36 protein-coding genes (1 of these 36 cut by a window edge) are annotated in these 57671 nt (G+C 67.4%); 21 read left to right on the top strand and 15 right to left on the bottom strand.

From position 1 onward, the window contains the following. Positions 1-794 carry the 3' portion of an oxidoreductase gene (locus tag QCE64_RS19185; RefSeq protein WP_309932038.1) on the top strand. Its footprint begins 55 nt before the window's first position, so only the last 794 of its 849 coding nucleotides appear in the window; its start codon lies beyond the left edge, outside the window; it ends in the stop codon at positions 792-794. Between the two features lie 24 nt (positions 795-818). Here QCE64_RS19185 and QCE64_RS19180 read toward each other — a convergent pair whose 3' ends face one another. The 3 genes from QCE64_RS19180 to QCE64_RS19170 all read right to left on the bottom strand — a co-directional run bounded on the left by QCE64_RS19180 (position 819) and on the right by QCE64_RS19170 (position 2025). Continuing rightward, positions 819-950, bottom strand: coding sequence for a DUF3563 family protein (locus QCE64_RS19180; RefSeq protein ID WP_309920669.1), 132 nt, complete (start codon positions 948-950; stop codon positions 819-821). Between the two features lie 68 nt (positions 951-1018). After that, positions 1019-1195 (bottom strand): hypothetical protein, encoded by a 177-nt coding sequence (locus QCE64_RS19175; RefSeq protein WP_309920671.1) that lies wholly within the window; start codon positions 1193-1195, stop codon positions 1019-1021. Then, positions 1192-2025, bottom strand: coding sequence for a class I SAM-dependent methyltransferase (locus QCE64_RS19170; RefSeq protein WP_310005559.1), 834 nt, complete (start codon positions 2023-2025; stop codon positions 1192-1194). The genes QCE64_RS19175 and QCE64_RS19170 overlap by 4 nt, the downstream gene beginning before the upstream one ends. 309 nt (positions 2026-2334) lie before the next feature. Between QCE64_RS19170 and QCE64_RS19165 the strand changes: the two genes are divergently transcribed. Further along, on the top strand, positions 2335-3378 hold the full coding sequence (locus QCE64_RS19165) for an AraC family transcriptional regulator (protein WP_309920676.1): 1044 nt from the start codon (positions 2335-2337) through the stop codon (positions 3376-3378). 15 nt (positions 3379-3393) lie between these two features. Here the strand turns inward: QCE64_RS19165 and QCE64_RS19160 are convergent, their stop codons facing one another. Then, positions 3394-4350: a helix-turn-helix domain-containing protein gene (locus tag QCE64_RS19160; RefSeq protein WP_310005557.1), complete on the bottom strand. Its 957-nt coding sequence runs from the start codon at positions 4348-4350 to the stop codon at positions 3394-3396. 94 nt (positions 4351-4444) lie between these two features. On the opposite strand from QCE64_RS19160, the gene QCE64_RS19155 reads away from it, so the two are divergent. Both QCE64_RS19155 and QCE64_RS19150 read left to right on the top strand, forming a co-directional pair. Then, the gene (locus QCE64_RS19155) at positions 4445-5689 is read left to right on the top strand and encodes a DUF1479 domain-containing protein (protein WP_310005555.1); all 1245 of its coding nucleotides are present in this window, start codon (positions 4445-4447) and stop codon (positions 5687-5689) included. 67 nt (positions 5690-5756) lie between these two features. Continuing rightward, the gene (locus tag QCE64_RS19150) at positions 5757-7004 is read left to right on the top strand and encodes an ABC transporter substrate-binding protein (RefSeq protein WP_404987398.1); all 1248 of its coding nucleotides are present in this window, start codon (positions 5757-5759) and stop codon (positions 7002-7004) included. Between the two features lie 10 nt (positions 7005-7014). Here the strand turns inward: QCE64_RS19150 and QCE64_RS19145 are convergent, their stop codons facing one another. The 4 genes from QCE64_RS19145 to QCE64_RS19130 all read right to left on the bottom strand — a co-directional run bounded on the left by QCE64_RS19145 (position 7015) and on the right by QCE64_RS19130 (position 10762). After that, positions 7015-7371, bottom strand: coding sequence for a hypothetical protein (locus QCE64_RS19145; RefSeq protein WP_309920685.1), 357 nt, complete (start codon positions 7369-7371; stop codon positions 7015-7017). Between the two features lie 45 nt (positions 7372-7416). Continuing rightward, positions 7417-8085 (bottom strand): hypothetical protein, encoded by a 669-nt coding sequence (locus tag QCE64_RS19140; RefSeq protein WP_310005553.1) that lies wholly within the window; start codon positions 8083-8085, stop codon positions 7417-7419. A gap of 253 nt (positions 8086-8338) precedes the next feature. Then, entirely contained in the window at positions 8339-9313 is a 975-nt protein-coding gene (locus QCE64_RS19135) for a ferritin-like domain-containing protein (RefSeq protein WP_309932046.1), read from the bottom strand. A gap of 276 nt (positions 9314-9589) precedes the next feature. Continuing rightward, positions 9590-10762, bottom strand: coding sequence for an epoxide hydrolase (locus QCE64_RS19130; RefSeq protein WP_309932047.1), 1173 nt, complete (start codon positions 10760-10762; stop codon positions 9590-9592). A 276-nt stretch (positions 10763-11038) separates the two neighbouring features. Here QCE64_RS19130 and QCE64_RS19125 point away from each other — a divergent pair, with 276 nt between their 5' ends. Beyond that, the gene (locus QCE64_RS19125) at positions 11039-11284 is read left to right on the top strand and encodes a hypothetical protein (RefSeq protein WP_310005551.1); all 246 of its coding nucleotides are present in this window, start codon (positions 11039-11041) and stop codon (positions 11282-11284) included. A 10-nt stretch (positions 11285-11294) separates the two neighbouring features. Here QCE64_RS19125 and QCE64_RS19120 read toward each other — a convergent pair whose 3' ends face one another. Next, positions 11295-12515, bottom strand: coding sequence for an MFS transporter (locus tag QCE64_RS19120; RefSeq protein ID WP_310005549.1), 1221 nt, complete (start codon positions 12513-12515; stop codon positions 11295-11297). A gap of 101 nt (positions 12516-12616) precedes the next feature. Between QCE64_RS19120 and QCE64_RS19115 the strand changes: the two genes are divergently transcribed. Then, positions 12617-13555 carry a LysR substrate-binding domain-containing protein gene (locus QCE64_RS19115; RefSeq protein WP_310005547.1) on the top strand — a complete coding sequence of 313 codons (939 nt, stop codon included), beginning with the start codon at positions 12617-12619 and terminating at the stop codon, positions 13553-13555. On the opposite strand, the gene QCE64_RS19110 is transcribed toward QCE64_RS19115, so the two are convergent. Then, positions 13552-14475 (bottom strand): LysR family transcriptional regulator, encoded by a 924-nt coding sequence (locus QCE64_RS19110; RefSeq protein WP_309920704.1) that lies wholly within the window; start codon positions 14473-14475, stop codon positions 13552-13554. The two genes, QCE64_RS19115 and QCE64_RS19110, sit on opposite strands and share 4 nt — an antisense overlap. Positions 14476-14601: 126 nt before the next feature. Here QCE64_RS19110 and QCE64_RS19105 point away from each other — a divergent pair, with 126 nt between their 5' ends. Both QCE64_RS19105 and QCE64_RS19100 read left to right on the top strand, forming a co-directional pair. Continuing rightward, on the top strand, positions 14602-15801 hold the full coding sequence (locus tag QCE64_RS19105) for a M20 aminoacylase family protein (protein ID WP_310005545.1): 1200 nt from the start codon (positions 14602-14604) through the stop codon (positions 15799-15801). Further along, the gene (locus QCE64_RS19100; protein WP_404987397.1) at positions 15798-17105 is read left to right on the top strand and encodes an MFS transporter; all 1308 of its coding nucleotides are present in this window, start codon (positions 15798-15800) and stop codon (positions 17103-17105) included. Before QCE64_RS19105 ends, QCE64_RS19100 begins: the two co-directional genes overlap by 4 nt. Positions 17106-17258: 153 nt before the next feature. On the opposite strand, the gene QCE64_RS19095 is transcribed toward QCE64_RS19100, so the two are convergent. Further along, entirely contained in the window at positions 17259-18107 is an 849-nt protein-coding gene (locus QCE64_RS19095) for an ABC transporter substrate-binding protein (protein WP_310005543.1), read from the bottom strand. Between the two features lie 113 nt (positions 18108-18220). Between QCE64_RS19095 and QCE64_RS19090 the strand changes: the two genes are divergently transcribed. Further along, a complete protein-coding gene (locus QCE64_RS19090) occupies positions 18221-18727 on the top strand; it encodes a MarR family winged helix-turn-helix transcriptional regulator (RefSeq protein WP_310005541.1) in 507 nt (168 codons plus the stop codon). Here the strand turns inward: QCE64_RS19090 and QCE64_RS19085 are convergent. The 4 genes from QCE64_RS19085 to QCE64_RS19070 all read right to left on the bottom strand — a co-directional run bounded on the left by QCE64_RS19085 (position 18724) and on the right by QCE64_RS19070 (position 24009). Then, entirely contained in the window at positions 18724-20097 is a 1374-nt protein-coding gene (locus QCE64_RS19085) for an efflux transporter outer membrane subunit (RefSeq protein WP_310005539.1), read from the bottom strand. The two genes, QCE64_RS19090 and QCE64_RS19085, sit on opposite strands and share 4 nt — an antisense overlap. Positions 20098-20104: 7 nt before the next feature. After that, complete coding sequence (locus tag QCE64_RS19080; RefSeq protein WP_310005537.1) at positions 20105-22099, bottom strand: MacB family efflux pump subunit; 1995 nt, start codon at positions 22097-22099, stop codon at positions 20105-20107. Next, entirely contained in the window at positions 22093-23280 is a 1188-nt protein-coding gene (locus tag QCE64_RS19075; protein ID WP_309920715.1) for an efflux RND transporter periplasmic adaptor subunit, read from the bottom strand. Before QCE64_RS19075 ends, QCE64_RS19080 begins: the two co-directional genes overlap by 7 nt. Positions 23281-23376: 96 nt before the next feature. Continuing rightward, complete coding sequence (locus QCE64_RS19070; protein ID WP_310005535.1) at positions 23377-24009, bottom strand: nitroreductase; 633 nt, start codon at positions 24007-24009, stop codon at positions 23377-23379. 384 nt (positions 24010-24393) lie between these two features. Here QCE64_RS19070 and QCE64_RS19065 point away from each other — a divergent pair, with 384 nt between their 5' ends. The 12 genes from QCE64_RS19065 to QCE64_RS19010 all read left to right on the top strand — a co-directional run. After that, the gene (locus tag QCE64_RS19065; protein ID WP_309812671.1) at positions 24394-24639 is read left to right on the top strand and encodes an MbtH family NRPS accessory protein; all 246 of its coding nucleotides are present in this window, start codon (positions 24394-24396) and stop codon (positions 24637-24639) included. Between the two features lie 3 nt (positions 24640-24642). After that, entirely contained in the window at positions 24643-25440 is a 798-nt protein-coding gene (locus tag QCE64_RS19060) for an alpha/beta fold hydrolase (RefSeq protein ID WP_309920721.1), read from the top strand. Then, positions 25428-26402 (top strand): TauD/TfdA family dioxygenase, encoded by a 975-nt coding sequence (locus QCE64_RS19055; protein WP_310005533.1) that lies wholly within the window; start codon positions 25428-25430, stop codon positions 26400-26402. Before QCE64_RS19060 ends, QCE64_RS19055 begins: the two co-directional genes overlap by 13 nt. A gap of 73 nt (positions 26403-26475) precedes the next feature. Then, complete coding sequence (locus QCE64_RS19050; RefSeq protein ID WP_310005531.1) at positions 26476-37425, top strand: non-ribosomal peptide synthetase; 10950 nt, start codon at positions 26476-26478, stop codon at positions 37423-37425. After that, the gene (locus tag QCE64_RS19045) at positions 37422-42857 is read left to right on the top strand and encodes a non-ribosomal peptide synthetase (protein WP_310005530.1); all 5436 of its coding nucleotides are present in this window, start codon (positions 37422-37424) and stop codon (positions 42855-42857) included. Before QCE64_RS19050 ends, QCE64_RS19045 begins: the two co-directional genes overlap by 4 nt. Before the next feature lie 65 nt (positions 42858-42922). Next, positions 42923-43714, top strand: a complete 792-nt coding sequence (locus tag QCE64_RS19040) for an ATP-binding cassette domain-containing protein (protein WP_309920732.1) — start codon at positions 42923-42925, stop codon at positions 43712-43714. After that, positions 43711-44652: an ABC transporter substrate-binding protein gene (locus QCE64_RS19035; RefSeq protein ID WP_310005528.1), complete on the top strand. Its 942-nt coding sequence runs from the start codon at positions 43711-43713 to the stop codon at positions 44650-44652. Before QCE64_RS19040 ends, QCE64_RS19035 begins: the two co-directional genes overlap by 4 nt. A gap of 1 nt (position 44653) precedes the next feature. After that, positions 44654-46669: a Fe(3+)-hydroxamate ABC transporter permease FhuB gene (fhuB, locus tag QCE64_RS19030; protein ID WP_310005526.1), complete on the top strand. Its 2016-nt coding sequence runs from the start codon at positions 44654-44656 to the stop codon at positions 46667-46669. A 413-nt stretch (positions 46670-47082) separates the two neighbouring features. Next, the gene (locus QCE64_RS19025) at positions 47083-49218 is read left to right on the top strand and encodes a TonB-dependent siderophore receptor (RefSeq protein WP_310005524.1); all 2136 of its coding nucleotides are present in this window, start codon (positions 47083-47085) and stop codon (positions 49216-49218) included. A gap of 147 nt (positions 49219-49365) precedes the next feature. Then, a complete protein-coding gene (locus QCE64_RS19020; protein ID WP_310005522.1) occupies positions 49366-50781 on the top strand; it encodes a peptide synthetase in 1416 nt (471 codons plus the stop codon). Between the two features lie 170 nt (positions 50782-50951). Continuing rightward, on the top strand, positions 50952-51938 hold the full coding sequence (locus tag QCE64_RS19015; protein ID WP_404987396.1) for a YqcI/YcgG family protein: 987 nt from the start codon (positions 50952-50954) through the stop codon (positions 51936-51938). A gap of 6 nt (positions 51939-51944) precedes the next feature. Then, positions 51945-57671: non-ribosomal peptide synthetase (locus tag QCE64_RS19010; RefSeq protein WP_310005520.1), on the top strand; the 5727-nt coding region annotated here is incomplete at its 3' end.

Here is a 57671-nt window from a genome sequence, read left to right as displayed (position 1 = left end):
GCCGCGCACTCGCCGGCCTGATCGTCGCGCGAGGCTGGCGCGTCGTGGCGACGGCGCGCGATGCGTCGAGCCTCGCCGAACTCGCGCGCGGCGCGGAAGACCGCGTGCTGGCCCTGGCGCTCGACGTCACCCGCTCAGCGGACATCGAAGCGGCCGTGGCGGCGGCCCGCGCGAAGTTCGGCCGCATCGACGTGCTCGTGAACAACGCCGGCTACGGCTATCAGGCCACGGCCGAGGAAGGCGTCGAAGCCGAGATCCGCGAGCAGTTCGATACCAATGTCTTCGGCCTGTTCGCGATGACGCGCGCCGTCCTGCCGGTCATGCGCGCGCAGCGCAGCGGCAACGTCATCAACATCAGTTCGGTAGCGGGGTTCATCGGCTTTCCGGGCTCCGGCTACTATGCGGCGTCCAAGCATGCGGTCGAGGGCTGGTCGGATTCGCTGCGCGCCGAAGTGGCGCCGCTCGGCATCGGCGTGACCTGCGTGGAGCCGGGCCCGTTCCGCACCGACTGGGCGGGCCGTTCGCTGCGTCAGACCGTGACGCGGATCGACGACTACGCGGACACCGCCGGCAAGCGCCAGGCAGGCACTCGCGCGACGAGCGGCACCCAGGCCGGCGATCCGGTGCGCGCCGGCGAGGCGATGATCTCGATCGCCAACAACGCCGAGGCGCCGCGTCACCTCGTGCTGGGCGCATGGGGCCATGACGCGGTGGTCGGGCGGCTGCATCAGGTCGTGCAGGACATCGAAGGCCTGCGCGAGCTGAGCCTATCGGCGGACTTCGATCCCGAGTAAGACGTCAACCTCTGCGCGCGTCGTTCAGTCATCGAACGAGCGCATGCGGCGTTCGAGTTCGGCGATATCGACGGCGTCGCGCAGATACGAATCGCGGCGCCCGTGCTCGGCGAGATCGAGCGCTTTTTCAAACAGCAGGTAGAGATAGAAGATCACGCGTTCCTCCGAACGATGATGTCGCTGCGCGCCTTGCCGGAGTGCCTAGTCAGGCAAGGCGCGCATCGTCAGACCGCTACGCCATACACCGACAGCACGAAGCGAAACGCGAAGAAGCACATCGACGAGCACAGCGGCAGCGCGACCAGCACAGAGCCATAGCGAAGCCTCGCGAGGAACACGAGCGAAGCCAGTTGCGTGCAGACGGCCGGCGCCGCGAACAGATGACGTTTGAGCAGGATCATGTTCGTTCCACCACCACTTCGAGATATTCACTGGGCAATACGAGCGTCCGGTCGCCGGAGCAGTTGCGGCTGTCGATCAGCGCCGTCAGGTCGCGCAGAAACGCGGCTTGCCGTTCCCCTTCCAGCGCGGCGAACGCCTTGTTCATCGGACCGTAGTACGTGCGGAACACATCGATGAAATGCGCCACCGAGCGATAGCGGAACACGAACTGCCGGCTCATCGCCGAGATGCGGGCCTCATGGCCGCCGAACAGTTCCGCAAGGCGTGCCTCGGTGCCCCATAGCGCGGGCGACTTCACGCCCGCAGGCGGCGCGATGTACTTCCCGATCGTCCTGAACACCTGTCCGATGAAACTGTCGGGCGTCCAGTTCGCCAGCCCGATCTTTCCACCCGGCCTGCACACGCGCATCAGTTCGCTCGCAGCGCGTTCCTGGTCGGGCGTGAACATCACGCCGAAGGTGGACATCACGACATCGAACGAGGCGTCATCGAACGGCAGCGCTTCGGCATCGGCCTGCTCGAAATGCACGTCGAGTCCTTCGGCCTGCGCCCGCGCGCGGCCTGCATCGAGCAGGGACGCGACGTAGTCGGTGGACGTGACCTCGCACCAGCGTCGCGCGGCGGCGAGGGTCGCGTTGCCGTTGCCCGCCGCGACGTCCAGCACGCGGCTGCCCGCGCGCAAGTCCAGCGCCTCGCACAATGCTTCGCCGACGATCTGCAACGTCGTGCCGACGACGGCGTAGTTGCCCGTCGACCAGGCGGCTTGTTGACGGCTTTTGACCGCGGAGAGATCGGTGACGGACGAGATAGCGGAAGCGACTGCGGACATGTCGTGACTCCTGATGAATGAGTTGAGCGAAGGCCGCCCGACGACTCGAACCCGCGGGCGATGCGCATGCCCACGGTGCTTTGTCTTCGGCACTTCCTTCATCGTCGACGGACCGCGCCGCCTGCTTTCGCCGCAAGCGGCGACCGTTTGCGGGCATCCCCCGCAGTTGCGGGTTGGCGTTTCGGTCCGGTGCGTTTAACCTCTTGTCGAAGAGGCATCGCGTGAAGAGAAGTATTGGCGCGCGGGCGAATTTTATGAATGACCGTGCGTCCAGATGTCTTGCGCAGGACGCCGGATCCTGGACTGCTCATGGATGCGCTTTCCGATGTTCTCCGGCTGCTGCGTCTCAGCGGCGCGGTATACCTGAATGCCGAATTCACTGCGCCGTGGTGCGTGATCGGTCACGTGTCGCCGGCGCTGTGCGCGACCTTCCTGCCGCGTGCCGAGCGCGTCGTGTCGTATCACCTGATCGTGGAGGGAAGTTGCTGGGCCTCCCTGACCGATGACCCTGCCACGGCCATGCGTGTCGATGCGGGCGAACTGCTCGTGGTTCCGCAAGGCGAAGCGCATCTGATGGGCAGTTCGCTCGAACTCGCGCCGGTGTCGGCGGATGTGATGGTGGCGAGATATCTGGAAACCTCGCCCGGCGAAGTGATGCGTCTGAGCTATGGCCCGGACCAGCCGGATCGAGCGAACGTGACGCAGGCAGCAGAGGCCACGCGCATCATCTGCGGCTTTCTCGCATGCGACGACATGCTCGCCAATCCGGTGCTGTCGTCGTTGCCGCGTCTGTTCAAGGTCGACATGCGCAACGATCCGCACTCGGCGTGGCTCGAATCGTCGTTGAAGTTTGCCGCGGCGGAGGCGGCCGAATGGCGGCCCGGCAGTGCAACGGTGCTGGCGCGGCTGTCGGAACTGCTGTTCGTCGAGGCCGTGCGGCGCTGCATCACCGCGATGCCCGCCGACCGGCGCGGCTGGCTCGCGGGCGTCGGCGACCGCTTCGTCGGCAAGGCGCTGGCCGCGCTGCACGCACAGCCCGGCCATGACTGGACCGTCGATGAACTCGCGCGCCGCGTCGGCCTGTCCCGCTCCGCGTTTGCGCAACGCTTCACGCAACTGCTCGGGCAGGCGCCCATGCAGTATCTCGGCAGTTGGCGCTTGCAAGTCGCAGCACAAGACCTGCTGTCCGGACCGCACTCGATCGCGGCGGTGGCCGAGCGTGTCGGCTACGACTCGGAGGCGGCGTTCAACCGGGCGTTCAAGCGCCAGTTCGGCATGCCGCCCGCGAGTTGGCGGCGCAGCCAGGGCAAGGGCGTGATCGACGGAACGGCATCCGACGGCATCGCTGCATAAAGCTCATGCGTGGCTTCATGCGCGCTCGCGCCGTTGCTTCGACGTGCGTTGCAGCGACGGCGACCGTTCCATCAGACGAGCCTCTTCATCCTGCGTTGCAGCACGTTCAGTCGCAAAACGCCGCCGATACGCAGCCGGCGTCGTCAGCTTCGCGGCCTTGAACTGCCGGTTGAAGTTGGCCACGTTCGCGAATCCCGAACGGGTGGCGATCACGGAGATGGGCAGGGATGTGTCGCCGAGCATCCGGCATGCATGACCGATGCGCACCCGCGCGATATACCGCCCGACGCTCTCGCCGATGTGTTGCACGAAGTAGCGCGTGAGCGTGCGTTCGGACAGGCTCGCCGCCGCGCACAGGTCGGCGAGCCGCAAGGGCTCGGCGAAGCGTGCGTCGATGAGGGACAGCACCCGGTTGATGCGCTCGGGCTCATGGCCGGACGGGCCGGTATCGGTCTGATTGAAGGCGCTTGGCGAGGCGAGCGGCCGGCCGGGAGCATCGGCGAGGGTGCAGAGAATGTCGAGTGCGGCGCTCAGGCGTTCGCGCGCCACGTGCGACAACAACGGTTCCAGGCGGCCGCGCATCCATTCGCCCGCAGGCGGCTCGAAGGCCAGTCCGCAGGCGGCGCGGCGCAACAGCCTGCGCAGCGGCTCGTATTCGCGGCAGCAATCCGCCATGCGCCGCGCCCAGTCGCCGTCGAACCAGATGACGATGGCCACCTGCGGCGCGGAAGGCTCGACGGACTTGTTCGACGACCACGTATGCGGCAAGTCCGGCGGCACGAGCACGAGATCCTGCGCGGCGTAGTCATCGACGGCATCGCCGATATAACGCTTGCCGTGACTGTTCATGGTGAGCGTGAGCTCGTACTCGGGATGATGGTGCCATTCGAACGGTATGCGCGGCAGCCGCCGATGGTATACCCGCACCGAACAATCCTCGCCGAACTCCACGTGTTCGTAGGCTGGTTTCATGACCGGATACGCGAAGAGATTGCCTGAATAGTATCACCGAGGTTTTGGCGTGCGTCATATGCTTGCGCTCAGGCTATTTACACGGGAGACGATCATGGCGCTGCATATCGACGACTTGCCGGGCGCGATCCGTCAGGCAAAAAAGGAGTTACGCGCGGCCTTGCCGAACTATCGCGAGGTGTTCGCGGAAGTCGAGGAAGCCATCAGCGAGGAAGCACGGAGGATCGCTGCACAGCGCGGTCGCGGCGAGAACGTCATCCCCGAAATCCAGTACGCCGACATCGCCGGCAAGCGCGTTTCCGATGCGCACATCGCGCTCGTGAAAGCGCGCGGCGCGTGCGTGATCCGCGGCGTCTTTCCGCGGGCGCTGGTGCAGGGCTGGGACGACGACATCGCGGCGTACGTGGAGCGCAATCATCTCGACCAGCGTCTCGAACACCGCGCCGAAGACAAGTACTTCGGTCAACTGGCGTCCAGCAAGCCGCAGATCTATGGCGTGTACTGGTCAAAGCCGCAAGTGCTGGCGCGCCAGTCGGAAGCGCTGACCGAAGCGCGCACCTTTCTCAACGGGTTATGGCGTCACGAGAGCGAAGGGCGAGTGCATTTCGATCCTTCGCGCGTGCCTGTCTACGCCGACCGCTTGCGGCGCAGGCCGCCGGGTTCGGCATCGCTTGGGCTCTCGGCGCATTGCGACGGCGGCTCCGTCGAACGCTGGATCGAAGGCAATTTCCGCAAGGTCTATCGGCACGTGTTCGCGGGCAACTGGCGCGCCTACGATGCCTTCGACGCCGCGCATCGCACCGACGTGGAGGAGATTGCTTCGCCGGCCGTGTGCTCGATGTTCCGCACCTTCCAGGGCTGGACCGCGCTGACGCCGCAAGGTCCGGGCGACGGCACGCTGCAACTCGTGCCCATCGCCAACGCCATGGTGTACATCCTGTTGCGCGCGCTTCAGGACGATGTCGCCGATGACGACCTGTGCGGCGCGATGCCCGGTCGCGCGCTCTCCATCCGGCCAGAGTTTCATGCGCCGCTGTTCGAGGCGCTGTCGTCGATCCCGAAGATGGAGGCCGGCGACACCGTGTTCTGGCACAGCGACGTGATTCACGCGGTCGAGGACGAGCACAAGGGCGCGGGCTACAGCAACGTGATGTACATCGCGTCGGCGCCCGCGTGCGCGAAGAACGACGCGTATCTCAGGCGTCAGCGGCCGAGCTTCCTGAAGGGCGAGAGCCCGCCCGACTTTCCCGCCGATCACTTCGAAACCGACTTCATCGGCCGTGCCACGGCAGACGATCTGACGCCGCTCGGCCGGTCGCAACTCGGATTCGACCTGTAGTCCGGCGGCTTGAGCGTTGCATGGCGTTGCATTGCGTTGCATCCATAAAAATACTTCGGAGACTGGAATGAAACGACACTTGACGTCGATGGCGGCGGCAGCCGCACTGCTCATCGCGGGCATGCAGGCGGGACACGCGGCGGAAGCGCTTTCGGTGCTGCACTGGTGGACGTCGGGCGGCGAATCGAAGGCGATCCGCGTGCTCAAGGACGACATGAGCAAGCAGGGCTACGAGTGGAAGGACTTCGCGGTGGCAGGCGGGTCCGGCACGGCCGCGATGACGGCGCTCAAGACGCAGGTGATCTCGGGCAACGCGCCATCGGCGGCGCAGATCAAGGGGCCGCTGATTCAGGACTGGGCCGACCAGGGCGTGCTCGTCACGATCGATCAGGCCGCCTCCGACTGGAAGAGTCATCTGCCCGCGCCCATCGATCAGGGGATGAAAGCGGACGGTCACTACGTGGCCGTGCCGTTCTCGGTGCATCGGATCAACTGGCTGTGGATCAACAAGGCCGACCTTGACAAGGTAGGCGGCCAGCCGCCAAACACGTGGCCGGAGTTCTTCGCGCTGGCCGACAAGTTTCGCGCAGCGGGCATCACGCCGGTCGCGCACGGCGGCCAGCCGTGGCAGGACATGACGATCTGGGAGACGGTCGTGCTGTCGCAGGGCGCGGACTTTTATCGCAAGGCGCTCATCGATCTGGATCAGAAGACGCTCACTTCGCCGCAGATGGTGCAGGTCTTCGAGACCGTGCAGAAGATCCGCGGCTACTTCGACAAGGCCTATCACGGCCGCGACTGGAACCTCGCGACAGCGATGGTGATCTCCGGCTCGGGCGGCATGCAGTTCATGGGCGACTGGGCGAAGGGCGAGTTCCTGAACGCGAACAAGAAGGCGGATGCCGATTTCGTGTGCGCGCCCGCGCCGGGCACGGCGCAGGCCTTCACGTACACGGCGGATGCCTTCGTGTTCTTCCAGCAGAACGGCAAGAAGGACGCTACGCCAGGGCAGCTGGCGATGGCCCGGACGATCATGTCGCCCGGGTTCCAGGAACAGTTCAGCCTGAACAAGGGATCGATTCCGGTCAGGCTGGATGTGCCGATGGACAAGTTCGACAGTTGCGCGAAGAAGTCCCGCGCCGACGAGCAGGCGACGCTCAAGTCGGGCAGCTTTTTCCCGTCGCTTGCGTTCGGCGAACTGCAATCGCCGGTGACGGCGGGCGCGATCACCGACGTCGTGACCACCTTCATGAACTCGAACGAGGATGCGAAGGAGGGCGTGCGGAAGCTGGCCGCTGCGGCGAAGGTGAAATAGCGCGCTGCACTTACTCGGTGGATTTCGGCGCTTGGCGCATGTCGCGGCTTGCGGTGGTCGATGCATCGTTGTCACGCTGGCGAGCGCTGCTGCTCATGCTCATGTCGCCCGGCACGCGATTCCATGGGCTCGACACGGGCTCGCTGTGATAGGTCATTCCGGCCGTCGCGGCGCCATGCGAGCCGCCGCTGCCGTTTCCGCCGTTGCCGTTGCCTCCCGCAAGTGCGACGGATGAAGCGAGCGCGATCAATGCGCCCGCACCGATGATAAGGACCCTGCTGGAAGCGCTTGAATGGTTCATGGCGATCTCCTGATGTTGTTCCTGCGACCGATCCCAAAGCAGTGAAAGAGCGCCTGGGTTCTTCACTTGAATACGAGCGAAGCGGTGTGCCGGATGCGGGAAGAACCTCGCCTACTCGGATGATCGGCTGAGGTTGCCCGGCGAACCGCCGGGTCCAGCCGGATCGGGATTGCCGAAACGGGGCAGGGCGCCGCTGTTCCTCGCGGCGCGCAGTTCGTCTTCCACTTGCTTGCGGGTTTTGGGACCTGTCGAGGTATCGGCTGTGGGTGCAGAACGCGCCGGTTCAGGCGGTGCCGGCGTTGCGGACACAGCTTGCTCGCTCTGCGCTGCGTCAGGCTTTGCTGTCTCGGCCGCTGGAGGCTCATTGACGGGCAGCGGATCAGCGGGAGGCCGGGAGACGGTCGGCTTGTGCGCTTGCGCTATTTCATTGCGCAGTTGCGCGGACCGTTTGGCGTGTGCTTTCGTGCTGGCTACGTGATCCGAACGTGCGCTCTTCGTCTCCGGAGCCGGTTTGGCTTCTGCAGGAGGCCGGTCTGCTTCGGGTGTGCTCTTGCTTTCGTCCCGCGCGTCAACGGCCGCGCCCGGCGCTGGCGCAATCCGAGCTGCGGGAACAGGCTGCTCCCGCACCGCCCCCGCCGACACCGCCCCGCGTTGCCGTGAAGAGTTCATCTGATCGTCCACGCGTGGCGCATCGTGTTTGAGCCACACGCCTGCGAGCGCAACGACCAGGGCCGTCACGCTCACACCGATAACAACAGGCCGATCGAATCGACGGATCATCAAAACGTGTGTTCCTCCCGATGAATGAATTCAAGTGAAGATTGAACGACGATCAGTGCAGCAGAGATCACCGTGAGTGGAGCAATTGCAGCGCCACACCCGTGAGCAGGAATGAGACGCCCAGGACGAGCCGGATGCGGAAACGCCATGCACCCGCAGACAAATCGCGCATGAAGAACCTCCAAGGTTTGGTGTCCGATCGCGAGAGGGCCTGGAGCCGTCGCGACCGGACGTTCAGGCCATTGACTTCGTTTTAGGCGAAAGCGCTGCTCATGTGAAGCGTGCCGTTGACGCCGGCAGGAAAGAACCCTCCTTGCGTCACCGCGCCCTTGTTCAGATAGACAATGTTGAGCACGTCGTCATAACTTCTGCTGAAGGCGATGCCGTTGTTATCGAGCGGCACGATGTTGGAGATATCCGCGTTCACGCCGGCGATGCCCTGGTCCACGTCACTCGATGAATCCAGCGAGTCGCGTGCATCCGAAATGGCCTGCGTTGCACTCACGAGACTCGGCGTCTGGATGCCTTTCGAGTACAGCACGGTCCTCACGAGACTCGCGTGGTAAGCCTCCGCCGCCAGAATGCCGGCGGCCGCTTCGAGATAGGTCTTGTTGGTGATGAGCGGCGCAGCGCCTTTATAGGCCGTGACGCCGACGTCTTCGAAGATAAACGCGCCGAGCAGAAAGTTATTGTCGTTCAGATAGGGGTTGAACGGCGTGCCAGCGGGCGCAAGGCCCGCAGCCTGCGCCGCGAGCGAGAACGCGCCATTGGGATCCGTGCCGCCCACGTCGAGCGCGGGCATGGCCACCGCCGACGTGCCCAGCGCCGTGCGCAGGAAGGCCACGTGTTCGAGTTCATCCTTCGCGATCTCCCGTGCATAGGCGGCCACGACGGGATCGGAGAACGACACCTGCTGACCCGGAATCACCTTGCCGGGCGTGCCGGTTCCGCTCATGAGATTCGCAGGCAGGCCGGCCCCGGTCGTCGCATAGGCATAGAAGGTCGCTTCGAGATATTCGAGGTTCAGCGCAAAGTTGAGAATCTCGGCGTCGGTCGGGCCGCTTGCCGCGTTGGCGTTATCGCCCGAGCCGCCCCCGCATGCGCCGAGAATGGTGCCGCCCACGAGCCCCAAGCCGAGACCGCCCGCGCTGCGAAAGAACTGGCGCCGTTTCTCGCGCCGTTCGACGCGCCGCTCGAATACGTCGGTGATCGAAGCATTGTCTGCCATGTCCATCTCCTTGGTTCTGATCGTTGGACGGCGTGTGTTCAGTCCGGATCGGGATGAACGCACGCCGCGGGAGAGCGGACCTGCAACATGAGCTTTCGCGCTCAGCTCGTACCGCTCATCGGGCGATACGAGAAGCGGTCTCCAACCGGATTCGCGCCGTAACAGATGCTTTCACTTCGTTCACCAATTCGCGTACCTTTACCGGAGCCGGGATGCGGTAGTCGGTATCGAACGCCGATTCCAAGGCGCGTTCGTTGGCGCTCGCTGGCTGACTCGCTATCGGCGTGAATCGTTCAACCAGCCCCGCAAGTCCTCGACAAAGAACGCAGGTGCTTCCATCGCGGCGAAGTGTCCGCCTTGCGGCGCTACGTTCCAGCGCCTGAGATCGTAGCCCTTGCGCACCCAGCTCTGCGGCGGCGCCGGCATGCGCGGATCCGGGTAGCAGGTCACCGCGGTCGGGACATCGACGGTATGCCCAGACGGCATTTGCCGGACGCCTTCCATCCGGCTGCCGAGATAGAAGTTCGTCGAGGACGCAAAGGCATCGTTCATCAGGTAGACGAGGATATTGGCGAGCAGCCGCTCCTTCGGGAAGATCTCTTCAAAGCTTCTTTCCCGCCGATCCGACCAGTCGTGGAACCGTTCGAGTATCCATGCCGCCTGCGCAGCCGGGTTGTCATGCATCGCATAGGCCAGCGACGCGGGCTTGCTCCCCTGAAGCTGCGCGTATGCGCCGAGTGTCTGTTGCGTGCGCTCGACCTTGGTTTTCCATTCGCGTTCTTCGTCGGTTTGCGGCTGGGCATCGGGATGGACGAGCACGTAGTTCAAGTGGATGCCCTTGACGGCCGCACGATGCTCGATCCCCAGCCACGCGGCGATTCCCGAACCCCAGTCGCCGCCTTGCGCCAGATATCGGTTGTAGCCGAGTTGCTGCATGAGTGTGTTCATGATGCCGGCGGTCGTCCGCGCGCCGATCGGCGAGGCCGGCTTCGCGCTGAATCCGAAACCCGGCAGCGATGGAATGACGAGATCGAATGCGTCGCTTGCGCTGCCGCCGAACCGTGACGGAAAAGCCAGCGGCTCGATGACATCGCGGAACTCGACGACCGAGCCGGGCCAGCCGTGAAGCAGCAGGAGCGGGTTGGTTCCGCGCGCCTCGCCGATCACATGGATGGCGTGGATATCCAGATCATCGACCCGCGCCATGATCTGCGGGAAGCGATTCAGTTCGCGTACGCAGGCGTCGAGGCTGAACTCGTCGGCCCAGAAGTCGAGAAAGGATCTCAGGTAGGCCGGATCACAGCCGTAAGACCAGCCATTCTCCTGTGGAAGAGCAGGAAGGGAAACGTCCCTGACTTTACGGCGAAGTTGATCAAAGCTTGCCGCGGTCCAGTCGACCTTGAAATCGTTCATCGGAGTCTCCTTGGGGAAGCACGGGAAGGTGCGCACTGAACTTACGCCGGGAACGCCATGATCGGCAACAGGTCATCGTGATCTCTCATGAATGGGAAGACATGGCTTGGGTGTGACCGGCCGCAATGGCTGTTCCCACGATGAGCGTCCTGAACGCTTCAGTGCTGGTTCTTTTCGGAGCGATGCGAGCGATGTCCGCGGCGGAATCGATCTCTGTCGACCTTTTGCCAAAAGGTCGCGGTAAAAAGGCGCATGAACTTTGATGAAAGCCTTGTCCGGCTTCATTGAAGCGTCGAGAAGATACGGCCATGCATGGCACAATCACAAGCACTGAAACGCGCCGGGATTCGATCGACCGTGGTCACCACCGAAGGCTTCGACATCTCCGAGACAGTCGTTCGCCCCCGTCCCTGCGCGGGATGGCGTATCGAATTTGCGCACGGCAATGGCTGTTTCGTCGTCGTCACGGCGAGTCAGGCCGAAGCGCTGCGGCTGGCCGTGCGAGTCCGGCCAGATGTCCCCGTGCGAATGCTGCTCGACGCCGCGCCGTCTCTCTGAGTCTCTTCCTTTAGCTGCCCGTCTCGCGCAGATGCCGCCCCAGCATCAGCGCGACCGGCACGATGACCAGCGCCGTCAGCGCGGTCGCGATCGTGGCGTCCTGCACGCCGATGCGGTCGCCAAGCAGCCCATAAGCCACCGGCGCGAGCGCGCCCGACGCGATCGTGCCGGTATAGAACAGCGCGAAGGCGCGCTCCGTGCGTTCCACCGGCGTGAGTTCCGGCACCGTTCCATACAGCACGGACGATGTGCCGTTGAGCATCAGCCCGAGCAGCGGCAACACGACGAGCGCGGGCGCGAGCGGCAGAAAGATCACGGCGAGAATCAGCGCCGCCGTGCCGCCTTCGGTGGCCAGCACGGTGCCGATCGGACCCATGCGCGCACCGAGCCAGCCGCACACGAACTTCCCCGCTGCTCCGCCGATGAACACCAGCGCGAGCGCCGTGCCCATCATCGCCGGGGAGATGCCCTTGGCTTTCAGCAGGAAGGGCAGGAAGGTCAGCAGGCCCATGCGCACGGCGGTATCGAGCACGCCGATGGTGAGCAGCAGCGAGAAGCCCGAACGCGCGCCCTGCACGGCCTGCGGCGCGGGCTCTTCGACAACGGCGGCGCTGCGCGGGATCGACGGGAGAAAAAGTGCAATGACTGCGGCGACCAGCATGCCGATGCACGACATCGCCCAGAGTGCGTGCCGCCACGGCATGACCGTGATGAGCAGCGAGATGGCCGCCGGCAGCGCGGACTTGCCGAGGTCGCCGGCGAAGTTGTAGACGCTCAGCGGGCCGCGCGCCTGGCGTCCATAGGCGCGCGAGACGGCGCCCGAGGCCAGCGGATGTTGCGTGCTCGAGCCGCTCCCCGAGACAGCCAGCGCCACGCACAAGCCCGGCAGCGTTCCCGACAGCCCCGCGACCGCATAACCCAGCGCGGCCAGCAGCGTGCCGCAGGCGAGCGTCGCGCGCGTGCCCCACGTACGCGCGAGACGTCCGGCGGGTAGCTGGAGCGTCGCCATGGTGCCGGCGTACACGCCCCGCAGGATGGCCAGCGCGCCATAGCCCAGGCCGAAGTCCGCCTGCCAGACCGGCAGCAGGGCGTAGATCATGTCGGTGTAGCCGTCGTGCAGCGCATGGGCCACGCAGGAAAGCCACAGGACGCGCTTGCGCGTTTCGACGCCCGGCTGGCCGCGATCGTCAGCCGCGCGCGTGACCGGGGAAGAGAAGGAAAAGAGTCGCATGCTTCGATGAGCGTGATGGTTCCGAGCCTTCGAGTCTAGGTGGCCCAGAAACGCCCGGCAACTGACGTAAAATCGGGTGAGACGGGAAAAAAAGTCACCTCATGAGCACGCACGGACGCACCTCGAAAGACCCCGACAAGCTGCCGCCGCTGAACGCCTTGCGGCACTTCGAGGCCGTTGCACGCCTGGGCAGCTTCGCCGCTGCGGCGGAAGAGCTGCACGTCACGCACTGGGCGGTCGGCAAGCAGATCCGCCTGCTGGAGGACTGGTTCGGCGTGCCGCTGTTCGAGCGCCGTTCGCGCGGCGTCGTGCCTACAGACGAAGGCGCGGCCTTGCTCAATGACGTCAACGGCGCGTTCGCGCGCCTGAGCAGTTCGGTCACGCGGCTGCGCCACGAATCGATCACTCGCCGGATCACGGGCGTCGTGCGCGTCAATGCGCTGGCGAGCTTCGCGCTGTGCTGGCTGATCCCGCGCCTCGCCGATTTCCAGGCGCGTTATCCGGATATCGACGTGCGGCTGTCCACTACGTCGCGCAGGCTGCGCTATGTCGGCGATGCCTTCGATATCGGCGTGCGCTCGGGTCCGGAGGAAGCCAGCGGCCTGCACTCCAGCACACTGATGCCCGATGTCCGCCTGCCCGCGTGCAGTCCGTCCACACTGCTGAGCCATCCGATTCATACCGTCGCCGATCTGCGCCACCACACGCTGCTGCATTCCACCAGCACGCGCACGGCGTGGTCCGACTGGCTGCGCGCGGCGGGTGCGCCGGGCCTGCAGGGCGCGCATCATCTCGACTTCGATCACGTTTTCCTGCAACTGGGCGCGGCGTCGGAAGGGCTCGGCGTGACGCTGGCGTCGCTGCCGCTGATCGAACGCGACATGGCCGCCGGACGTCTCGTCTGTCCGCTCGCGGGGCCGGTGTGGCGCGGGCCGGATTACACACTGGTCGTGAACGCCGAGCGTGCGGACGATGACGCCGTGATGGCGTTCGAGGGATGGATCCGGGAGCAGGCGTCACGTCACGCGGTGACGCCCTAACGCACTTTCTCCTCCAGAAAGCTCTGCGCAAGCTGCTTCCAGAGGTGATCCGCCGCAGGCGACAACCGACGCCCGACGCGCGTCATCATCTGGCTGGCGAAGCCCGTCGCGATCGGATGATCGATCGGCACCGCCACGAGTTCGCCCAGGTCGATGCCGCGCCGCGCCGTGATCGACGACATGAACGCCACGCCCAGTCCCGCCGCCGCGAGCGTTTGCGCCGTGTTGAACAAATCCACGCGATAGGCCGGGATCACCGTCAGGCGCACATCGTCGAGCAGGGACTGCACGAATTGCTGCACGCCGAACGCCTCGGTCATGAAAATGAGCCGTTCGCCCTCCAGTTCGGCGGGCGGCACCTTCGGCATCGAGGCGAAGCGGTGCGTCGGCGCCACCACCGCGCACAGCGGGCGCGCGGCGAACGGATGCATGCGCATGGCGGGATCATCGGCGGAACGGGCCGAGAGGCCGATGTCCACGGCGTCGTCGCGCACCATCGAGAGCACGGCGGGCGTCGGCCCCGAGCGGATCTCCACCAGAATGTCCGGATATTTCATCGAGAAGCGTTGCAGCGCGCGCGCAATCAGATTGCCGATGAACCCTTCGCCGACGCCCAGCGCCACCCGGCCGCGCCGCAGGTGCCGGTATTCCTCCAGCCGCGCGGCGAGGTCGCGCTGACGCCGCTGGCCGTCGCGGTAATGCTCGATCAGCACCTGCCCGATTTCCGTCACCACGACATGCCGTCCGCGCCGCTCCACCAGCGGGAAGCGCAGCCGCCGCTCCAGCGCCGCGATCTGCCGGCTGATCACCGACGGATTCACGCCCAGCGTTTCCGCCGCCATCCGCACGCCGCCAGTCGCGGCGATTTCGGCGAGATAACGCAGTGCACGCTCACCGATATCCTCGATCGAATCGCTCACTTCGTCCGTCCATTGTTGACTTGAAGGCAACATTTTGGATGCGTTGCAGTCATCGGTCGAGTTTTTCGTCGGTGCAATACTCGCCGTATGACTTCCGCGCAGCCATAACAGGAGGAGCCCCGCGCCATGAATCAAGCCCACGAACAGCATTTCTGCGAACTCGCCGATCTCGCCGACGCCCGCCCGCAACTCGACGAAATCCGTCATCACATCCACCAGCATCCCGAGCTGTCGTACGAAGAGGCGGCAACGTCCCAATTCGTGGCCGACAAGCTCGAAGCCTGGGGCTATGCGGTGACCCGCAATGTGGGCGGACATGGGCTGGTGGCGTCGCTTTCGGCCGGCACGAGCAAGCGCACGGTCGGCGTGCGCGCCGACATGGACGCGCTGCCGATCAAGGAGCAGACCGGTCTGCCCTACGCGAGCGTCCACGACGGCAAGATGCACGCATGCGGCCACGACGGCCACACTACCGTCCTGCTGGGCGCGGCGCAGCATCTCGCGAAGACGCGCAACTTCGACGGCACCGTCCACCTGATCTTCCAGCCCGCCGAGGAAGCCGGTTCGGACAGCGGCGCGGAACGCATGATCGCCGATGGCCTGTTCGAGCGTTTCCCCTGTGAAGCCATTTTCGGTCTGCACAATCATCCGGGCGTCGCGACCGGCACCTTCGGCTTTCGCGCCGGCCCGCTGATGGCGGCCTGCGACACGGTCAAGCTGCGCATCGTCGGCCGGGGCGGCCATGCGGCGCGTCCGCATCTCGCGGTGGATCCGGTGGTGGTCGGCAGCAGCATCGTGATGGGCTTGCAGACCATCGTCGCGCGCAATGTCGATCCGAACGAGGCGGCGGTCGTCACGGTCGGCTCGTTCCGTTCGGGCTTCGCGGCCAACGTGATTCCCGAAGACGCCACGCTCGAAATGAGCGTGCGCTCGTTCTCGCCCACGGTGCGCGCGACGCTGGAGCAGCGCATTCGTGCATTGGTGGAAGCGCAGGCGCAGGCGTATGGCGCGACCGTCGAGATCGATTTCATCCGCGGCTATCCGGTGCTCGTCAACAGCGCGTCCGAGACGGAATTCGCGCGTCAGGTCGCGGAAGAGCTGGTCGGGCCGGAGAAGATCATCTCGCCGTTTCCGCCGATCGCAGGCAGCGAGGACTTCGCGTTCTACCTGCAGAAGGTGCCCGGCTGCTTCGTGCGGCTCGGCAACGGCGAAGGCCAGCCGATGCTGCACAACGCGCGCTACGACTTCAACGACGACAACCTCACGGTGGGCGCGGCCTTCTGGACGCGGCTCGTCGAACGTTTCCTCAGCCAGGACCGCGCATGAACGCCACGACGCAATCGCTTTCCAGCGCGGGCGCGCATGACGTGCAGATGTCGCCCGCGCAGCAGCGCAAGATCGTCTTCGCGGCGGTCATCGGCAATCTGCTCGAGTTCTTCGACTTCACGGTCTACAGCTATTTCGCGCTGACCATCGGCCGGCAGTTCTTTCCGTCGAACGATCCGGTGACGTCGTCGCTGCTCGCGTTCGCGGTGTTCGCGGTCGGCTTCGTGATGCGTCCGCTCGGCGGCTTCGTGCTCGGCCGTTATGCCGATCGCGCCGGCCGCAAGCCCGCGCTCACGCTGACCATCCTGCTGATGGCGCTCGGTTCGGTGGCCATCGGCCTCGCGCCGACGTACGCGCAGATCGGGCTGGCCGCGCCGTTGCTGATCGTGGTCGCGCGTCTCGTGCAGGGCTTCGCGCAGGGCGGTGAATTCGGCGCGGCCACGGCCACGCTGCTCGAAATGGGCGGCACGGCGAGCCGCGGGTTCCGCGCGAGCTGGCAGCTGGCGAGCCAGGGCGCGGCGGCGCTGCTCGGCTCGGGTCTCGCGGCGAGCCTCGGCTTCCTGCTCTCCGATGACACCATGCACAGCTGGGGCTGGCGCATTCCGTTCCTGATGGGCACGCTGATCGCGCCGGTCGGCATCTATCTGCGCCGACACATCCAGGAAGAGCCGCCTGCCGCGAAGGCGGTCGCCACGCGTGAGGATCCGAAGCGCGGCCTCTACGTGCGCAACTGGTTCCTGACGATCTTCTCGATCATGGGCATGTCGGTGTCGACGTACGTGATGATGTACTACATGCCCACGTACTGCATCCAGTACCTCGGACTGCCGGCGAAGATGTCGATGCTCGCGGGTGTCGCGTCCAGCGTGATCTCGCTCGTGATGTGCCCGATCTACGGCGCATGGTCGGACCGCATGGGCAAGCGCAAGCCGCTGACGCTGATCGGACGCGTTGCGCTGATCGTGCTGCTGTATCCGGCCTTCTGGGTGATGACGCATTTTCCGTCGCTGCCGGTCGTGCTCGCCGCGCTGATCGTGCTGATGCTGTGCTACACGATGGGCTCCGCGCCCGCCTATGCGCTGATGCCGGAGAACTTCCCGAAGCATCTGCGCGCGGGCTACATGTCGAGCGCGTATGCGATCGCCGTATCGGCGTTCGGCGGCACCGCGCAACTGGTCGCGGCGTGGCTGATCCGCGCGACGGGCAACAAGATGGCGCCCGCGTGGTACATGATCGGCTGCGTGCTGATCTCGCTGATCGCCGTCTCGATGTTCGAGGAGACAGGCGGCAAGGCGCTCGACTGAAGAGTCAGGTCGCCAGAAGGTACGGCACGAAGAGATCTTCGATCGTATGACGCCGGCGGGTGAGCCCCTGCTCGTGGTGATAGCGCAGGATGGCATCGAGCGCCTTGCGGTTGCGCTCGATGCCGTAGGGCCACCAGTCGTCGCCGAGTTGCTTCAGTTGCTTTGCATGAGATCGGTGAGCCAGGGCACCATCGTCGCCATGTTGTTGAAGGTCATGCCCTTCGTCAATGCTTCGCGGGCGGCGTCTTTTGCAAGGCAGAACCCGCGATAGATGGCCTTCGCGATCTCCGGTTGTTCCTCCACCAGTGAACGACGCAGCGCCACCGTATGCATGATCGGAAAGATGCCCGTGCGCGCGAAGTAGTCGTTTTCCATCTCCACGAAGTTTTCGAAGAGCCGGCCTACGTTGGGCGAACCTCGCAGCACGCATGCGGGGATGTCGGCGGAAATCAGCGCGTCGATCTCGCCCGCTTCGAGCAGTTGCCCCAGATCGACTTCCTTCGACGCCCATTCCACTTCGATACCCGCCGGATAAGGCCTTTCCACGAAATCGATGGGGTCCATCGGAAAGTCGATGCCGCCTATCAGCCAGCGGCACTGTGCCGGGTCGAAGCCATGTTCGTCGGACAGCATGCCCTTCGCCATGACGCCCGCGTCGTGTCCATAGAGCGCCAGTTCGCCGATCCGCTTGCCCGCCAGATCCGCCGGGCTCTCAATGCCGCTCGCCTTGTTCACGTAGATGGCCGAATGGCGAAAGCACCGGTTCAGGAACACCGGAAGCGCGAGCAGGTCCTCGCCTGAATCGATCGCGCGCAGAAGATAGGTCACGCCGAGCTCGGCGACGTCGAAGCGCCGTGCACGAAGCATGCCCTCGAAAATCTGCGTGACGATGCGCTCGGTGTGATAGCGCGCCTCCACTCCCTCGATGCCGACCGTGCCATCCCTCAATGCATGAACGCGGTCATAGTTCCAGAATGCGATGTCGAGCGGTATCTGATTCATGAAGCGTCTCCTTCGAGATGGGCTTGAGGAACAGAGTAGTAAATATATTTACCATATGCAAGTGCTGGCGTATGTGAGATATTCTTCACAAGGAACGACGGAGCGCGACCGGGATGAAGATCAAGGGAACCGAACTGAAGGAGATGTTCGCGAACGTGTCGCTGGGCGCGCCCGAGCGTGCCATCGGCTTCGTGCTGTGGCGCATGTTTCATCGCTACCAGCGGGCCATCGACCGGGCCATGGCGCCGCTGGATCTGACGCATCTCCAGTTCACGGTGCTGACGCTGATCGCCTGGGCCACGCGGAACGGCGAAGAGGTGTCACAGGCCGAACTGAGCCGCACCAGCGACATCCACAAGATGCAGCTCTCGCAGATCCTCAAGACGCTGGAAGCGAAGGGCTGGGTGCAGCGGGCGTCGAGCAGCGTCGATGTGCGCATGAAGAACGTGCAGCTGACGCGTACAGGACTGACGCGGGTGCGGAAGGCGCTGCCGCTTGCCGTCGACGTGCAGCGGCGGCTGTTCGGTGAAGAAGGGATGCCCGAGGGCGATCTGCTCAAGACGTTTTCGACGCTGCTTCATCGCATTGAGCAACAGACGGATGAAGCGGAGCCCGGCTAATGCCACCCGCCGCCCAGCGCCCGATACGTCGCCACCGCCGCGCGCAGTCGCGCGAGATGCAGCTGCACATGTTCATCCTCGGCGCTGTACAGCGTGCGCTGGGCATCGAGCACGGTGAGCGCCGTTTCGGCGCCCGCGCGATAGCGGCTCTGCGCCAGTTCCAGCGTATGCCGCGCCTCGCTTAGCTCATCGTCCTGCGCGCGTGTCTGTGCATCGGCGCCGCTGCTGGCGTTGAGCGCGCGCTCGACATCCGCGAACCCGCTCACGATGGCCTTGCGGTACGCCGCCAGCAATTCCTCCTGCTGCGCCTGCGCGAGATCGCGCCCGGCGGCGAGCGCGCCGGCATCGAAGATCGGCGCGGTCAGGCCCGCTGCCACGCTGTAGAGCGGATTGTCGAAGATGCGTTGCGCGCGGTCGCTGCCCGTGCCAAGGTAAGCGCTCAGCGTGATGCTCGGGAACATCGCGGCGCGCGCGGCGGCGACGTCGGCGTGCGCGGCGGCGAGTTGCGCTTCCGCATACGCGATATCCGGACGGCGCGTCAGCAAGGACGCGGGCACGCCCGCATCGACGCCCGGCGCGTTGACGGCATCCAGCGTGCGCGTCGTCACGGTGAACCCCGTCGCGGGCACGCCGAGCAGCGTGGCGAGCAGCGCTTCGCTATCGTTGCCCTGCTGATGCAACGCGGCCGCCGCACGCTGCTGCGACGCCACCAGCGTGCGCTGCTGCGCGGCATCGAGCGCGGTCACATAACCCGCGCGATATTGCGACTCGACATTGCGCAGGATCGCGCGCGCCGTTTCCAGATTACGTTGCGCGATCTGCTCGCGCTCGCGCAGCGCGACGGTTTGCAGCCAGCTGTCGGCGACGTCGGCGGTGAGCGTCATCTGCACGGTCGCCTGGTCGAACGCGGAGGCGCGCACGCGCTCCACGGCGGCGTCGCGCGTGGCCTGGTTCTTTCCCCAGAAATCCAGCTCGTATGTCGCCGACACCCCCAGGTCGAACGCACTCCCGCTCGGCAGCTGGTTGTTCACCATGAAGCCGCCCTGGCGGCTGGCATCGGCGAAACCGCTCACCGCGGGCAGCAACGCCGCGCCCGCGATGGTCGCGTTGGCGCGCGCCTGTTTCACCCGCGCGACGGCGGCGGCCAGATCGAAGTTCTGCGCCGTCGCCTGCGTGACGAGGCGGTCGAGTTCGTTGTTGTCGAAGCGTCGCCACCAGTCGGCGGTGACGGCGTCTTCCGGTCCGCCTGCGATGGCATAGCGGTACGTCGCGGGCGTCGCGACATCGGCGGGCGGGATGGGCGGCCGGCTCAGGCAGCCGGCCAGCAGCACGCAGGCAGTGACGGATGCGAAGGAGAGGAAGCGTCTCATGGCGTCCTCATTCGCTGGCCAGCGCCACGACCGGATCGAGCCGCGCGGCCTTGCGCGCGGGCATGAAGCCGAACACGAGGCCGGTGAGCAGCGCACACCCGAACGCGCCGATGATCGCGCGCACGGAAAAGATGGCCGGCACGCTCGCCGCAATCAAGCCCGCGCCGATCAGCACGCCCGCCAGCACGCCGAGCGCGCCGCCGATGCCCGAGACCAGCGTCGCTTCGGTGAGGAACTGGCGCAGGATGTCGCGTTGCCGCGCGCCCGTCGCAATGCGGATGCCGATCTCGCGCGTGCGTTCCTTCACGGTCATCAGCATGATGTTCATCACACCGATGCCGCCCACCAGCAATGAGATGCCCGCGATCAGCCCGAGCATCAGCGTGAGCGTGTCCTGTGTCTCCGACTGCGCCTTCACCGACGCCGCGCGGTTGTAGACGTGGAAGTCGCGCAGATGATGCGCTCCTTCGAGCACCCGCCCGATGTCGGTGGCGGTCTGCTCCGACTGCGCGATGTGATCGACCAGCACCGAGATCCACGACAGATGCGTCGTGCCGAGCACGCGGCGGCTGCCGGTCGAGAAGGGGATGAGGAGCACGTCGTCGTCATCGGCGTCGCCCGAGGTCGCGCCTTTCTCTTCCAGTTCGCCGATCACGAGAAACGGCGTGTTGTTCACCAGCACGTACTTGCCGACCGGATCGGCCGGGCCGAACAGCTTCTCGCGCAGACGCTTGCCGAGCAGCGCGACCGTCGCGAGCCGGCGCTCGTCTTCCGCGTTGAAGAACACGCCGCGCGCCGGCTTCCAGTTCAGCACGCGCGAGCCTTCGGGACCGACCGCCCACAGCGACGTGCGCGTGTCCGCATTGCCGTAGCGCAGCGTGACGCCGCCGGTGAGGAAGGGCATCGCATATTCGACGTTCGGCACGTGCGAGACGAGATCGACGTCCGCGACGGACAGCGTGCCGCCCGGCGCATGCGCGGACGGTCCGTCGGGCGTCACGTACATGCGGTTGGTGCCGAAGCTCGCCATCTTCGCGATCACTTCGCGCTCCGTGCCGGTGCCGATCGCCAGCATCACGATCACCGACGCCACGCCGATGATGATGCCGAGCAAGGTCAGCAGCGTGCGGAAGCGGTTGATCCACACGACGCGCCACGCGGCGCGCATGGCTTCGTGCGCGTCGGTGAGGAACGACGCGGTGTGCGCGGAACCGCTCGACATCGAGCGCAGCAGCGACGCGCCATCGAGCGCGGCGGGGTTCGGCGCGGCCTGGTTGTCGGTGGCGTCTAGGGAATCGGCGACGATGCAGCCGTCGCGTATCTCGATCGACCGATGCGCCCGCGCGGCCACTTGCCGGTCATGCGTGATGAGGATGATCGTGTGTCCCGCCGCCGACAGTTCCGCGAGCAGCGCCATCACTTCCGTGCCGCTTTTCGAATCAAGCGCGCCGGTGGGTTCGTCGGCGAGCAGGATGTGGCCGCCGTTCATCAGCGCGCGGCCAATCGACACGCGCTGCTGCTGTCCGCCCGACAACTGGTTCGGCCGATGATCGAGCCGCTGTTCGAGCCCGAGCCGCGCGAGCAGTCCGGTGGCGCGCTCGCGGCGCTTTTCCGGCCGCACGCCCGAATACACGGCGGGCACTTCCACGTTCTCGCGCGCGGATTCGGTCGCGATCAGGTGATAGCCCTGGAATACGAAGCCGAAGGCCTCGCGGCGCAGCCAGGCGAGTTCGTCGGCGGACAGCGTCGCGACATCGCGCCCGGCGAAGCGGTAGCTCCCCGACGACGGCCGGTCGAGGCAGCCGAGGATATGCATCAGCGTGGACTTGCCCGAACCGGACGCGCCGACGATCGCAACGAACTCGCCCGCCGCAATCGACAGCGACACACCGCGCAGCACCTGCACCGGCGGTTCGGTGCCGTCGCCGCCATAGGACTTGCAGACGTCGCGCAGTTCGATCAGCGGCGCGTCATGCGGCGGCGAGGATGCCGGCGTCACCATTCGAACTTCCCGTCGGCGCCGCGCACGCGCCGGATGCCGGTGACGAGACGCTCGCCCGGCGCGAGGCCCGAGCGGATCTCCGCGTTGAGCCGGTCATGCACGCCGACGCGCACGTCACGCGTCACGACCCGGCCGTCCGCCAGCACCCGCGCGCGGTAGCGGTCGCTCGAACCGGCCACCGGGGTGAGCGCGGACAAGGGCGCGAGCGGCACGTCATGCGCTTCCTGCGCGACGAAAAACACTTGCGCGCTCATCTGCGGCAGCAACTGGTTGTCCTGGTTCTTCACGTCGAACAACACCGTGTAGGACACGACCTTGCCGGTGTTGATCGCGTTGGCGTTCGGCGCGGCCTGCTGGTCGCCGCCGCTCGGCGGGGCCGTGTTGGGCGGCGCGGGCAGCACCTGGCGCACCGTGCCGTTCCAGCGCGTGTCGGCGCCGAGCGTCGTGAACCAGACCGGCATGCCGGGCTTCACCTTCAGCACATCGGCTTCGGAGACTTGCGTCCAGACCGTCATCGTCGAGAGATCGGCGATGCGCAGGATGATCGGCGTCTGGTACGTGGCGTTGAGCGTCTGGCCTTCGCGCGCATCGAGCGTGACGATGGTGCCGGACATCGGCGCGTAGATCTTCGTGTAGCCGAGCTGGGCTTCGTCGCCCTGCAAGGTGGCGCGCGCGCCGTCGATTTCCGCCGTCAGGTCGGCCACCGTCGAGCGGCCGCTCTGCCACGCCGACAGCGCGCTTTGCAGGTCTTCCTCGCGCGTCGAGCCTTCCGACATCATGCGGCGCTGGCGTTCGTACTGATGCTGCGCGAACGCAAGTTTCGCCTGCTCGCCTTCGAGGCGCGCGCGCAGGCTCTTGAGCGCGGAGGCATCGACGTCGTAGCGGGCCTGCTGCACGCTTGGATCGATCTCGACCAGCAGTTGGCCTTTCTTCACGGTATCGCCCGGCTGCACCGTGATGCGGCGGATTTCGCCGGAAGCCTGCGCGCCGATATCGACGTAACTGTGCGGCTGCAAGGTGCCGAGCGCGGTGACGCTCAACTGGATGTCGCCGCGCGAGATCGCGACGGTATCGACGTGCTCGACCGTCCTGAACAGCAGCGCCCACAACGTGAGCAGCACGAGCAGCGCGACGGCGAGCAGAGCAAGGGCCCGTGGGGAGGCTTTGATGGCGTGTCTCATCGATGCAGTTTCGAGCCGGGGGCGTGCGTTCTGCTGGCGCAACGCCGCACGGCACTGATTCTTTTAAGGAGCTGCCGCTGCAGGACTTCGAGCGTGTCAGGACGCGGCGGCGGGCATGGTCAGTTCACGCACGAATTCCGCGCGTTCGGGACGCGCCGGCGGCCGTTCGGACGAGCGCTTCGGCGTGCCGACGAACAGGAAGCCCAGCAAGCGTTCCGACGCGCCGAAGCCCAGCGCCGCGTGCATCGCGGGTTCGTAGGTATCGTCGCCGGTGGCCCAGAAGCCGCCGTAGCCGAGCGCGTGAATGGCGTTCAGCAGATTCATCGTCGCCGCGCCGACCGACATCAGCTGCTCGATTTCCGGCACGTGCGAGCTTGCGTCGATGGCCGCGCCCAGCGCGATCACCACCGGCGCCGCAAACGCCTTCTGCCGCCGGTGCGCATGCGCCGAGCGCGGCTCCTCCGGCATGCGGGCGCAGGCGAGGTCCACCAGCACGTCGCCGAGCGCGCCGCGCGCGTCGCCCCGCACCAGCACGAAGCGCCACGGACGCAGGCGCGCATGGTCCGGCGCGCGCAATGCGGCATCGAAGATTTGTGCGAGCTCGGCATCGTCCGGGCCCGGCTCGGCGAGCGGCCAGTGTGACTGGCGCGACAGCAGCGAAGCAAGCACGGCCTGCGCGCGATCGGAATGTTCTGCGGTGAGAGCAGCGTTCGGAATAGGCGAATTCATCGCGAGTACGGGCTGGTTTGGACCGCCGTCATGATGGCCGAACTCGACACTAAACGCAAACGATTCGCATTTGGTGAAGGTGAAGATTTGCCTTCACTTCCGACGTTTTACGGACCGCTTACAAGGCAATCGCGCGTTTTGACGAACCGCGCGTCAGCTTGACAAAGACCGCCGCAACGCTCAGAGTAGCGCTTCTAAACAGCAATGATTCTCATTTATGACGATGCGGGCCTAGATGCGCCGAGCGTCGCGAATGCTGGCTGTCCAGTGTCGCCGTCCCCGTCATCGCTGCATTGTCCGGCGATCTTTCTGATCGCAAAAGTGAGTTTCGTTGTGTCCGTCACGCATGGCAGCCGCTCGGCTGCGGATCCATTGGAGCGATCGATGAGCTGGGGCGACGAAGACACGAATTTTCATGTGGTCATCAACGACGAAGAGCAGTATTCCATCTGGCCGGACTACAAGGCGATTCCCGCGGGCTGGCGACAGGCCGGCAAGTCGGGCAAGAAGGCCGAGTGCCTCGCCTATATCGATGAAGTCTGGACCGACATGCGCCCCTTGAGCCTGCGCCGCGCGATGGAGGCGGATGCCGCCCGCGCGACAACGGCACAGGCCGATCCGGCCGCCTGACGCATGGCGTTTGCCGCCGCACCCGGCGTCATGCCGCGCGTGCAACTGTTCTGTCTCGCGCATGCGGGCGGGACGGCTGCGTTGTACCGGCGCTGGTCGCAGCGGCTGCCGGCGGAGGTCCAGGTCGTGCCGCTGGAGTTGCCGGGGCACGGCGCGCGCCGCGATCAGCCCGCGCACACGCAGTGGCCCGCGTTGATCGACGGCCTGTGCGCGGACTGGCGCGCGGCGCGCAATCCCGCGTTGCCGTTCGCCGTGTTCGGACACAGCATGGGCGCGCTCGTCGGACTGGAGCTGTTGCATGCGCTGCGCGGGCGCGGCCTGGGCGAGGCGGTGTGGCTGGGGGCGTCGGCGTCGGTGGGTCCGGCTTGCCGCGTGCTCGAAACGGACTGGCTCGAGTGCGGCGTGGACCGGATGATCGACAAGCTGCGCGCGCTCGGCGGCACGCCGGAGGCCTTTCTCGCGGACCGTGACCTGATCGCGTTCCTGTTGCCCACGCTGCGCGCCGACTTTCACCTGTGCGGAACTTTCATAGCAGGCGGCAAGGCCCGCGAGCCGCTCAACTGCCGGCTCACCGTCTTCACCGGCCGCGACGACCCCGCCACGGTGCGTGAACAGGACGTGCTGCGCTGGCGGGACGAGACGCGCGGCGCGTTCGCGCGGCGCGCCTTCGAGGGCGGCCATTTCTATCTCGATGAAGCATTGGATGCGGTGCTGGAATGCGTCGCCGCTGCGCTTGCGCAGGCGGGGGCGCGCCCGTTGGACGGCGAGCCGCGCGAAAGAGGTGAAGCATGGATGCGATGACCAGTCATATCGAAACGGCGTTCAGCGAGCGCGTGATCGAGGAAAACGGCACGCGTGTGCTGGAGATCCGTCCCGCGCATGACGAGGCCGCCGCGCCCGATCCGGCCGCGCTGCGCGCGCGCGTGGACGCGGCAAAGCTGCAATACGGCGGCGTGCTGCTGCGCGGCTTCACGCCGCTCGACGCTGCCCAGTTCAACGCGTTTGCCGCGAGTTTTGGCAAACCTTTGCTTTCCTACGAGTTCGGCTCGACGCCGCGCAGCCGGATCGAGAAGGACGTGTACTCGTCGACGGAATATCCCGCCGATCAATGGATCGACCAGCATAACGAACAGTCCTACACGCTCAAGTGGCCCGGCTCGATCTGGTTCTACTGCACCGTCGCCGCGCAGTCGGGCGGCGCGACGCCGGTCGCCGACAGCCGCCTCGTGCATGCGCGCCTGTCGCCGGCATTGCGCGAGCGCTTCGCCGAGCACGGCGTGATGTACGTGCGCAACTATGGCAACGGCCTCGATCTGCCGTGGGAACAGGTGTTCGGCACCGAGGACCGCACGGAGGTGGAGCGTTATTGCGGCGCGCATCGCATCGACTTCGAATGGCTCGATGACGGCGAAGCGCTGCGCACGCGCCAGGTCTGCCAGTCGGAGCTGCGTCATCCGCTGACGGGCGAAAGCGTCTGGTTCAACCAGGCGCATCTGTTCCACGTGTCCAACTTGCCGGAGCCGGTGCGCGAGGCCTTGCTCGACGTCGTCGATGAAGACCGTCTGCCGCGCAATACCTTCTTCGGTGACGGCACGCCGATCGACGCCGCCATGCTCGACGAAATCCGCGCCGTCTATCACGACACGATGCTCGCCTTCCCCTGGCAGGCCGGCGATGCGCTCGTGCTCGACAACCTGCTGATGTCGCACGGCCGCGCGCCGTTTGCCGGCCCGCGCCGCGTGCTGGTCGCGATGAGCGCCTGAGCTGCCGTGCCGTGGCGTCGCATCGGCGGCGCCCTGCATGCGCGGCCATTCATCTTCGGATCCCACATTATTCATGACTGAGATTGCCCGCGAAGTGTCGAAGGAAATGCTGTCGATATCGGCGGCCTATGCCGCGTTGCCTGCGGACAAGCGCGCGGCGTTCCGCGAGCGGCTGAAGGCCGGCGGCTTCGACGCCGCACGTCTGCCGATCTCGCGTTTCCCCGACAACGAGCGCCGCTTCGCGCTGTCGCATGCGCAGGAGCGTCTGTGGTTCCTGTGGCGTCTGGAGCCGTCGAGCGCGGCCTACAACGTGACGGGTGCGGTGCGGCTGCGCGGCAGGCTCGACGAAACCGCGCTGCGCCGTGCGCTCGACCGCGTGATGGACGCGCATGAAATCCTGCGCCAGCGCTTTGGCGAGACGAGCGGCGTGCCGTTCCAGCGGACGGGCTCGGGCGAATACGGCTGGGAAGCGCTGGACCTTGCCGTCAACGCATCTTTGGACGCCGAACTGGCCCGCCGTTCGGCGCTGCCGTTCGATCTCGAAAGCGGCCCGCTGCTGCGCGCGAGTTTGTTCAGGCTCGCGCCGGACGATCAGGTTCTGCACTTCGCGCTGCATCACATCGTGGCGGATGGTTTGTCGACGGAAGTGTTCGTGAGCGAACTGGCCTCGGCCTATGCCACTGCGCTCGAAGGCACGCCGCATCAAAAACCCGACAAGGCAAGCATCCAATACGGCGACTACGCGCAATGGCAGCGTGAATGGTTCGACGAAGACACGCTCGCGCGCCAGCTCGATTACTGGCGCGCGCGTCTCGGCAACGATCATCCGGTGCTCGACCTGCCGCACGCGCACACGCGCGCCGGCATGCGCAGCGGTGCGGGCGCGCGGCTCGCGCGGATGGTGCCGCCGGCGTTGCAAAAAGCGCTCGGACGCGTCTCCCTGACCGCCGACGCCACGCTCTTCATGACGCTGCTCGCCGCCTACGACCTGCTGCTCGCGCGCTACAGCGGCCAGACGGATATTCGCGTCGGCGTGCCGGTGGCCGGGCGCGACCGGCCCGAAGTGGCGGACATGATCGGCTTCTTCGTCAACACGCTGGTCGTGCGTACCGAGTTCGCGGGCGTCGCGAGCTTCGCGCAGCTGCTCGAACGCGTGCGCGATCGCGTGCTCGAAGCGCAGGCGCACGCGGACCTGCCGTTCACGAAGCTCGTCGAAGCCTTGCAGCCGCAGCGCAGCTTCGGCCACACGCCGCTGTTCCAGGCGATGTTCAATTACCTCGGCACGGAGCGCGACAGCCTGCGCCTGCCGGGCCTCGACGTCGCGACGCACGACATCGCCACCGATACCGCCCGCTTCGATCTCGTGCTGGAAGCCCGCGAGCGGGCGCAGGGTCTGGAAGTGGCGCTGGTCTACGCGGAAGACCTGTTCGATCCGGCGCTGATCGGCCAGATGCTCGATCACTACGTGAGTCTGCTCGAACAGATCGCGGAGGATGCGGCGCGGCCGCTCGGTGCGTTCGAACTGACGCGCGGACAGAACGCGTTGCCGCCGAAGAAGGCCTTCGAGCCGGTGTCGGCGCGCTTTGCTCAAAGCGTCGCGCGCGTGCCGGATGCGCTCGCGGTGCATTGCGAAGGCGAGCGCGTGACCTATGGCGAACTGGACGCGTGGGCGGCGGACATCGCACGGCGGCTGGCCGACGCAGGCCTGCGCGCCGACGAACGCGTGGGCATCTGCATGACGCGTTCCGTCGCGATGGTCGCGGCGCTGCTTGGCACCTTGCGTTCGCCGGGCGCCTTCGTGCCGCTCGATCCCGCGTATCCCGCCGACCGTCTCGCGATGATGATGGACGATGCAGGCGTGCGCATCGTGCTGACCGATGCCGCCGCGCTCGCGCAATGCGGCGCGCTGTTCGCGGGGCGCGTGGCGCTCGACGTGGGCGTGCGTCCGTCTGACGCTTCGAGCGCGCCGGTTTTCAACGCCATCGCGCCGCATCCGGAGCAACTCGCCTACGTGATCTACACGTCCGGCTCGACGGGACGGCCGAAGGGCGTCGCCATCAGCCACGGCGCGTTTGCGTCGCACCTCGACGACTTCATGGAGGCGCACGCCATCAGTGCGGACGATACGGTGCTGCAATCGTCGACCATCAACTTCGATGTCGCGCTCCACGAGCTGCTGCCCGCGCTGCTGCGCGGCGGCAGGGTGGAAATGCGCGGCCAGCAGGCGTGGGACATCGATACGACGAGCCGTCATTTGATCGACGCGCGCGTCACGTTCTCGCGCCTGCCCACGGCGTACTGGCAGCAATGGCTGCGCTCGCCGCCGGCGCCCGAGGCGCTCGCGGCGCTGCGGCAGATCACGGTCGGCGGCGAAGGCCTGCCGGGCGACGCGCTCGCGCAATGGCGCAGCGGGCCGCTCGGACACATCGAGCTGGCGAATCTGTACGGCCCGACCGAAACCACCGTCGCCTGCATGTTCCGCGCGACCACGGCCAGCGACGTGACGCAGGCGGTGGTGTCGATCGGCGTGCCTTACGCATCGCGCACGGCGCGCGTGCTGGACCGCGATGGCAACGAAGCGCCGGTCGGCGCGCTGGGCGAGTTGTGCATCGGCGGACATACGCTCGCGCGCGGCTATCTCGACCGGCCCGCGCTGACGGCCGAGCGTTTCGTGCCCGATCCGTCCGAACCGGGCGCGCGCCTGTACCGCACCGGCGATCTGTGCCGGATGCGCGCGGATGGCGCGATCGATTTTCTGGGACGGCTGGATCAGCAGATCAAGCTGCGCGGCATCCGTATCGAGCCGGGCGAGATCGAGGCCGCGTTGCGCCGTCAGCCGGGCGTGGCGAGTGCGGTCGTCGTGCTGGTCACGGATTCCGGTGCGCCGCATCTGGTCGCGTACGTGGTGGGCAAGCAGCAACTCGACGACGCCGCACTGCGACGCGCGCTGGCGCAGGAACTGCCGGCCGCGATGGTGCCGTCCGCGATCGCCGTGCTCGACGCGCTCCCGGTCATGCAGAACGGCAAGGTGGACCGGGCCGCGCTGCCGCCGGTTGCGCGGGTCGCGCAGGGCGAGCGCATCGCGCCGCGCAACGAGGCGGAGCGCATCGTGCTCGCGCTGTGGGCGGCGGTGCTGGGCCGCGACGATCTCGGCGTGGACGACGATTTCTTCGCGGTCGGCGGCGATTCGATCCTGAGCCTGCAACTGATCGCGCGGGCGCGCGCGCAGGGCTGGCTGGTGACGCCGCGACAGGTCTTCGAACATCCGACCGTCGCGCGTCTCGCCGCCGTGATGCAGCCGCTGGAGAGTCACTCGGTGGCGGCGGAGATCGTCGAACCGTTGCCGCTCACGCCGATCCAGTCGTGGTTCTTCGAGCGTCATCCGCAGGGCGAACGGCACTGGAACCAGTCGGTGCTGCTGCACGTGCGCGGCGAACTCGACACGGCCGCGCTCGAACGCGCGCTGCAAGCGGTGGTGGCGCGTCACGACGCATTGCGGCTGCGTTTCGAACCACATGCCAATGGCTGGCGTCAGCAAGTGAGCGCGACAGTGCCGGCCGATCTGCTGAAGCAACACGACCTGCGCGATCACGCGTCCGACTGGCGCGCCGCGCTGACCGAGCAGGCGCAGCACGCGCAGCGGCAACTGGACCCGCAGGCGGGCCGCGTGTTGCAGGCCACGTATTTCCGGACACCGGACAGCGGCCGACTGCTGCTGGTGATCCATCACCTCGTCGTGGATGGCGTGTCGTGGCGCATCCTGCTGCGCGACATCGAGACGGCCTACGACGCCGCGCGTGCGAACCGCGAACCGGCGGTGGAAGCGGCGACGCCGTGGAGCGCATGGGTCGTCACCCAGCGCGAGTCGATCACCGACGCGAAGCTGCAAGCGGCCTGGCCCGCCTGGCTCGACGTGATGCGCGACGCCCGGCGGACGCTCGCGCCCGCGCAGGGCACGACAGCCACGAGCCGCGTGCTCGACTGGCGCCTCGACGCCGCCGCCACCGATGCCTTGCGCCGCGCCGCGCCGCGCGCGTACCGGCTGGGTATCGACGAGCTGTTGCTGGCTGCGCTGACACGCGCGATGACGACGGTGTTCGGCGGCACGGGCGCGTTGATCGCGCTGGAAGGCCATGGCCGCGATGCCGCCGCGCGTGACGATGTGGACTTGAGCCGCACGGTCGGCTGGTTCACGACGCGCTATCCGGTGTGGCTGCGCGCGCATCCCGACGATGCGGCCACGCTCATCGCGACGAAGGAACGCCTGCGCACGCTGCCGGACGGCGGCGCGTCGTGGGGCTGGCTGCACGCCTACGGCGACCACGCCGCTGCGCTCGCGGACCTGCCCGTGCCGGGCGTGAGCTTCAACTATCTCGGCCAGTTCGACCAGAACCTCGCCGCCGATGGCGCCTTCAGCTTCGCGACGGAAAACGCCGGCGATCCGCAACCCGATGACGAAGCGCTGGTGTATCCGCTGGATCTGAACGGCATGATCGTCGATGGCTGTCTGTCGTTCGGCTGGCGCTACGATCCGGCGGTGCTGCCGCAGGCTCAAGTGGAAGCGCTGAAGCAAGCCTTCGATGCCGAAGTCGCGCGGCTCGTCGCGCATTGCGCCGCGACGCCGCCGCGCGCCACCGCCAGCGATTTCCCGCTGGCCGCGCTCACTCAGGACGAGTTCGATGCGCTCGGCATCGCGCCCGATGAGATCGAAGACCTCTATCCGGCGACGCCGCTCCAGCAAGGCCTGGTGTTCCACAGCCTGCTGAAGCGCGATGCCTACGTGAACCGCAAGCGCCTGACGCTGCACGGCGCGCTCGACATCGACGCGATGCGCGCGGCCTGGGATGCCGTCGTCGCGCGGCATGCGGTGCTGCGTACGCGCTTCACGCGCGCGCATGGCGGCGACATGTTGCAGGTCGTGCAGGCGAAGGTGCAGCCGTTCTTCGCGGTGCACGACTGGCGCAGCCGCGACGATTACGAGACCGCCTTCACCGGCTGGTTCGAGCATCGCGCGCCGCAACTGATCGACCTCGACGCCGCGCCCTTGCTGCACGTCGCGCTGTTCCGGCGTCCGGACGGCGCGCACGATCTGGCGTGGATCAACCATCACGCGCTCGCGGACGGCTGGAGCAGCGCGCGCCTGCTGAGCGAACTGGGCCGCGCCTATCGGGCGGCGAGCCGGGGCGAGCCGCTCGTGCTGGATCCGGTCGTGCCGTATCGCGCGTATGTCGAATGGCTGCGCGCGCAGCCGGATGCGCACGTCTGGTGGCGCGGCCAGATTGCGCGCGCGGATCGTCCGGCGTTGCTGCTGGACAGCGTGCCCGCCACGCGCATGGCCGAATCGAAAAACGCGGCGGAAAACGCGGCGGAAAACGCGGCGGAAAGCGCGTTCCATCGTCGCGACGACCGGCTCGACGCTACGCTCGGCGCGGCGCTGGCGCAGGCGGCGCAAGTCTGCGGCGTGACGCTCAATACGCTGGTGCAGGGCGCGTGGGCGCTGTTGCTGGCGCGCTTCGGCAACCGGCGGCAGGTGGCGTTCGGCGTGACGGTGGCGGGACGTCCCGCCGATCTGCCGGGCGCCGATGCCATCCAGGGCCTCTTCATCAACAGTCTGCCGTTGTGGGTGGACGTACCGTCGAACCGGCCGCTCGCCGACTGGCTGCGCGACCTGCAAGCCGCCAACGTCGAGTTGCGGCAGGCCGGCCATACGCCGTTGCCGTCGATCCAGCAATGGGCCGGGCAGGGCTTCGGCGTGCTGTTCGATTCGCTGCTGGTGTTTGAGAACTTCCCCGTCGATGCCGCGTTGAACGACGGCTCGCTCGGCCTGAGCGTGAGCGCGGCGGAGTCGTTCGAGCGCACGCATTACCCGTTGACGCTGGGCATCGTGCCGGGCGAGCGCATTGCGCTCGAATGGAGCTGGGACGCGCGGCGTCTGCCGGACGCGACGCTCGAACAGGTGCGCGACGCCTATGTGAGCCTGCTGCGGCAGATCGCGGACGCGGCTTCCCGCGACGCCACGCTCGGCCTGCTGCGCGTGCCTGGCCGCGACCTGCAGCGCGGCGTGCCCGAAGGCACGGCGGCACATGCGTACCGGCCGTTCATCGCGCGCTTCGAGGAGCGGGTGCGGACGCAAGGAGAGGCGCTCGCGGTGCATTGCGACGGCGTCTCGCTGACGTATCGTGAATTGCACGCGTGGTCGAACCGGATCGCGGCGCGGCTCGACGCTGAAGGCGTGCGGCGTGAGGGGCGCGTCGGCGTGCTGGTCGGACGCTCGGCGGGGATGATCGCGGCGCTGCTCGGCGTGATGAAGGCGGGCGCTGCCTATGTGCCGCTCGACCCGGCGTATCCGCGCGAACGCCTGCGCGACATGATCGACGATGCGCAACTCGCCGCGCTCGTCACCGATGCGGGCACGCACGCGCTGCATGCCGAACTGAGCGATTGCCCGGCAATCCGCATCGACCAGACCGACCGCCGGCCGGAACTTGAGAACGCCACCGATCCGCATCCCGAACAGCTGGCCTACGTGATCTACACCTCGGGCTCGACGGGCAAGCCGAAGGGCGTCGGCATCAGCCATGGCGCGCTGAGCCTGCATCTCGACGATTTCATCGCGGAGAACGGCCTGAGCGCCGCGGATCGCGCGTTGCAGTTCGCGACGATCAACTTCGACGGCGCGGTGGAACATGTTTTCGCGACGCTGGCGGCGGGCGCATCGCTGGAAGTGCGCGGGCCGGCCTTGTGGAGCGCGGACGAATTCACGCGCGTGCTGCGCGAGCGGCGCATCACGGTGGCCGATCTGCCGACCGGCTACTGGAAGCAATGGACCCAGCATCTGCCGCAGCAAGCACCCGCTGACTTGTCAGGCCTCGTCCTGCGGCGCGTGACGGTCGGCGGCGAGGCGCTGCCCGGAGCGGCGGTCGCGCAATGGTGCGCCGGGCCGCTCGGCGGCCTGACGCTGGTGAACACCTACGGCCCGACCGAAGCCACGGTGACGACCTCCGGCGAAGCCGTCACGGCGGCGCATGCGGAGAGCGTCGCGGTGCCGGTGGGGCTGCCGTGGGCGTCGCGTCACTATCGCATTCTCGATGCCGACGGCGAGCCCGTGCCCGAAGGCGGCAGCGGCGAACTGTGCATCGGCGGCGCGACGCTCGCGCGCGGCTATCTCGGCCGCGCGGCGCTGACGGCCGAGCGCTTTGTGCCCGATCCGGCCGGCACGCCGGGCGCACGTCTGTATCGCACCGGCGATCTCTGCCGCTGGCTGCCGGATGGCGGCGTCGCGTTCCTGGGACGCATCGACGAGCAGGTGAAGCTGCGCGGCTATCGCATCGAACTGGGCGAGATCGAGCGCGCGCTGAGCGCGCAGCCGGGCGTCGCGCAGGCAGTCGTGATCGTGCGCGGCGAACAGGAAGCGCGCCGGCTGCTGGGCTATGTCGTGCCCGCCAGCAACGCAAGCCTGACGGACGCAGCATTGCGCGACGCGCTCGCGGACGTGCTGCCCGCATACATGGTGCCGTCGGCCATCGCGATGCTCGATGTCCTGCCGACCCTGCCGAACGGCAAGCTCGACCGCAAGTCGCTGCCCGACATCGACGCGCGCAACGCGGGCCATGTCGCGCCCGCTGACGGCACGGAAACGCTGCTCGCGGACATCTGGCAGAGCGTGCTGGGCAGCGCGCCAGTGGGCGCGCACGACGATTTCTTCGCGCTCGGCGGCCATTCGCTGCTCGCGCTGCAAGTCGCGGCACGGCTGCAACGCGCGCTCGGCCGCGAAGTGCCGCTGCGCCTGTTGTTCGAGCATCCGCAATTGCGTGCGCTGGCCGGAGCGCTCGACGGACTGTCGAAGCAGGCGCGCGAGCCGGTGCGCCGTCTGCATCGACGGGAAGCCAGGCCGACGCATGGCCAGGAGCGCCTGTGGTTCCTGTGGCGCCTGACGCCCGACAATCCCGCCTATCACCTGTCCTTCGCCGTGCGGCTCGACGGCGCCCTCGATGCGCGCGCGCTGCACGCGGCGCTCGATGCGGTCGTCGAGCGGCACGAGATCCTGCATAGCCGTTTCGAGGAGCGCGATGGCGCGCCGTGGCTCGTGGTGGATGAAGCGATCGGCGCCGAGTGGTCCGAGTCCATGTTCCCCGATGCCGTCGATGACACGAACCCGGCGCTCGCCGCCTGGCTGCGCGAGGGCGCGGACCGCGCCTTCGATCTTGCGCGCGGCCCGCTGCTGCGTGCGCGGCTTGCACGGCTCGGCGACGGCTCGCATGTGTTCGCGCTGACGGTGCATCACATTGCGGCGGACGGCTGGTCGATGAACCTGCTGATCGACGAAATGCTCTCCGTGTACGGGGCGCTGCGTGAGGGGGAAAAGCCCGCGCTTGCGCCGCTGCCGGTCCAGTACACCGATTACGCCGTGTGGCAGCGCGAGTCGCTCGATGCCGCCGCGCTCGGCCAGCAGCTCGACTACTGGCGCGCGCAACTCGGCGGCGAGCAGCCGGTGCTCGAACTGCCCGCCGACCGTCCTCGTCCGGCCGTGCGCAGCGCACGCGGCGGCGAAGTGGAAACGGCGCTTGACGCCTCGCTCGCCGATGCATTGCAACGCTACGCCCGCCGTCACGACGCCACCGTGTTCATGACGCTGCTCGCGGCGTTCCAGGCGCTGCTGCATCGCTATGGCGGCCAGCGTGAGATTCGCGTCGGCATTCCGCTCGGCGGGCGCGAACAGGTGGAGACCGAAGCGCTGATCGGCTTCTTTGTGAACACTGCCGTGATCCGCGCCGAAGTGTCCGGTGCGGCGCGCTTCGATGCGCTGCTGTCGCAGGTCCGGCAACGCGTGCTCGAGGCGCATGCGAACCAGGATGTGCCGTTCGCGCAGATCGTCGATACGTTGCAGCCGGTGCGCGCCGCCAACCAGACGCCGCTGTTCCAGGCGATGTTCAATCTCGACGTGCCCGCGAGTCCCTTCGAGCGGCACGCCGGAACGGGGCTGCGCTGGTCCGCGGTGGGCACGCGGCGTTCGGCGGCGCAGTTCGATCTGAGCCTGAACGTGTCGGTTGGCGAACGCACGGGCCTGACGTTCAGCTACGCCGCCGATATCTTCGATCCGGCCACGGTGGAACGCATCGCGCGGGATTACGTCGGCGTGCTGGAAGGCATCGTGCGCGAGGACGCCGTGCGTCTGCGCGATCTGCCGCTCGCCGCGCAGGCTGTCGCGCAACGCGGCGCGCAACACGCCGATGCCGCGTTCGTGCCGGTGCATGTGCGCGTCGCGGAGCAGGCGCGCCGCACGCCGGATGCCATCGCCGTGCGCTGCGAGGGCGCGACGCTCACCTATGCCGAACTCGATGCACGCGCCGGCCGTCTCGCGCAACGCTTGTTGCAGCAGGGCGTGGGAGTCGAAGCGCGGGTGGGCGTGTGCATCGCGCGTTCGCCGCACATGCTGGTGGCGACGCTCGCCGTCATGAAGACCGGCGCGGCCTATGTGCCGCTCGATCCGAACTATCCGGTCGCGCATCTGGCCGTGATGACCGACGATGCGCAACTCGCCTGCATCGTCGCCGATGCCGCCGGCCGCGACCGGCTCGCGGAGATCGCAGGCGATCACGCGCTGATTGCGGTCGAACGTGACGACGACGCGCCCGGCCTTGTCGAAATGCTGTGGCCGGTTCACGCCGGGCAACTCGCCTACGTGATCTACACTTCGGGCTCGACAGGCAAGCCGAAGGGCGTCGCGGTGCCGCATGGCGCGCTGACGCGTTTCCTCGACAGCATGCAGACGCGCCTGCGCCTGGACGCCGATGACGTGTGGCTCGCCGTGACCACGCTGTCTTTCGATATCGCCGCGCTGGAGCTGTATCTGCCGTTGCTCACGGGCGCGACAGTGGAACTCGCCACTCGCGAGACGATCGCGGACGGCAGGCGGCTGGCGGCGCTGCTGGAGGCGTCGAAGGCGAGCGTGATGCAGGCCACGCCGATGGGCTGGCGCGTGCTGCTCGACGGCGGCTGGCAAGGCCAGCGCGCCGCGCCGTTGCGCGCGCTGTGCGGCGGCGAAGCGCTGCCCGCCGATCTCGCCGCCGCGCTGCATGCGCGCGGCGTGAGCTTGTGGAATCTCTACGGACCGACCGAAACGACCATCTGGTCGAGCGCCGCGCCGCTGGCGGCGGGTACGCCGGTCACGCTCGGCGCGCCGCTCGAACACACGTTCCTGACGGTGCTCGACGCCGATGGCAATCCGGTGCCGGAAAACGGCGTCGGCGAACTGTGCATCGGCGGGGACAATCTGGCGCGCGGCTATACGCGGCGCGCCGGGCTCACTGCCGAGCGCTTCGTGCCGGACCCGCACGGCGCGCCGGGTGCGCGCCTGTATCGCACCGGCGATCTGTGCCGCGTGCGCCGCAACGGCCAGCTCGACTATCTAGGCCGCGCGGATCAGCAGACCAAGCTGCGCGGATTCCGCATCGAACTGGGCGACACGGAAGCGGCGCTGCGCGCGCTCGATGGCGTCGACGACGCCGTGTGCCAGGTGCAGGGCGAAGGCACGACGCGCCGGCTCGTCGCGTTCGTGACGGGCCGCGCGGAACCGGGCGCATTGCGGACGCTGCTCGCCAACCGTCTGCCGCCGCAACAGGTGCCCGCGCAGATCGAACGGCTCGACGCGCTGCCGCTCACCGCGAACGGCAAGCTCGATCGCAAGGCGCTGCCGTTGCTGGGCGCGACGTCGAAGGATGGCTACCGGCCGCCTGTCACCGCCACCGAGACGCTGCTGTGCGAGATCTGGGCCGAGGTGCTTGGCGTGGAGCGCGTCGGGCTGGATGACGATTTCTTCGTGCTCGGCGGCCACTCGCTGCTGGCCGTGCGCGTGGCGTCGCGTGCCGGTGAGACGCTGGGCCGCAAGATCGAACTGACGCTGCTGTTCGAGCATCCGGTGCTCGCGGATCTGGCCGCGAGGCTGGATCGCGATGCCCCCACCGCCGGTGCTTCCGGCGCGGACACGCTCGATGCGTTGCAGGACCTGATGGATTCGCTATGACCGACACGCTCGACACTCCCCGCGCCACCGAAGTTCCGCGCCGCCCCGACGCCTTGCGCCTCGCGCAGCAATACGCGTTGCTCGCCGAGGACAAGCGCGCGTTGTTCCGGGCGCGTGCGCGCGCCCAGGGCCTCGACGCGGGCGCGCTGCCGGTCGTGCCGCTCGCGCCGCGTCCCGCGCGCTTTCCGCTGCTGCCCGCGCAGGAGCGGCTGTGGTTCCTGTGGTGTCTCGATCCGGATCACGCGGGTTATCACATCGCGCATGCGCTGCGGCTGTCGGGCGCGCTCGACGTCGCCGCGCTGCAACGCGCACTCGCACAACTGGTGCGGCGTCACGAAGCCTTGCGCCTGCGCTTCGACGCGCAGGACGGCGTGCCGATGCAATACGCCGCCAAAGACGCCGACTGTGCGTTCGTGCGGACGCGCATCGAAGATGAAGGCGCGGTGCTGAGCGCGTTCGCCTGCGAGCCGTTCGACCTGACGCGCGGGCCGCTGCTGCGAGTCGGGCTGTTCGAGACCAGCGACGAGCAGTGCGTGCTGCAACTGGTCGTGCATCACATCGTTGCGGATGCGTGGTCGATGCAGGTCCTGTTCCGCGACCTGCTGACGCTGTATCGCGACGAGAGCGGAGCAGGGTTGCCGTCATTGCCCGTGCAGATGACCGACTACGCGCTGTGGCAGCGCGAATGGAGCGCCGACGACGCGCTCGCCCGACACCTGGACTACTGGCGCACGCGGCTCGACGGCCCGCCCGCCGCGCTGACCTTGCCGCGCGATGTCCCGCCGCGCGCGACGCGCTCTCACGATGGCGGTCTGGCGCGGCTGACGCTGCGCGCGGACCTGGCCGATGTCGCGCGGCGCATTGCGCGCGAGCGGCGCACGACGCTGTTCACGGTGCTGCTCGGCGTGTTCGACGTGCTGCTGTATCGCTATTCGGGGCAGCGTACGGTCGTGGTCGGCGTGCCGGCGGCGGGGCGTGCGCGCAGTGAGCTGGAGCATCTGGTCGGCTTCTTCGTCAACACGTTGATCGTCCGGGCGGACCTCGAACCCGCGCAGACTTTCGATGCCATGCTCAGCGGCCTGCACGACCGCGTGCTCGAAGCGCAGGCGCATCAGGACGTGCCGTTCGCGCGGCTGGTGGAGGCGCTGGGCGTCGAGCGCAATCTCGATAGCTCGCCGCTGTTCCAGGTGATGTTCGATCTCGCCGTGGATACGCCGCAAGATGTCATCGCCGGCGATACAGGTGGACTGCGCGTCGAATCGATCGCGGATGCCGCCGTCACCGCGCGCTTCGATCTCGCGTTGAACGCGCGGGACCGGGGCGCGGGCCAGCCCGTGGAACTGGCGCTGACCTATGCGCAGGATCGTTTCATCGCCGCGACCGCGCAGCGCATGCTGGACGATTTCGCGGCGCTCGTCGAACGGGTCGCGGCGCAGCCGGCGTGCCGCATCGGCGACCTGGCCGTGCAACGCACGCCGGAAACACATGCCGACGACATCGCCCGCAGCACCGAACCGGTTCACCTGCGCATCGCGCAGCGGGCGCGCGCATGCCCGACCCGCGTGGCGCTGCGTTGCGAAGGCGAATCGCTGACCTACGCGGCGCTCGATGCCTGGGCGGACCGCATCGCGCTCGCCTTGCGCGCGGACGGGCTTGCGCCGGGCGAGCGCGTCGGCCTGCTGCTCGAACGTTCGCTGGCGCTGCCGGCGGCGCTGCTCGGCGTGCTGAAGGCGGGCGGCGCGTTCGTGCCGCTCGATCCGGAATACCCGGAAGCGCGTCTGCGCGCGATGATTGACGACGCGCGGCTCGAACGCATCGTCGCCGATCCGTCGACGCGCGAACGCTGGCGCGATCTGCTTGCGGCGCAGCGCGCCCTCTGCGCGCAGGCTGCTCATGACACCGCGCAGGCCGCGACGCCCGCATGGACCGTCGCCCGCGATGCGCTCGCCTATGTGATCTACACCTCGGGCTCGACGGGCACGCCGAAGGGCGTCGCCATCTCGCATCGCTCGCTCACGCTGCATCTCGACGACTTCCTGCACGACCACCGCATCGCGGACACGGATGTCGTGCTGCAATCGTCGACCATCAATTTCGATGTCGCGCTGCACGAGCTGCTGCCCGCGCTCATCATGGGCGGACGCGTCGTGATGCGCGGCCCGCGTGCGTGGGAACTCGACACGCTGAACCGCACGCTGATCGACGAGCGCGTGACCTTCGCGCGCATTCCCACCGCGCTGTGGCAGCAATGGCGCATCGCGCTGCCGCCGGCCGAACGCATCGCGCTGCGGCAGATCACCGTGGGCGGCGAAGGCCTGCCCGGCGACGCGCTGCAACGCTGGTACGAAGGACCGCTCGCGCACGTCGCCATCGACAATCTCTACGGTCCGACCGAAACCACCGTCGCGTGCATGCATCATCCGGTGACGCGCGAAGACACGCATTATGCAATCGTCGCAATCGGGCGCTGCTATCCGTCGCGTCACGCCTATGTCGCCGATGCCGACGGCAATCGCGCGCCTCCCGGTGCGCCGGGCGAACTGTGCATCGGCGGCGCGACGCTCGCGCAAGGCTATCTCGGCCGCGCCGCGCTCACCGCCGAGCGCTTCGTGCCGGACCCGTACGGCGCGCCCGGCGCGCGCGTGTATCGCAGCGGCGACCTGTGCCGCGCGCGGACCGACGGCGTGATCGACTTTCTCGGCCGCATCGACCAGCAGGTGAAGCTGCGCGGGCATCGCATCGAACTGGGTGAAATCGAAGTGGCGCTGCGTCGTATCGAGGGTGTGCGCGAAGCGATTGCCGAGGTGCGCGGCGAGGGTACGCGCAAGCGGCTCGTCGCGTATTTCACAACTCTGGCAGACGCCGCCATCGAGGCCGATGACGTGCGCGCCGCGCTCGCCGCGACCTTGCCGGCGTCGCACGTGCCGTCCGCGTGCATGCGGCTCGACGCGCTGCCCACGCTGCCCAACGGCAAGCTGGACCGCCGTGCGCTGCCCGACCCGGATGCGTTGCTGGAGACCGGCTCGGCCGCGCCGGAGGGTGTCGTCGAGACGGCTTTGCTGGCCGTCTGGCAGACCGTGCTGGGGCGCGAGGATATCGGCGTGACCGATCATTTCTTCGAACTCGGCGGCGACTCGATTTCGAGCCTGCGCGTGATCGCCCAGGCGCGCAGCGCCGGCTGGGTGGTGACGGCGCGCCAGGTGTTCGAGCATCCGACGGTGCGCCTGCTGGCACGCGTCGCCCGTCCCGCCGATACGCCAGCGGCCGCCGCGCAGACCCCGAGCGGCCCGCTCGATGCGCCGCTTGCCCCGATGCAGCACTGGTTCTTCGAGCGCTTCCCGGCTGCGCCATCGCGCTGGAACCAGGCGGTGCTGCTGCGCGCGGCCGAAGCGCTCGACGCCGACGCGTTGCGTACGGCGCTCGCCGCGCTGATCGAGGCGCACGACGCGTTGCGGGCGCGCTTCCGTTTCGATACGGCGCGGCAGGTGTGGACGCAGACGATCGAAGCGGCATCGTCGGCGGGCGCGTTTGCCGCTGAGGCGTTGATCGTCGAAGACCTGCGCGCTTCGGAAGATCCGGCGGCGCGCATCGAAGCGATCGCGGAACGCGTGCACGACAGTCTCGATCTGAAAAACGGTCCGCTGTTGCGGGCCGCGTGTATCGCGACGCCGGACGGCTCGCGCTTGCTGATCGCGGTTCATCACCTGGTCGTCGATGGCGTGTCGTGGCGCATCCTGCTCGATGACCTGATGACGGCCTACGAAGCCGCACGCACGCCGGGCGGCGATGCTGCGTTGCCCGCGCCGTCCACGAGCTGGGCGCAGTGGAACGCGGCGCTTGCCGACTACGCGCGCTTGCCGGAACACTTGAGTGAGCTGGCGTGGTGGCAGGCGCAGCTGGGCCACGACACCTCTTTCGCTACGCCACAAGACGACGCCACCCGTCATCTCGACTGGACTCTCGATGCCGCATCCACACGACGTCTGACCGGCACGGGCGCGCGCATCGACGAAGTGTTGCTCGCCGCGCTCGCGCATGCCTGCGCCGAGCATCTGCCGGCGTTGCCGGTGGTGGTCGAGATGGAAGGGCATGGCCGCACGGAGCGCGTCGCGGGTCTCGACCTGAGCCGCACGGTCGGCTGGTTCACGACGCAGTTTCCGCTGCGCGTGACCGCGCTCGATCATCCGCGCGCGACGCGGCGTGCGCTGGCATCGGCCCTGCGCGCCGTGCCCGCCGATGGCCTGCACTACAACCTGTTCCGCTACGCCGGGACGGAGCAAAGCCGCGCGACGCTGGCCGCGCTGTCGCCGACGACCATCGGCTTCAACTATCTGGGCCGCTTCGAGGAACGCCTGAGCGAAGGGCGCTTCGCGTTCGCGGCGGAGGACAGCGGCCATGGCACGCGCGGCAGCGTGGCCGCCGGACCGCGTCATGTGCTCGACCTGAACGGCCTGATCGCGGACGGCTGCCTGAAGGTGGACTGGAGCGCGGCGGCAACGGTGATCGACGAGGAGCGGCTCGAACGCATCGTCGCGAGTTTCGACGCACACGTACGCACGCTGGCCGACGACGCGGACAGTGGCGTCGCCGTGAGCGCGCGCGCAGCGGCCTTGCCTTTGTTCGACGGACTCACGCAGAGCGCCTCTGTCGCCACGGACGACGACAATCAGCAAGCCTTCGAGCTCTGGCGTCAACGCTTCATCACCGAGGCGATGCTGTGCCCGTCGGCGGATGCGTGCGTGCAGCCGCTCAACGCGAGCGGCGCGCCGCTCACGCTGTTCTGCTTCTATCCGGGCTTCGGCATGGTCGGCGAATACCGCTTTCTCGGCGCGGCGCTGCAAGGCGTGGCGTCGGTGATCGCGCTGCGTTCGCCGGGTCTCGCCGACGAGCACTTTCAGAACGCGAAGTCCTTCGAAGCACTCGCCGAGACCTGCGTCGAGCAGATGCTCGGCGTGCAGCGCGCGGGGCCGTTCCGTCTGCTGGGCTGGTCGTTCGGCGGACGGCTCGCGCTGAGCGTGGCCGGACTGTTGCGTGCGCGCGGCCATGAAGTCGATTTCCTCGGCCTGCTCGATACGGCGACGCATACGAACGATCTCCCCGAAGCCGCCGAGGCAGGCGATCCCCTGTCCGCCTGGCTCGACGCCCAGCCGGACGGCGCGCGTTTGCGTGCGCTGTTTGACCGCACCGCCGCGCTCGACGACCTGCATTACCGTTTGCGGCTGGCGCACGCGCTGCCGCGCATCGACGTGCCGGTGACGTTCTGGCGCGCCGCGCGCGATACCTCCGCCGAGCGCAAGCGCGACTGGCGGCCGTACACGAGCGCGGCAGTCGAGGAGATCGGCATCGATGCGACGCACAGCGCCATCGTCCATCATCCGGCCTTGCACGCGAGCGTCGTGGAACGCTTGCGCGGGATCGCCGGCTCCGTTTGAACCTGCCAAAACACAGCGGCGCGCCAAGGCCGCGGTTCCCACCATCGAAAAGGCAACATCGGGTCATGCAGCACACAACAGAAGACGCCCTCTACACGCTGTCGAACGTCGATTTCGAGATCGGCGGCAAGCAACTGCTGCACGACATCTCGCTCAGCATCGGCACGGGCGAGGTGGTCGGGCTGATCGGCCATAACGGCTCGGGCAAGACCTCGCTGATCCGGCTGCTCGCGCGGCTGCATCAGCCGACGCGCGGCACCATCGAGTTCGGCGGCGAGCGGCTCGCCAGCTGGCCGCACCGCAGCTTCGCGCAGCAGGTCGCGCATCTGCCGCAATACACGCCGGCCACCGACGGCCTGCTGGTCCGCGAACTGGTCGCGCTCGGGCGCTATCCGTGGCATGGCGCGCTCGGGCGCTTCACGGCGGAGGACCAGCGGCTGGTGGACGAGGCGATGACCTGGACCGATGTCGCGCATTACGCCGACAGACCCGTCGACAGTCTCTCGGGCGGCGAGCGCCAGCGCGTGTGGCTCGCGATGCTGATCGCGCAGAACAGCCGCTGCGTGCTGCTCGACGAGCCGACTTCGGCGCTCGACATCAGCCATCAGCTCGAAGTGCTCGGCCTCGTGCGCAAGCTGTGCGACGAGCGCGGCATGACGGCGGTGATCGTGCTGCACGACGTCAACATGGCGACGCGTTTCTGCACGCAACTGGTCTCGCTGCGCGGCGGCAAGCTGCTGATGCAGACCAGCCCGGCCGAGACCATGCGTCCCGATGTGCTGCAAGCCATCTACGGCGTTCCGATGGGCGTCATGACCGATGCCGTCAGCGGTCATCTGATCGGATTCCCGCGATGAAGCGCGTTGCTTTGAACCGACGTCGCTGGCTCGCGACGGCGCTTGCCATGACGGCGGGGCTCGCCGCGCCATCGGTGTTCGCCGCTCAAAGTGCCGCGCCGCGCCGCATCGTCACGATGAACTGGGAACTGACCGAAACGCTGCTGGCGCTGGGCGTCGCGCCGGTCGGGACGTCGTTGCCGAACTGGTATCGCACGACCATCGTGCAGCCGCCGCTGCCGCAGGGCGTCGCCGATATCGGCTTGCTCTATCAGCCGAACTTCGACGTGCTGCGCATGCTCCACCCCGACCTGTTCGTCATCACGGTCGAACACGCGCCGGCGAAACCGTCGCTGGAGCGGCTTGCACCGACCATCACGCTCGGCACGTACATGTCGAACCCCGCGCCCTACGCCGCCTTGTGCGCCGAAACCGCCGAACTGGCCACGCGCCTGCAACTTCCGGCACGCGCGGCCGCGCTGATCGGCGCGGCGCAGCGCACGGCGGACGCGGTGCGGGCGCGGATCGGCGCGCGGCCGGCGCTGACCGCGGCGCCGGTGATCGTCGCGGATCTGGTCGACGACCGGCATCTGCGCGTCTACGGCCAAGGCAGTCTCTTCGACGCGATGCTCACGAAGCTCGGCGTCGTCAACGCCGTGAATCCGCCTGCGGGCGGCCGCGTGTGGGCCACGCAGGTGGGCGCGGCGATGGTGCCGCTGCAACGGCTGGTGGACGTGCAGCAGGCGAGCCTGCTGCTGGTCGGACCGGTGGCGGCGCCGGTCGTCGCGCAGCTCGGCTCGAATGAGATCTGGCAGGCGCTGCCGGCGGTGCGCTCGAAGCGCGTCGCCAAGCTGCCCGTGATCGCGCCCTACGGCGGACTTGTCTCGATGCAGCGCTTCGCGCACGCCATCGACGACGCCCTCACCCTGATTGCGGCGGGAGGCGGCGGTGTCGCGTGACATGACGGCGGTATCCGGACCGCGCGCGCCGCGCGATTTCCGCGTGGCGCTGGTCGGCGTGCTCGGGCTGGTGGCGTTGTGCCTGTCGATTGCCGGCATCCACGGCGAACTGAGCGGCGCATCGTTCTGGTCGACGCTCTTCACGCCCGACCGCACCGACCTGCATCAGGTGCTGGTGCGCGACAGCATGTTGCCGCGCATCGCCATGACGCTGCTATGCGGCAGCGCGCTCGCGCTGGCCGGCACGCTCGCACAGCAGGTTCTGCGCAATCCGCTCGCGGAGCCGATGACGCTCGGCATCTTCCCCGGCGCCTATCTCGCGCTGATGCTCGCCGAACTGTGGGCGCCTTCGCTGCTGGCGAGCGGACGCATGGCCGTCGCGCTCGGCGGCGGCGCGCTGGCGATGACACTCGTGTTCGCGCTCGCATGGCGGCAGCGGATGTCGTCGCTGGCGGTGATCCTGTCGGGCATGATCGTCAACCTGTATTGCGGCGCGATTGCGCTCGGCATCACGCTCGCGCACTTCGACCTGATGCGCGGCCTGATGATCTGGGGCGGCGGCGCGCTCGACCAGACCGGCTGGCACGAGAGCGCGCGGTTGTTCGTCGGCGTGCTCGCGTGCTTCGTGCTGACGGCCTTCATGCTGCGTCCGCTCGGCGTGTTCGAGGCCGGCGATTCGACCGTGCAGGGACTGGGCATCGCACTGCAGCGCACGCGATTCGCGGCCTTGCTGATCGCCGTGGTGCTGACTGCGTGCGTGGTGTCGGCGGTGGGCGTGATCGGCTTCGTCGGACTGGCCGCGCCGACGCTCGCGCGGCTCGCGGGCGCGCGGCGGCTGCGTCAGCGGCTCGTGTGGGCGCCGTGTCTCGGCGCCGTGCTGCTCTGGTGCACCGATGAAATCGTCCGCGTGATCGCATCGGGCGAACTGTTCTCGGCGCATCTGGTGCCCACCGGCACCGTCACCTCCTTGCTCGGCGTGCCGCTGCTGCTCGCGCTGCTGCCGCGTCTGCGCACCCAGCCGGACCTGCATGCGGCGGCCGTCGCGCATGCACCGCCCGCGAAGCTGGAGCGCCGCCTGCCGTGGGCGTGCGCCGCGCTCGTGGCGGTGCTGGTGCTGTCGTTCTGTGTGTCGCGCGGACTCGATGGCTGGCGCTTCGCCAGCCGCAGCGATCTCGACGCGCTGATGTTCTGGCGCCTGCCGCATACCGTCGCGGCGCTCGCGGCGGGCGTGCTGCTCGCGGTCGCGGGCACGCTGATCCAGCGCGTCACCGCCAATCCGATGGCCAGCCCCGACCTGCTCGGCGTGAGTTCGGGCGGGGCGCTCGGCATCGTGGTCGTGTTGTTCGCGGGTTTGACGCCGTCGCCGGGCGTGCTGTTCGCCGGCTGCCTCGCGGGCGCGATCGTCACGCTGGCGCTGCTGCTGTGGCTCGGATCGAAGGCCGCGTTCGCGCCAGAACGGCTGCTGCTGATCGGCGTGGCCATCAGCGCGCTGTTTCAGGCCGTGGTCGGCGCGCTGCTCGCAAGCGGCGATCCGCGCGGCGGCATGCTGATGAACTTCATCATCGGCTCGACCTATTACGTCGAAGCGTCGTCCGCTTACACGGCCGCCGCCATCGCCGTGCTCGGGCTGGCGCTCGCGCCGCTGCTGTCGCGCTGGCTGGAGGCGCTCGGACTCGGCACCCACATGGCCGAGGGACTCGGCGTGCCCGTCACGCGCGCGCGCTTTGCCATCCTGATCGTGGCGGCGCTGCTGACGGCGGCATCGACGTTGATTGTCGGACCCTTGTCGTTCGTCGGCCTGATCGCGCCGCATGTCGCGCGCTATTCGGGCGCGCGCCGTCCCGGCGTGCAGATCTTCGTCGCCGCGATCTTCGGTGCGCTGCTGATGGGCTTCGCGGAATGGCTCGGCCGCCAGCTCATGTTCCCCGAGGAAATGCCCGCGGGTCTGGTCGCGACGCTCATTGGCGGGCCTTATCTGATCGCGCTGACGCTGCGCAAATCCGTGTCAGCTACGTGACGAATCTCTCCCGCGCAGGGGATTAGCACGTCGGCTTTTTGAAAGCAAGACATAAACTGTGTCAAGGCTTGCAAATGCGAATCATTCTTGTATAGTGTCGATGTCGAGACGGAAGCGCGCCAGAATTTCACGCCGTCTCGTCACGTCGATGACGTGTTCAGCATTCAGCATGACCTGCGCGCGACGCTGTTCCCGGCCATGACGGACAGACGTGCACGCTGTTCGTCGGGCGCCTCGCTGTATCTCCAGATTCTCAACTTGGCAATCCTGAACACGTCCATCGATGCGATGGGCGCCAGGGTTTTCCACGAGTCTTCTTCGGGTCTTCAACGGGTTTCCACCATCAGGCAGATGCGATCAGCACAATGAATAACAACAGACAACGGCGCCGCGCACCGCGGCCCAACCACCGCTTGCCCGTCCGATCGGGACTCACGCCCATTGCGCTGGCGCTGGTCGCCATGTGGGGCACGTCCGCGCATGCGCAACAAGCCACGGACGCGCAGCCGTCGAATCGCAATCTGCCAGCCATCGAAGTGAATGCCACGCCGGATGCCACCACGGAAGGCAGCGGCACGTATTCCGGCCGCACGGCGACGGTCGCGGGCAAGACGGAGCAGTCCATCAAGGAGATTCCGGCATCGGTGTCGGTGCTGACGCGTCAGCGCATGGACGACCAGAACCTGACGACCATCCAGGACGCGCTCAAATACGTGACCGGCGTGGAGTCGGTGGATTACGGCGACGGCACCGCCTACTACAAGGCGCGCGGCAACTTCCTGGGCGTGCAGTTCGATGGCGTGTCGACGCCGGGCGGCCTCCAATATCTGCAACAGTTCGACCTCGCGATGTACGACCGCATCGAAGTGTTGCGCGGCCCGACTGGCGTGATGGACGGTGTGACGGATCCGGGCGGCACGGTGAACTTCGTGCGCAAGCGTCCGCAGGACACCTTCCATGTGGCGACGGAAACGCAGGTCGGCTCGTTCGGCAGCTTCCGCCAGATGATCGACGTGACCGGCCCGCTGAACAAGGACGGCTCGCTGCGCGGCCGCGCGGTGCTGGTGGGCAGCGACGGCTTGCAGTCGGTGGATGGCACGCGCCAGAAGGAAGTGATGGCGTACGGCGCCATCGACTACGACTTCAACCCGCGCACCACGTTGTCGCTGTCGGCGGCGTATCAGGTCAACCCGATCAGCGGCATCGATTACGGCGTGAGCGGCGTGACCGATCCGGACGGCAATCTGCTCGGCCGATTGCAGAGTTCGTACACGCAGAACTTCAGCCCGAGCTGGAACTACTCGTACAGCGCGATGGAAGAGGTCAACGGCAATCTCGTGCATCGCTTCGAGAACGGCTGGAAGTCCAACACGACGCTGTTCTATCGCCATCTGCTGACGAAGGCCGACTATGCGTACGCGGGTCCGGGCACGACCGCGGACGGATTGAGTTTCTACGGCGAGCAACGCCAGCGCAACACCTATAACTGGTGGGGCGCGGATACCAACGTGAGCGGCCCGATCCGCGCGTTCGGCCAGACCCATACGCTGACGATCGGTGCGAACTATTCGCTGCAGACGGGCACCGCGGATTCGGGTTTTGCTGCGCTGAACGGTCCGTTCGACGGCCAGACTTTCAACGTATTCGATCCGAACGCCGTGCCGAAAACGGACGTGCCGTTCACTTTCGGATCGAACAACCGCACCGAGCAGTACGGCATTTACGCGCAGGCGCGCATCAAGCTGCTGACGCCGTTGACGCTCGTGCTCGGCGCGCGTGAAGCCTTCCTGCAGGAAACGTCCCAGTCCACGCTTCCGACCGTCGAGGACTGGAGCACGCAGGCGCAGGTCAATCACCGTTTCCTGCCAAGCGCGGGGCTCGTGTATGACATCACGCGCTCGATGACGGCTTACGCAAGTTATTCCCGCTTCCTGACCGCGCAGACCGCGCTCACCTATACGGGCGGACTGTTGCCCCCGCGCTCCGGCGAGCAATACGAAGTCGGCCTGAAGACCAGCTTCCTGAACAACCGGCTGACGACCACGGCGGCGGCGTTCCACATCAACGACAACAACCGCGCGATCACCGACCCGAACAATCCGACCGGCTCGATCGCGGGCGGCAAGTCGACGGACGAAGGTTTCGAGTTCGAGGTCGCGGGCCAGCCGTTGGCGAACTGGAACGTGTATGCGGGCTACACGTACCTGAACGTCAACTATGAAAACGATCAGCCGGATCTGACGACCGGCACCGATCCGAAGCATCTGTTCAAGCTGTGGACGAACTACCTGTTCACCCAGGGCACACTGCGCGGCTTCTCGGTGGGCGGGGGCATGCTGGCGCAGACGCGCATTTCGCGCGGCGTCGAGCAGGGCGCATACGCGATCTTCAACGCGCAGATGGGCTATCAGTTCAACAAGCACCTTCAGGCGTCGCTCAACCTGAACAACATCTTCAACCGCGATTACTACATTCGTCCGCCGGGCACTTTCTTCAGCGAGTTCGGTCAGCGTCGCAATGTGATGTTGACGGTCCGGTCGGACTTTTAAAAGCGCGTCGAGCCGGCATGCCGCGACATGCCGGCCGACACGCAGCAGCAGATCCCATCCGGCGAGCCGTACGCGGACGGCACGGCTCAACACACGGGCGCAACACGTTTCTCTCATCTTCAGTGAGTCAGCCGCAGGAATACGATCATGACGCAACCCTCGTCTTCATTGTTTGACTTCTCACCCTTCGCGGGCCAGAGCGAACGCTATGTCGGCCTCATCAAGCAGTTCGCCGCCGCGCAGCCGTTTCGCAGCGCGGAGGTCAGCGAACTGGTGCTCGACGACGACTACCATCGCCGGCCGCTGCGCCCCGAAGACTTCGAGTTCCTCAAGTTCGCGAAGCCGGTGCGCCCGCATAACGTGAGCCGCCTGCCTGCGCTGGCATCGAACCGTACCTTGCTGTCGATCTACGAACTGGGCACGGCGCGTTTGCCGGCCTCGGCCGCGCCCGCCGACTGGCAACGCTTCGTCGAGTTCTATGGCGAAGAGGCGCAGGTGCTCGGCGCACAGATTGCGCCGTTCCTCGAAGCGTACGCGTTCGAGTATCTGTGCCAGGAGCAGACCGCCGATGCGACGCAAGGACTCGCCCGCATCCTCGATGCCGAACTGCAGTTCTGGGATCAAACGTTTGCGCGGCTGATGCGCAACGATTACCTCGAGGAAGGCTTGCGTTTCATCATGGTGCAGCGCTGGTCGCTGGCGCCGTCGAAGCAGCGCGCGCTGGCGCGGGCGGCGGCGAGCGGCCTGTTCGACATGCTTCCCGCCGACCAGCGTCCCGCACCCGACACCGATGCAACCGATGCCGCGCTGTACGCGAAAGTAGCCGCATCGTGCGGCGTGACGCGTCAGCAGCATGCGTACTGGCAGTTCTATCTGCCGACCAGCCTGGCCAAGTGCAACCTGCTGTATGCGCTCGCGCGCCGGCCGGATCGCGCGTTCGGGCTGGTGGGCGCGGCGTTCGCGGCGGAAGCGGAAGCGCTGGCATTCAGCATCGCGCTCGAACGCGCCTGTGCGCATCTGAAGCCTGCGAACCGTAGCAACGATGATGCGCAGTCGCGCAAGGATGCGCTGTTGCGGCGCGGCGCGCAGGCGCTCGAAACGATCGGCGCGGCCTACGGTGCCTCTGCCGTGGCGATGACCGCGCAAGGCATGGCTGCCGGCGAACGGCTGGCCGAACGCGCGCGCTGGGATCTCGGCGAACAATTGCTGTGGCTGTCGTCGATCCGTCATTACGTGGCGTTCGCGCACCGCATCAGCACGCGTATCGACGCCGAATGTCCGGACATCGATCGCGAGACCTTCATCGAGCCGCATGAGATGTGCTCGACCACGCACGTTCACAACGATCACCGGCTCGTGACCATCCAGGAAGGCGAGATGCTCTTCTGGGGCAATCTCGGCATGCAGCTGAAGATGAACGAGGGCGACATGGTGCTGATTCCCGATGGCCGTCTGCATGGCTCGACGGTGGTATCGGGCGAATGCACCTATCACCAGCCGATCATTCCCGACGACTGGGTCCGCGCGCTGGTTGCGGAGCTCGACGCGAAGGCGTCGGCCTGAACGAAAAGCATCATCCCAGAGCGTCCGGCACAGGACGCCTGTTTCCCTGCAAGAAACGCTTTCATCGACGAGCCGCGGCGTCTGCGGCTCGCGCGCGCGTTCGCCCGTGCAAGAGGCAGGGGCGCGCGTGAAGAACGAGGATATCGACGATGCAAAGGAACGAGGAAACAGTGGACGATCAAGCAAAGAGCGTCAATGCTGAAACGCAAGCGGGCGCGCCCGCAGGCAGCGGGTTCGATCCGGGCGACTGGAAGAGCCGCATCATCGCCGGGCGCGCCACGGGTGCGGAGGTGCAGCCGCCCGCGTGGCTGGATGCCTCTTACGAGACGCTGCGCGCGCAGGTCATGGATCCGGCTTATCCGTGCTTCTTCGGCACGATGGCCGAGAAGCGCGGCGAGATGTTCTATTCGTATGTGAACGGCAAGGACATCGGCCAGCTTGCCGCGACCATGCAGACCTTCGCGGAACTGGTCTCGCTGCCGGAGTATCGCAAGAACAATATTGCGGTGTTCTTCGAGCCGGATGCCGAGCCGCTCTCGCACGACGCCTATCACGCGCTGTTCTGGAAGATCCTCCAGCATCTGCACGATGTCGATCCGGACCCGCACGCGGACGCGCAGCCGGAGCCGTCGAGCGAGGACTGGGAGTTCTCCTTCGCGGGTGTGGAGACCTTCGTGGTGTGCGCGTGCCCGTCGTTCCGCGCGCGGCACAGCCGCAATCTCGGTTCGGGCATGGTGCTGCTGTTCCAGCCGCGCAGCGTGTTCGTCGACACGATCACCAACAAGGTCATCGGCCGCGAGGCGCGCAATCAGGTGCGCAAGCGTCTGGAGACCTGGGACGAGATCGGCGCGCATCCGGATCTCGGTTTCTTCGGCGATCCGGGCAATCTCGAATGGAAGCAATACTTCCTCGACGATGCCAACACCCCCGCCGACGACCGTTGTCCGTTCCTCAAGCGCAAGCGCATGGCGCAGCAGGAAGCGCCTGTCGTGGAGACGCGCAAGCCGCCCGCCGATCCCGCGCGCCCGACGTGGTGGCAGCCGCGGCCCGTGTCGCCGGACGAGGCGCGTTATCCGCTGCGTCCGGTGCATCTCGAAGTGGAGCGGCACGCGGTGTCGTACGGCGAGCGGACGGTGCGCGAGTATGACGAGGACTGAGGCGTAATGGCATCACAGGCACAAGGCGCGGACGGGATGGACATGGCTGAGAACATGATTGAGCGGTTGCGGGCGCTGGCCGCTTCGCGCGGCACGGACACGGCGCTCGTGACGGTCGATGCGCACGGCGACACGCGTTACGACTACGCGCAACTCGACCGCCGCGCGACCGCGCTGGCGCGGCGTCTGCGCGGCGCGGACGGCTGGACCGAAGGCATGCGCGTGCTGCTGATGATGGATAGCGGCATCGACTATGTGGCCGCGTTCTTCGGCTGCCTGTATGCCGGAGCGACGGCGGTGCCGGCGTATCCGCCGGAGTCGCGGCGCGGCCAGCACCTGGCGCGCTTGCAGGCGATTGCCGCCGATGCCGACGCTGCCTTCATCGTCACGACGGATGCGCTCGAAGCCAGCCTGGGCGACGCCTTCGCCGAGATCGCGCCGCAAGCCGTGCGCGTCTTGATGGACGCGCTCGTTGCGGACCCGGATGCGTCATCGTTCGAGCCGTATCGCGCGACGCCGGCGGATGTGGCGTTCCTGCAATACACGTCCGGTTCGACCTCGAGCCCCAAGGGCGTGATGGTCACGCACGGCAGCCTGTGGGCCAACGAAGCGGCGATCCGCGCGGGCCTGAGCGTCACGGGCGACGACGTGTTCGTGAGCTGGCTGCCGCTGTATCACGACATGGGGTTGATCGGCACCTTGTCGCAACCGGTGTTCAGCGGCATTCCGCTCGTGCTGATGTCGCCGCAGTATTTCCTGGAGCGGCCGGTGCGCTGGCTCGAAGCGATTGCGCGGCATCGCGGCAGCATTTCCGGCGGTCCTGATTTTGCGTATCGGCTGTGTGCGGACCGCGTCGGCGACGAGCAGCGCGATGCGCTCGATCTGTCGAGCTGGCGCGTGGCGTTCTCCGGCTCGGAGCCGGTGCGCAAGCCGACGCTCGATGCCTTCGTCGCACGCTTTGCTTCCGCGCGTTTCGATGCAGGCGCGCTGTTTCCCTGCTACGGGCTTGCCGAAGCGACGCTTTACGTGAGCGGCGTGGCGCGCGGTGCGGGTGCGCGCGCGGCATCGTTCGATCAGGCCGCGATGGAGCAGGGCCGCGTTGCCGTCGCGGCGGGCGAGGCCGATTCCGCCGCGCTGGTGTCGTGCGGCAAGGCCGCGCCGGGGCATGAGATTGCCATCGTCGATACGGACAGCGGCGCGGTGCTCGCGCCGGGCCACATTGGCGAGATTTGTGTGAGCGGGCCGAGCGTCGCGGCGGGCTACTGGCGGCGCGAGGACGCGAGCGCCTCGGCGTTCAGGACGCGCGGCGGCGTGACCTGGCTGCATACCGGCGATCTCGGTTTCCTGCACGACGGCGAGCTGTACGTGGCGGGACGCATCAAGGATCTGCTGATCGTGCGCGGACGCAATCTGTATCCGCAGGATCTCGAACTGGCGATTGAACGCGAGGTCGAGCTTGTGCGGCGCGGCCGGGTGGCGGCGTTCGCCGTCGAGATCGACGGGCAGGCGGCGATCGGCATCGCAGCCGAGGTGTCGCCGAAGATGCGCAAGCTGGTTGCGGCGCAGGACATCGCGGCGGCCTTGACGGAAGCCGTCGCGCAGACGTGCGGCGAAACGGCCGGCGCGATCGTGCTGCTCGATCCGGGCGGCTTGCCGAAGACGTCGAGCGGCAAGGTGCAGCGCGCGGCCTGTGCGCTCGGCTGGCGGAAGCGTTCGCTCGACGCGTACGCATGGTTCCTGCAAGGCCGCCGCATCGATAGCGACGAAGCGCCGCAAGCCGCGCCTGTGACGCTGGACGAGATGGAAGCGGCGCTGGCCGCGCTGTGGCGCGATGCGTTGCACGGCGCCGGCGCGCTCACTGCCGACGCCAACTTCTTCGCGCATGGCGGCAGTTCGCTCGCGGCCGTGCAGGTCGCGGCGGCGATCCGCGCGCGCTGGTCGATCGATTTCATGCCGCGCGATGTCTTTGCCGCGCCCGTGTTGCGCGACGCGGCAGCCCGCGTGCGCGAGCGGATGGCACACGTGGCGCAAGGGCAGGCTCAGACTGAAGCACTGCCGCTCCTCGACGACGCACAGCGCGCCCGTTCGCGTGCCTCGGACGCGCAACGCGGCCTGTGGCTGACGTGGTCGCACGATCCATCGAGCGCCGCGTACAACATGAGCGGCGTATTGCGGCTGCACGGCGCGCTTGACGTGGCCGCGCTGCAACGCGCTTTCCAGACCGTCGTGAAGCAGCACGATATCTTGCGCGCTCGCTTCGTGATCGACGATGAAGGCGAGGCCGTGCAACTCATCGACGACACGCTCGATATCACGCTGGGCCACTCGTGCGATGAAGGCACATTTGAAGCACTCGCGGACCGCATCGCCCGCGCGCCATTCGATCTGGAAACCGGTCCGCTCGTGCGGGCGCATCTGGTCAGCGTAAGCGAAGACGAGCATCGGCTGGTGCTGGCGCTGCATCACATCATCGCGGATGGCTGGTCGGTGAACGTGCTGCTCGCAGCGCTGGCCGATGCGTACTACGCGCGTCCCGAACCCACGGCGCGGCGCGTGCAGTCCGCCGATTACACCGCGTGGAGCCGCGCCTCGGCCGATGCTTCCACGCTCGCCCGTCAACTCGACTACTGGCGCGCGCAACTCGCCGCCGACGGCGATCCCGCGCAAGCCGCGCGTCTGTTCCCGGCTGCGGCGGAGGCCACGCGCGGCCGCCAGCGCAGCGCAAAGTTTGCGCTCGAAGCCGATCTGGCCGCCCGCATGCGACGGCTCGCGGGCGAACATCGCGCTTCGTTGTTCATGACGGTGCTGGCTGTCTTCAACGTGGTGCTGCATGTATTGAGCGGCAAGGACGATATCCGCATCGGCGCGCCGGTGTCGTCGCGCAAGCGGCCTGAGGCGCAGCATCTGATCGGCTATTTCATCGACATGCAGGTGCTGCGTTCGCGCGTCGAACGGCAGCAGGATTTCGGCGCGCTGGTCGATGCCGCCCGTGAAACCGTGCTCGCGGCACAGGAGCATCAGGACGTGCCGTTCGACCGGCTGATGAGCGCCTTGCTGCCGAAGCGCGCGCAAGCCGGCGACGCGCTGTTTCAGGTGAAGCTCACCGAACAGCGTCCGTTCGCGGCGCATGGATTCGCACCGCTCGATGCGTCGCTGCACGTGCTGCTGAACGATGCCCCGCACTTCGACCTCGCCGTCGATTTCACCGATACCGGTGCGCAGATCGATTTCCTCGTCGCCTATGACGATGCCGTGTTCAATGCCGCGTTCATCGCGCGTCTGACTCGATTGTTCGCGACGTTGGCACAACGCCTGACCGATGCGCCGCAGGAAGCGATCGGACGCCATGTGGACGAAGCGCCGTCAGCGGACGTGCTGACCATGTGGGCCGACAGCGTCGCGCGTCATCCGGACAAGATCGCCTTGCGCGATGGCGCACGCAGCGCGACCTTCACCGAACTCGACGCCGCCGCCAGCGTGCTCGCCGCGCGTCTCGTCGAGCATGGCGCGGTGAGGGAGGCGCGGGTCGGCGTGCTGGCGGAGCGGTCGATCGAACATGTGCTGGGCATGCTGGCCGCGCTGAAGGCGGGCGCGACCTGGGTGCCGCTCGATCCGGCCGCGCCCGCCGCGCGCCTGAGCGCCCAGTTGCGTGATTGCGGCGCGCGGGTGCTGCTGCATGCCGCCGCGTTGCCCGACGGGCTGGACACGGCGCAGGCCGTGCCGCTCGACGTGAGCTTCGCGGCCGGCGAGAACACGCAAGCCAAGTTGCCGTGCGTGGTTCATCCCGATCAGGCCGCGTACATGATCTATACGTCGGGTTCGACGGGCGAGCCGAAGGGCGTGGTGGTCTCGCATCGCGCGCTCGGCAGCTATGTGCGCGGCATGCTGGACACGCTGCGCGCGAGCCCCGACGCGTCCTTCGCGATGGTCTCGACACCCGCCGCCGATCTCGGCCATACCGTGCTGTTCGGCGCGCTGTGCTCGGCGCGCACGCTGCATCTGCTCGCACCGGAACTGGCCTTCAATCCCGATCAGTTCGCGCGCTATATGGCGGAACATGAAGTGGGCGTGCTGAAGATCGTGCCGGGGCATCTGTCGGCGTTGCTGAGTGCGGCTCGCCCGCGCGACGTGTTGCCGTGGGATGCGTTGATCGTCGGCGGCGAGACGACTTCCGCCGCGCTGCTCGCGCGTTTGCAGGCGCTCGCACCCGCGTGCCGCATCTTCAATCACTATGGCCCGACAGAAACGACGGTGGGCGTCGCGATGTACGCGCAGCGCGGCCCGCTCGACGCACAGCGCGATCTGCCGCTCGGTGCCGCGCTGCCCCGCGCGCGCCTTCACGTGCTCGACGATGCGCTCCAGCCGGTCGAATCAGGTGCAATTGGCGAACTGTACGTGGGTGGGCCGTCCGTCGCGCGGGGTTATCACGGCCGTGCGGCGCTGAGCGCGGAGCGCTTCGTGCCCGATCCGTTCGCTTCGGGCGCGCGGCTGTATCGGACGGGGGATTGCGTGCGGATCCATGCGGACGGCATGCTCGACTATCTGGGCCGTGCGGACGATCAGTTGAAGGTCCGGGGCTACCGCGTGGAACCGGCCGAGGTGGAGCGCGCGCTGCGGCGTGTGGAAGGCGTTCGCGAAGCTGCCGTGCTCGGGCATGAAGCGGCGGGCGGCTTGCGCCTGGCGGCCGTCGTGACCGGCGATGCAACGGCGGACACGGTGCGCGGCGCGCTCGCGGCATGGCTGCCGGAATACATGGTGCCCGCCGATATCGTCGCCGTCGCGGCCTTGCCGCTGAACGCGAACGGCAAGCTCGACCGTGTGGCTTTGCGGACGCTGTTGCCGTCGGTGTCGGAGAGCGCGCCTGCGGACGCCGCCGATGCGCCGCATGGCGCAACCGAAGTCGCGCTCGCGCGGATCTGGGCTGACGTGATCGGCATGGAGCCGGGATCGATCAGCCGGCATCGCAACTTCTTCGAATCGGGCGGCGACTCGATTCTCGGTCTCAAGGTGGTGGCGAAGGCCCGCAAGGCCAAGCTGTCGATCACGCCGAAGCTGCTGTTCCAGCGGCTCACGCTGGCGCAACTGGCGGCGCGGCTCGATGAGGCGTCGGCTGTCAAGGCGGCGCCGCAGAGCACGATTCCGCGCCTGCCTGAGGCATCGCGAGGGCGCACGCTCGCTTCGCATGCGCAGCAGCGTCAGTGGTTCATGTGGCAACTGGCGCCGGAGAGCAGCGCGTATCACGTGGCGGGTGGCTTGTGGCTGAACGGTGACGTGGATGCTTCTGCGTTGAAGGCGAGCGTCGAGGCGATCGTCGCAAGGCATGAGGTGTTGCGTACGCGCTTCGTTGCTGATGACGCGGGTCAGGTGCAGCAGTGGATCGAACCGCAGGGAACGCTTGACTGGCAGGAAGCGTCATTACCGGCGACGCAGATCGATGACGCAGCGCGTATGCTCGCGAGCCGTCCGTTCGATCTGGCGCAAGGGCCGTTGCTGCGTGCAGGGCTTTTTCACACGCAGGAAGCGGGCAAAAGCCTGTTCGTGCTGGCGATGCATCACATCGTCTCGGATGGCTGGTCGGTGCGTGTGCTGCTCGAAGAACTGGTGGCGCATTACCGCGCAGCGGTGTTGAAAGAGCCGTTGAAGCTGGCGGCGCTGCCGGTGCAATACGCGGACTATGCGGCATGGCAACGCGACTGGCTGGAAGCAGGCGAGCGCGAGCAGCAATTGACCTAC

This window comes from Caballeronia sp. LZ043, from assembly GCF_031451075.1.
GTDB lineage: Bacteria > Pseudomonadota > Gammaproteobacteria > Burkholderiales > Burkholderiaceae > Caballeronia.
Note: the sequence above shows the minus strand (reverse complement) of the source record. Positions and strands in the feature narration are given on the sequence as shown.

Excerpts from the sequence above, each read along its gene's own strand:
- QCE64_RS19155 (WP_310005555.1), top strand. The coding sequence starts at position 4,445 with ATGGCGCTGCATATCGACGACTTGCCGGGCGCGATCCGTCAGGCAAAA.
- QCE64_RS19045 (WP_310005530.1), top strand. The coding sequence starts at position 37,422 with ATGACCGACACGCTCGACACTCCCCGCGCCACCGAAGTTCCGCGCCGC.
- QCE64_RS19105 (WP_310005545.1), top strand. The coding sequence starts at position 14,602 with ATGAATCAAGCCCACGAACAGCATTTCTGCGAACTCGCCGATCTCGCC.
- QCE64_RS19120 (WP_310005549.1), bottom strand. The coding sequence starts at position 12,515 with ATGCGACTCTTTTCCTTCTCTTCCCCGGTCACGCGCGCGGCTGACGAT.
- QCE64_RS19160 (WP_310005557.1), bottom strand. The coding sequence starts at position 4,350 with ATGAAACCAGCCTACGAACACGTGGAGTTCGGCGAGGATTGTTCGGTG.
- QCE64_RS19060 (WP_309920721.1), top strand. The coding sequence starts at position 24,643 with ATGGCGTTTGCCGCCGCACCCGGCGTCATGCCGCGCGTGCAACTGTTC.
- QCE64_RS19055 (WP_310005533.1), top strand. The coding sequence starts at position 25,428 with ATGGATGCGATGACCAGTCATATCGAAACGGCGTTCAGCGAGCGCGTG.
- QCE64_RS19050 (WP_310005531.1), top strand. The coding sequence starts at position 26,476 with ATGACTGAGATTGCCCGCGAAGTGTCGAAGGAAATGCTGTCGATATCG.
- QCE64_RS19165 (WP_309920676.1), top strand. The coding sequence starts at position 2,335 with ATGGATGCGCTTTCCGATGTTCTCCGGCTGCTGCGTCTCAGCGGCGCG.
- QCE64_RS19070 (WP_310005535.1), bottom strand. The coding sequence starts at position 24,009 with ATGAATTCGCCTATTCCGAACGCTGCTCTCACCGCAGAACATTCCGAT.
- QCE64_RS19115 (WP_310005547.1), top strand. The coding sequence starts at position 12,617 with ATGAGCACGCACGGACGCACCTCGAAAGACCCCGACAAGCTGCCGCCG.
- QCE64_RS19075 (WP_309920715.1), bottom strand. The coding sequence starts at position 23,280 with ATGAGACACGCCATCAAAGCCTCCCCACGGGCCCTTGCTCTGCTCGCC.
- QCE64_RS19140 (WP_310005553.1), bottom strand. The coding sequence starts at position 8,085 with ATGATCCGTCGATTCGATCGGCCTGTTGTTATCGGTGTGAGCGTGACG.
- fhuB (WP_310005526.1), top strand. The coding sequence starts at position 44,654 with ATGACGGCGGTATCCGGACCGCGCGCGCCGCGCGATTTCCGCGTGGCG.
- QCE64_RS19020 (WP_310005522.1), top strand. The coding sequence starts at position 49,366 with ATGACGCAACCCTCGTCTTCATTGTTTGACTTCTCACCCTTCGCGGGC.
- QCE64_RS19085 (WP_310005539.1), bottom strand. The coding sequence starts at position 20,097 with ATGAGACGCTTCCTCTCCTTCGCATCCGTCACTGCCTGCGTGCTGCTG.
- QCE64_RS19125 (WP_310005551.1), top strand. The coding sequence starts at position 11,039 with ATGGCACAATCACAAGCACTGAAACGCGCCGGGATTCGATCGACCGTG.
- QCE64_RS19040 (WP_309920732.1), top strand. The coding sequence starts at position 42,923 with ATGCAGCACACAACAGAAGACGCCCTCTACACGCTGTCGAACGTCGAT.
- QCE64_RS19170 (WP_310005559.1), bottom strand. The coding sequence starts at position 2,025 with ATGTCCGCAGTCGCTTCCGCTATCTCGTCCGTCACCGATCTCTCCGCG.
- QCE64_RS19080 (WP_310005537.1), bottom strand. The coding sequence starts at position 22,099 with ATGGTGACGCCGGCATCCTCGCCGCCGCATGACGCGCCGCTGATCGAA.
- QCE64_RS19035 (WP_310005528.1), top strand. The coding sequence starts at position 43,711 with ATGAAGCGCGTTGCTTTGAACCGACGTCGCTGGCTCGCGACGGCGCTT.
- QCE64_RS19100 (WP_404987397.1), top strand. The coding sequence starts at position 15,798 with ATGAACGCCACGACGCAATCGCTTTCCAGCGCGGGCGCGCATGACGTG.
- QCE64_RS19065 (WP_309812671.1), top strand. The coding sequence starts at position 24,394 with ATGAGCTGGGGCGACGAAGACACGAATTTTCATGTGGTCATCAACGAC.
- QCE64_RS19135 (WP_309932046.1), bottom strand. The coding sequence starts at position 9,313 with ATGGCAGACAATGCTTCGATCACCGACGTATTCGAGCGGCGCGTCGAA.
- QCE64_RS19150 (WP_404987398.1), top strand. The coding sequence starts at position 5,757 with ATGAAACGACACTTGACGTCGATGGCGGCGGCAGCCGCACTGCTCATC.
- QCE64_RS19175 (WP_309920671.1), bottom strand. The coding sequence starts at position 1,195 with ATGATCCTGCTCAAACGTCATCTGTTCGCGGCGCCGGCCGTCTGCACG.
- QCE64_RS19095 (WP_310005543.1), bottom strand. The coding sequence starts at position 18,107 with ATGAATCAGATACCGCTCGACATCGCATTCTGGAACTATGACCGCGTT.
- QCE64_RS19090 (WP_310005541.1), top strand. The coding sequence starts at position 18,221 with ATGAAGATCAAGGGAACCGAACTGAAGGAGATGTTCGCGAACGTGTCG.